At 38.9% G+C, this 57,671-nt stretch carries 37 protein-coding genes and 1 rRNA gene (2 of these 38 only partly in view); 13 read left to right on the top strand and 25 right to left on the bottom strand.

All coding sequences use genetic code 11. The features are described from left to right. From P0Y49_03905 to P0Y49_03880, 6 genes are all read right to left on the bottom strand, one after another. Positions 1-1,027 (bottom strand): 16S ribosomal RNA (locus P0Y49_03905) (it extends 495 nt beyond the left edge of the window). Between the two features lie 1,048 nt (positions 1,028-2,075). Next, on the bottom strand, positions 2,076-3,476 hold the full coding sequence (uxaC, locus tag P0Y49_03900; protein ID WEK20293.1) for a glucuronate isomerase: 1,401 nt from the start codon (positions 3,474-3,476) through the stop codon (positions 2,076-2,078). A 52-nt stretch (positions 3,477-3,528) separates the two neighbouring features. Continuing rightward, complete coding sequence (locus tag P0Y49_03895; protein ID WEK20292.1) at positions 3,529-5,181, bottom strand: altronate dehydratase family protein; 1,653 nt, start codon at positions 5,179-5,181, stop codon at positions 3,529-3,531. Next, positions 5,181-6,698 (bottom strand): tagaturonate reductase, encoded by a 1,518-nt coding sequence (locus P0Y49_03890; GenBank protein ID WEK20291.1) that lies wholly within the window; start codon positions 6,696-6,698, stop codon positions 5,181-5,183. Before P0Y49_03890 ends, P0Y49_03895 begins: the two co-directional genes overlap by 1 nt. 231 nt (positions 6,699-6,929) lie before the next feature. Next, complete coding sequence (locus tag P0Y49_03885; GenBank protein ID WEK20290.1) at positions 6,930-8,618, bottom strand: glycoside hydrolase family 28 protein; 1,689 nt, start codon at positions 8,616-8,618, stop codon at positions 6,930-6,932. A 123-nt stretch (positions 8,619-8,741) separates the two neighbouring features. Next, entirely contained in the window at positions 8,742-9,692 is a 951-nt protein-coding gene (locus tag P0Y49_03880; GenBank protein ID WEK20289.1) for a pectinesterase family protein, read from the bottom strand. A gap of 162 nt (positions 9,693-9,854) precedes the next feature. On the opposite strand from P0Y49_03880, the gene P0Y49_03875 reads away from it, so the two are divergent. After that, positions 9,855-10,868: a LacI family DNA-binding transcriptional regulator gene (locus P0Y49_03875; protein ID WEK20288.1), complete on the top strand. Its 1,014-nt coding sequence runs from the start codon at positions 9,855-9,857 to the stop codon at positions 10,866-10,868. Between the two features lie 4 nt (positions 10,869-10,872). Here the strand turns inward: P0Y49_03875 and P0Y49_03870 are convergent, their stop codons facing one another. The 10 genes from P0Y49_03870 to P0Y49_03825 form a co-directional block, all read right to left on the bottom strand. Further along, the gene (locus tag P0Y49_03870) at positions 10,873-12,276 is read right to left on the bottom strand and encodes a glycoside hydrolase family 28 protein (protein WEK20287.1); all 1,404 of its coding nucleotides are present in this window, start codon (positions 12,274-12,276) and stop codon (positions 10,873-10,875) included. Between the two features lie 33 nt (positions 12,277-12,309). After that, positions 12,310-13,347: a pectate lyase gene (pelA, locus tag P0Y49_03865; protein WEK20286.1), complete on the bottom strand. Its 1,038-nt coding sequence runs from the start codon at positions 13,345-13,347 to the stop codon at positions 12,310-12,312. A gap of 27 nt (positions 13,348-13,374) precedes the next feature. After that, a complete protein-coding gene (locus tag P0Y49_03860; protein ID WEK20285.1) occupies positions 13,375-14,403 on the bottom strand; it encodes a pectinesterase family protein in 1,029 nt (342 codons plus the stop codon). A gap of 13 nt (positions 14,404-14,416) precedes the next feature. Further along, entirely contained in the window at positions 14,417-16,063 is a 1,647-nt protein-coding gene (locus tag P0Y49_03855) for a glycoside hydrolase 43 family protein (protein ID WEK20284.1), read from the bottom strand. 6 nt (positions 16,064-16,069) lie between these two features. Continuing rightward, positions 16,070-16,822 (bottom strand): rhamnogalacturonan acetylesterase, encoded by a 753-nt coding sequence (locus P0Y49_03850; protein ID WEK20283.1) that lies wholly within the window; start codon positions 16,820-16,822, stop codon positions 16,070-16,072. Positions 16,823-16,852: 30 nt separating this feature from the next. Further along, positions 16,853-18,337 carry a pectate lyase gene (locus P0Y49_03845; protein WEK20282.1) on the bottom strand — a complete coding sequence of 495 codons (1,485 nt, stop codon included), beginning with the start codon at positions 18,335-18,337 and terminating at the stop codon, positions 16,853-16,855. 95 nt (positions 18,338-18,432) lie between these two features. After that, the gene (locus P0Y49_03840) at positions 18,433-20,016 is read right to left on the bottom strand and encodes a DUF5123 domain-containing protein (protein ID WEK20281.1); all 1,584 of its coding nucleotides are present in this window, start codon (positions 20,014-20,016) and stop codon (positions 18,433-18,435) included. 16 nt (positions 20,017-20,032) lie between these two features. After that, positions 20,033-21,808: a RagB/SusD family nutrient uptake outer membrane protein gene (locus tag P0Y49_03835; GenBank protein ID WEK20280.1), complete on the bottom strand. Its 1,776-nt coding sequence runs from the start codon at positions 21,806-21,808 to the stop codon at positions 20,033-20,035. A 22-nt stretch (positions 21,809-21,830) separates the two neighbouring features. After that, positions 21,831-25,028: a TonB-dependent receptor gene (locus P0Y49_03830; protein ID WEK20279.1), complete on the bottom strand. Its 3,198-nt coding sequence runs from the start codon at positions 25,026-25,028 to the stop codon at positions 21,831-21,833. 216 nt (positions 25,029-25,244) lie between these two features. Beyond that, on the bottom strand, positions 25,245-29,636 hold the full coding sequence (locus tag P0Y49_03825) for a two-component regulator propeller domain-containing protein (GenBank protein ID WEK20278.1): 4,392 nt from the start codon (positions 29,634-29,636) through the stop codon (positions 25,245-25,247). Positions 29,637-29,944: 308 nt separating this feature from the next. On the opposite strand from P0Y49_03825, the gene P0Y49_03820 reads away from it, so the two are divergent. The 9 genes from P0Y49_03820 (at position 29,945) to P0Y49_03780 (ending at position 40,930) form a co-directional block, all read left to right on the top strand. Then, entirely contained in the window at positions 29,945-32,431 is a 2,487-nt protein-coding gene (locus P0Y49_03820; GenBank protein WEK20277.1) for a TonB-dependent siderophore receptor, read from the top strand. A 297-nt stretch (positions 32,432-32,728) separates the two neighbouring features. Continuing rightward, positions 32,729-33,652 carry an outer membrane protein assembly factor BamD gene (bamD, locus tag P0Y49_03815; protein WEK20276.1) on the top strand — a complete coding sequence of 308 codons (924 nt, stop codon included), beginning with the start codon at positions 32,729-32,731 and terminating at the stop codon, positions 33,650-33,652. Continuing rightward, complete coding sequence (locus P0Y49_03810) at positions 33,652-33,978, top strand: DNA-directed RNA polymerase subunit omega (GenBank protein ID WEK20275.1); 327 nt, start codon at positions 33,652-33,654, stop codon at positions 33,976-33,978. Before bamD ends, P0Y49_03810 begins: the two co-directional genes overlap by 1 nt. A gap of 44 nt (positions 33,979-34,022) precedes the next feature. After that, the gene (gene coaBC, locus P0Y49_03805) at positions 34,023-35,222 is read left to right on the top strand and encodes a bifunctional phosphopantothenoylcysteine decarboxylase/phosphopantothenate--cysteine ligase CoaBC (GenBank protein WEK20274.1); all 1,200 of its coding nucleotides are present in this window, start codon (positions 34,023-34,025) and stop codon (positions 35,220-35,222) included. Next, positions 35,219-36,121 (top strand): DUF4835 family protein, encoded by a 903-nt coding sequence (locus P0Y49_03800; protein WEK20273.1) that lies wholly within the window; start codon positions 35,219-35,221, stop codon positions 36,119-36,121. The genes coaBC and P0Y49_03800 overlap by 4 nt, the downstream gene beginning before the upstream one ends. 98 nt (positions 36,122-36,219) lie before the next feature. Beyond that, positions 36,220-36,603 (top strand): BlaI/MecI/CopY family transcriptional regulator, encoded by a 384-nt coding sequence (locus tag P0Y49_03795; protein ID WEK20272.1) that lies wholly within the window; start codon positions 36,220-36,222, stop codon positions 36,601-36,603. A 3-nt stretch (positions 36,604-36,606) separates the two neighbouring features. Continuing rightward, the gene (locus P0Y49_03790; protein ID WEK20271.1) at positions 36,607-38,295 is read left to right on the top strand and encodes a M56 family metallopeptidase; all 1,689 of its coding nucleotides are present in this window, start codon (positions 36,607-36,609) and stop codon (positions 38,293-38,295) included. A gap of 97 nt (positions 38,296-38,392) precedes the next feature. After that, entirely contained in the window at positions 38,393-40,054 is a 1,662-nt protein-coding gene (gene recN, locus P0Y49_03785; GenBank protein WEK20270.1) for a DNA repair protein RecN, read from the top strand. Positions 40,055-40,114: 60 nt separating this feature from the next. Next, positions 40,115-40,930 carry an SDR family oxidoreductase gene (locus tag P0Y49_03780; protein ID WEK20269.1) on the top strand — a complete coding sequence of 272 codons (816 nt, stop codon included), beginning with the start codon at positions 40,115-40,117 and terminating at the stop codon, positions 40,928-40,930. 84 nt (positions 40,931-41,014) lie between these two features. On the opposite strand, the gene P0Y49_03775 is transcribed toward P0Y49_03780, so the two are convergent. Further along, complete coding sequence (locus tag P0Y49_03775) at positions 41,015-43,552, bottom strand: DUF5686 family protein (protein WEK20268.1); 2,538 nt, start codon at positions 43,550-43,552, stop codon at positions 41,015-41,017. A gap of 132 nt (positions 43,553-43,684) precedes the next feature. Between P0Y49_03775 and P0Y49_03770 the strand changes: the two genes are divergently transcribed. Both P0Y49_03770 and P0Y49_03765 read left to right on the top strand, forming a co-directional pair. After that, on the top strand, positions 43,685-44,920 hold the full coding sequence (locus P0Y49_03770) for a carboxypeptidase-like regulatory domain-containing protein (protein ID WEK20267.1): 1,236 nt from the start codon (positions 43,685-43,687) through the stop codon (positions 44,918-44,920). A gap of 47 nt (positions 44,921-44,967) precedes the next feature. After that, positions 44,968-46,041: a PA0069 family radical SAM protein gene (locus P0Y49_03765; protein ID WEK20266.1), complete on the top strand. Its 1,074-nt coding sequence runs from the start codon at positions 44,968-44,970 to the stop codon at positions 46,039-46,041. Between the two features lie 14 nt (positions 46,042-46,055). Here P0Y49_03765 and P0Y49_03760 read toward each other — a convergent pair whose 3' ends face one another. The 4 genes from P0Y49_03760 to P0Y49_03745 all read right to left on the bottom strand — a co-directional run bounded on the left by P0Y49_03760 (position 46,056) and on the right by P0Y49_03745 (position 52,184). Then, positions 46,056-47,054, bottom strand: a complete 999-nt coding sequence (locus P0Y49_03760) for an FAD:protein FMN transferase (protein ID WEK20265.1) — start codon at positions 47,052-47,054, stop codon at positions 46,056-46,058. A 1-nt stretch (position 47,055) separates the two neighbouring features. Continuing rightward, on the bottom strand, positions 47,056-48,375 hold the full coding sequence (locus tag P0Y49_03755) for a Gfo/Idh/MocA family oxidoreductase (protein ID WEK20264.1): 1,320 nt from the start codon (positions 48,373-48,375) through the stop codon (positions 47,056-47,058). Positions 48,376-48,465: 90 nt separating this feature from the next. Next, positions 48,466-49,431: an SUMF1/EgtB/PvdO family nonheme iron enzyme gene (locus P0Y49_03750; GenBank protein WEK20263.1), complete on the bottom strand. Its 966-nt coding sequence runs from the start codon at positions 49,429-49,431 to the stop codon at positions 48,466-48,468. 212 nt (positions 49,432-49,643) lie between these two features. Further along, the gene (locus tag P0Y49_03745) at positions 49,644-52,184 is read right to left on the bottom strand and encodes an ATP-dependent Clp protease ATP-binding subunit (GenBank protein WEK20262.1); all 2,541 of its coding nucleotides are present in this window, start codon (positions 52,182-52,184) and stop codon (positions 49,644-49,646) included. A gap of 186 nt (positions 52,185-52,370) precedes the next feature. On the opposite strand from P0Y49_03745, the gene ettA reads away from it, so the two are divergent. Next, positions 52,371-54,050, top strand: a complete 1,680-nt coding sequence (ettA, locus tag P0Y49_03740) for an energy-dependent translational throttle protein EttA (GenBank protein ID WEK20261.1) — start codon at positions 52,371-52,373, stop codon at positions 54,048-54,050. Between the two features lie 70 nt (positions 54,051-54,120). Here the strand turns inward: ettA and P0Y49_03735 are convergent, their stop codons facing one another. The 4 genes from P0Y49_03735 to P0Y49_03720 form a co-directional block, all read right to left on the bottom strand. After that, positions 54,121-54,939, bottom strand: coding sequence for an alpha/beta hydrolase family protein (locus P0Y49_03735; GenBank protein WEK20260.1), 819 nt, complete (start codon positions 54,937-54,939; stop codon positions 54,121-54,123). A gap of 5 nt (positions 54,940-54,944) precedes the next feature. Next, entirely contained in the window at positions 54,945-55,817 is an 873-nt protein-coding gene (locus P0Y49_03730) for an ROK family protein (GenBank protein WEK20259.1), read from the bottom strand. 395 nt (positions 55,818-56,212) lie between these two features. After that, positions 56,213-56,905: an FKBP-type peptidyl-prolyl cis-trans isomerase gene (locus P0Y49_03725; GenBank protein WEK20258.1), complete on the bottom strand. Its 693-nt coding sequence runs from the start codon at positions 56,903-56,905 to the stop codon at positions 56,213-56,215. A gap of 88 nt (positions 56,906-56,993) precedes the next feature. Next, positions 56,994-57,671, bottom strand: partial view of a hypothetical protein gene (locus P0Y49_03720; protein ID WEK20257.1) — the end only. It continues 8,349 nt past the right edge of the window; the window shows 678 of its 9,027 coding nt (coding positions 8,350-9,027); the start codon falls outside the window, past its right edge; it ends in the stop codon at positions 56,994-56,996.

The following is a 57,671-nucleotide window of genomic DNA, read 5'->3' as shown; positions in this document are numbered from 1 at the left end:
CGTGTGATTGCTCACTCATCTATCTCTAAATGATTCACTAACTTTCAAGCCCGGGTAAGGTTCCTCGCGTATCATCGAATTAAACCACATGCTCCTCCGCTTGTGCGGGCCCCCGTCAATTCCTTTGAGTTTCACCCTTGCGGGCGTACTCCCCAGGTGGAATACTTAACGCTTTCGCTTAGCCGCTAACTGTATATCGCTAACAGCGAGTATTCATCGTTTAGGGCGTGGACTACCAGGGTATCTAATCCTGTTTGATCCCCACGCTTTCGTGCCTCAGCGTCAATCACACCATAGTAAGCTGCCTTCGCAATCGGTGTTCTGTGACATATCTATGCATTTCACCGCTACTTGTCACATTCCGCCTACCTCTAGTGTATTCAAGCTCATCAGTATCAAGGGCACTGCGATGGTTGAGCCACCGTCTTTCACCCCTGACTTAATAAGCCGCCTACGCACCCTTTAAACCCAATAAATCCGGATAACGCTTGGATCCTCCGTATTACCGCGGCTGCTGGCACGGAGTTAGCCGATCCTTATTCCTTCGGTACATTCAGCTTATTACACGTAATAAGGTTTATTCCCGAATAAAAGCAGTTTACGACCCAGAGGGCTGTCTTCCTGCACGCGGCATGGCTGGTTCAGAGTTCCCTCCATTGACCAATATTCCTTACTGCTGCCTCCCGTAGGAGTCTGGTCCGTGTCTCAGTACCAGTGTGGGGGGCCATCCTCTCAGATCCCCTAGTCATCGTCGCCTTGGTGGGCCGTTACCCCGCCAACTAGCTAATGACACGCATGCCCATCTTAATCCTATAAATATTTGATCATTACACAATGCTGTGCTGTGATTTTATGCGGTGTTAATCCGAATTTCTTCGGGCTATCCCCCTGATTAAGGTAGGTTGCATACGCGTTACGCACCCGTGCGCCACTTTCATAAGGAGCAAGCTCCTTAATCTCGTTCGACTTGCATGTATTAGGCCTGCCGCTAGCGTTCATCCTGAGCCAGGATCAAACTCTCCATTGTAAAATGTTTTGTTTGAACACTGACCATTCTTAACTTGTATTAACAATAGTCTTATTCTAATTATATATTGTCTAGTTAGATTCTGACTTGAAAAAATAGCTTCGGTTTCATGTACTTTGAAATCGTACTATCTTACCTCGCTACGCTTTATAAATGACATCTCTTTAATGAACTTCTCGAATCGCCTCGCGGGTCTTCTTTATATTTCTTCGTTTCCTATTCTCTGTTTCGTCCTGGTCTTAATGTTCCTGGTTTCAGTTTCAAATCTTCAACGTTTCAATCTTTTTTATTTCGTTATCAAACTCCGTTTGAAAACTCCCGTTCTGTTTGGGATTGCAAAGGTAGAAATCTTTTTAGTATTGTCAAGCTTTTTATTAAAACTTTTTTTCTTTTATTTTCCGAGGCTGTTAAACGCTCTAAAAGAAATAACAATCTCTAATTTCATATCCTCAAATCAACCTTCTGCTTTATCCTTTTCACTGTTTCCCTTCCTCCGAAGCGGGTTGCAAAAGTAGGAAAATTATACCGCTATCCAAACCTATAACGAATATTATCGCGATTTCTTCTATAACTACCTACAATACAACCAGAAAAACTGAAGGGTATTTTAAAAGAGCAGGATCAGCGATACAGAATAGCGAGACTGGTATATGTAATGGTAGTATATATGGATACCAGGAAGCTGTCTATTGCTAAAAAAACTTTAAGTTATGGCTCGGTGGTACGGCTTAAGGCTAACAGGCACCTGTAAAATACAGCTGATCCCTTGACAAGGTATAAGACAAAGAGATAAGGCAACCATATGAAGTCGTAATTATTTAATCTTTTTTAGATCCTTTTTAGGACGTTGCTAGGTCCTTGCTAGGTCAAAATGACCTAACAAAGCTTTAAAAAAAATCAAAAAAATATTATACCATGTTTTCTTTAATAGGAGCTTATATAAATATCCATAAGTCAACTCAAACTTGATGATGTTAAAATATTAGCCCACAAAAAAGCCCTTATGATATTGCTATCAAAAGGGCCTATCTATAATTAAAATTGAGTATTAAAAGTTAAAATACGATTTAGCATTGTTGTAACAGATGTCTTGTACCACCTGTCCAATCCACTCCGTATTGTCCGGCAATTCACCTTTCTCTACGTCTTCTCCAAAAAGATTACATAAAATACGTCTGAAATACTCATGACGCGGGTAAGAAAGGAAACTCCTTGAGTCGGTAAGCATACCTACAAAACGGCTCAACAGTCCCATATTAGACAACGCATTGATCTGTTTAATCATTCCGTCTTTCTGATCAAGGAACCACCATCCCGATCCCCATTGCACTTTTCCTGCAACAGTTCCATCGTTGTAATTCCCAATCATAGTTGCCATCAACTCATTATCGGCAGGATTTAAATTATACAAAATGGTCTTAGCCAGTCTGTTTTGCGAATCGAGGTTATTTAAGAACTTAGAAAGCTGTTTGCCTTGACTAAAATCACCGATCGAATCGAAACCTGTATCAGGGCCTAGCTGACTCAACAACCTGTTGTTGTTGTTTCTTAAAGCACCCAGGTGATATTGTTGTACCCAGCCCTTTTCATGATCCCAAAGTGCAAACTCGAACAACATTGCCGATTTAAATTGCAGTACCTCCTCTAAAGTTAAAGCAGCATTAGCTCTGATCTTCGTAAAAATAGCTTTAACCTCTGCTAAAGTGTAATCTTCGGCATAAATCTGCTCCAAACCATGATCTGAAACAGTACAGCCATTCGCTGCAAAATAATCATGACGCGATTTCAAAGCCGACAAATAGGTATCCAAATCATTAATCTCCCCTCCTGTTAATTCTGAAAGCTTATTAATATAAGTGTTTAATCCGGCTACATCATCAGCATTCATTGCCTTATCCGGTCTAAAAGCCGGTAGCACTTTAATATCTACACCATCATTCTTGATTTTCTGATGGAATTCCAAACTATCAAGTGGATCATCAGTAGTACATAAAGTCTCTACCCTCATTTTGCGAAGTAAGTTCTGAACAGAATACTCCGGAGTTTGAAGTTTAGCAGTACATTCATTATATATACGTTCTGCATTATCGGCCGACAATACTTCATGTATATCAAAGTAACGCTGTAATTCCAGGTGGGTCCAATGGTATAGTGGGTTTCTTAAAGTATAAGGAACAGTTTCTGCCCATTTCTTAAATTTCTCAAGGTCTGTTGCCCCCCCGGTGATATAGTATTCATCCACACCATTTGCGCGCATGGCACGCCATTTATAATGGTCGCCCGCCAACCAAACCTGTGTAATGTTTTCAAAGTTGATGTCATTTGCAATTTGCTCCGGGATCAAATGATTGTGATAATCAATCACAGGCATTTGCTTTGCATAATCATGATACAGCTTCTCAGCTGTTTTGGTTTCTAATAGAAAATTATCGTCTAAAAAATTCTTCATCTAACGCTGTTTATATATAGTATATATATGTTCATTATTATATCAGGTTTCCTTACAAGGAAACACCTCTTTTCCATGGAATAAAATCATCCTGAATATGGCGTACTGCACTAACAGTAGTTGTACCGCTCGCTACACCAATTACATAATCTAAAATTCGGCTACCTGCCTGTTTAATGGTTTCATCGCCATCTATAATAGGTCCTGTATCCAAATCAATGATGTCGCTCATTTTGTTAAACAGTTTGGTATTGCTCGATATCTTAATCACCGGAGCGATAGGGTTACCAGTCGGTGTTCCTAATCCTGTTGTAAACAGCACCACGTTAGCGCCCGATCCTACTTCAGCTGTTGTAGATTCTACATCATTACCCGGTGTACACAATAAGTTTAACCCAGGTTTAAATACTTTCTCAGGATAATCCAATACGGCAACAACCGGAGAGGTCCCTCCTTTTTTAGCCGCACCCGCAGATTTAATGGCATCTGTAATCAGACCATCTTTAATGTTACCAGGTGAAGGATTCATGTCAAAACCGGAACCTGCTTCAGTAGCTCTTTTGCTATAAGTTTTCATCAAATACTCGAAACGTTCGGCATCTTCTTTATCTACACAACGGTCGCTCAGGTTTTGTTCTACACCACAAAGCTCAGGGAACTCTGCTAGGATTACCGATCCACCAAGCGCCACCAATAAATCAGATGCATAACCAATTGCAGGATTTGCTGATATTCCGGAGAAACCATCAGAACCACCACATTCGAGACCGATACAAAGGTTACTTAATGGGGCAGGTTTCCGCTCGTTGGCATTAGCCTGTATCAAGCCGGCAAAAGTTTGTTTAATTGCCTGGCTCAACAGTTCCGATTCTTTACCTATCGTTTGCTGATCCAGGATATAAAGCGGCTTATCAAAATTGCGGCTTCTTTTTTCTATTTCTTCTTTAAGGATACTTACCTGTGCATTCTGGCAGCCTAAGCTTAACACCGTCGCACCAGCAACATTTGGATGCGTAATATAACCGGCCAGCAAACCACAAAGGGTTTCAGAATCCTGACGCGTACCACCGCAACCACCTGTATGGGTTAAGAACTTGATGCCATCCACATTTGGAAACATGCGATTTTGCTTTGCTACACTTTCGGAATAGGTAAGCTGGGCATTTAAGATATCATTTACGCTGGCGCCTTTTTCATAAAGCGACATCAATTCTTTGGCTTGCGATTGGTAGTTTTCATTTCTACCATAACCAAGATTATTCATCAATGCTTCCTGTAATACTTCAAGGTTTCTGTTTTCACAAAAAACCATCGGTATTACCAACCAGTAATTAGCGGTACCTACTTGTCCATCGGTACGGTGAAAACCATTAAAGGTCCTGTCCTTCCATTCCGAAATATCGGGTTTCTCCCAGTTGATGTGTGCATCAGTAGCATTAAACTCCGTAGCAGCGTGTTTAATATTACTGGTAGTGATGATAGAGCCTACAGGAATATCTATTTGTGCTTTACCGACTAAAACGCCATACATAATCAACTGATCGCCGGCCGATAAGTCCATAGTGGTAAATTTATGTTTTGCAGGTACATTATCTGTCAGCAAATAAGATTGGTCTTCGTAAATTACCTCTTCCCCTTTCACAAGGTCCGTAAGCGCAACCAGCACATTATCCTTAGGGTGAACCTTTAATATTTTTTGCTTCATTATTTTGATACTTGTAGTGATTGATCAATGCCAGCCAAAGCATTGGCTACACCATTTTTCAATATATTGTTATAATTCTCTTTTACAGTACTGTTAAAGCCATCAAGAGCAGAAAGATCAGTCCCCCATAATCCATTGTTGGCCAGCACTAAATTTACATAATCCGCATCACTTTGCTGGGCAGCTTCATAAAAATATGACGCTTCATCATCAGTAATCAGGTATTCTCTTCCTTCGTAGTTTCCAAAATACTGATTGCCTTCTTTTCTTGCAGCTTTCATAAACAACAGAAATGCAGCAAAACCTAAAGCAATATGTGCAGGCACTTTATTGTTGATTTTATAATAGTTTAGCAATACCGGCAGTACCCTTATTTTCATTTTCATGGTGTACTGGAAGGTAATGTTGATCCATAAATGCTCAATATTAGGATTTGCAAAACGATCTATTACCGTATTGGCAAATGCCACAGCCTCCGCTTCAGCAACATCATAAGGTATAGCACCCACGATTTCCTGCATCATCAGTTCTTTCACATAGTTGCGGGTAGCTTCATTATTCATCGCTTTCGTAACCGTATCTATGCCAGACAAATAGGCTATACCTGAAGTAAGGGTATGTGATCCGTTTAGCAAACGCACTTTCAGCTCTTTAAAGATCTCGATATCGGGTCTTACAATTACCCCTTGATCAGCAGCTTCCAGTCCCAACAGGGCCGAAACCTTCTCGTCGCCTTCAATTGCCCACAAGCGATAAGGCTCAGCCATAATGATCAGTTCATCAGTATAACCAAGGGCAGTTTCTAGTTTTGCCAGCGCCGCTGCATCAGGTTTACCCGGAACGATACGATCTACCAATGAATTACAAAAACGAATATGTGTGCTCAACCAGGCTGTAAATGCAGCATCTAATTCATTAAAGGCTACAAGTTCAAGTACTATAGCTTCCAGTTTCTTTCCATTATCAGAAATTAGCTCTGTAGCAATCACGGCAAGGTCAGCAACTTCTGTATTACCCAAAGCTTTATATCTGGCATACAATACTGCCAACAACTTAGCCGGAAATGATACCGGTGGTTTTTGAGCTATACTTTCTTTTACCAATTGTATCCCTACTTCTGTGGTATTAGATACGATAATGTTTAATTCCGGAGAACTGGCAATTTCCAATATTGTATTCCAATCCTGATCGGCAGTAAGCACGCGGCTGATCGCTGATGAGATGATATTTTCTTCAACAGGCTGTCCGTTTTCAATTCCTCTTACACATATCGTATATAAACTATCCTGTTCATCAAATTCTTTTGTACCGCCTTTACTTGTCGATTTGACCACTGCCACTCTACCGTTAAACAAGCCATTTCTGTTGGCTTTATCTATAAAATAATCTGGTAATCCTCGCAATAGCACACCTGTTCCAAATTGCAATACCTTTTCAGGAAGGTTAAATAGTTCTTCTTTTGGAAGGATCAAACCGACAGCGTTAATGTCGGCTAAAGTATTTTTTGATAAGTTCATATTCAGTTTTTATACGGTCGTAAAACAAGTCTACGTAATTATTATAAGTTAAAAATGCTGTTTCAGCGTAATTATTTACGCAAACGTTCTCGATAACGATTTCGTTATCTACCTAAATCGTTTTTAACGAGGCAGGGTATTTCTTCAGCAACGGGTTTGTTGGCCAGGTCCCATACCAGGCATAGCCAAAACATCTTTCAGATCAATGTGACGCTTGTTTTCATGATCGTCTTATTTATTTTTTATTTGCAAGACATTCGCATTGGCGCCATGACCGAACTCAGCTTGTGCCTTCGCTTTTGTTGTATTGGTTTCTGATAACATAATATCAGCATTTTTATCCCCATTTACTCTGAACAATAAATCTGCATTGCTATATTTTATGTTTTTCAATCCAATAGACTTCCCATTTTGGATATAGATTAAAGGTTGTGCATTTTTTATCTCCAGATGGGCATTAGAAATATGTATATTTTTTGCTTCCTGTATGTCGATTCCTGCTTTAGCTTTAATGATTAAATTATCCAGATAAATGTCACTGATGCTCATTTCCGGCAAACCTCTAACAAATACAGCTTTCCGAGCACCATCACAAACTATATTATTTATATAAAACTGTCTAAACACCGGGGTTGCTTCGGTAACAGGTAATAACTGCACTTTCGGGGTTTCTCTTGTTTCTCCTGCCAAGGGCACCGGATCAACGGCAGCATAATACATATCAAAAAGAATGGCTTCTTCGGCAATGTCTTTCATATTGATGTTCTTCGCATAAATGTTTTCGACTACACCACCACGACCTCTGGTCGTTTTAAAACGCAGACCAATATCAGTACCTATAAACGTGCAATCTGATACAAATATATTTCTTGCTCCACCTGACATTTCGCTACCAATTACAAAACCACCGTGTGCATGGTATACTGTACTGTTGCGAATAATTACGTTTTCTGTTGGCATACCGCGTTTACGTCCAGCTTCATCGCGACCTGATTTTATACAAATACCATCATCTCCTACATCAAATGTGCTACCTTCTACCAATACATTTTTACAAGATTCCAGATCCAATCCATCACCATTTTGGGCATACCAAGGGTTTTTAGCATATACGTTTCTAATGATTAAATCTTCTGTCATTAAAGGATGAAGATTCCATGCCGGCGAATTCTGGAAGGTTACGCCTTCCAGCAATACACGTTTACATCTGGTGAGCACCATTAAATTGGGGCGTAAAAAATCCTTTATTTCAGCATAAAAAGCAGCATTCTTTCCCTTAACCACCATACCGGGATCTTTCATTTTAGAACCTTTAAGTGATTTTTCTGAGGGATACCAAATCTTCTTATTCTCACTCAGCACCCCACCAGATGCCAACAAGTCTTTCCATTGGCTTTCGGTAAGTTTATCTTTTTTCACCATTCGCCATGCTTCTCCTGCGCCATCGATAATGCCCGAACCGGTAATGGCAATATTTTGTTGACCAATGGCCCATATTGGGGATTGGTTACGCATTTGAGGTATTCCTTCCCAACTACCTTCTACTAATGGATATTGATCAAAATCTTTGGTAAACTGTAGCAATGCATTCTTCTTCAGGTGTAGGTTTACATTACTTTTCAATTCTATTGGTCCCGTAAGCCATAGCCCTTCCGGAATGAGAACTACACCACCTCCACGCTTATTGCAATCAGATATAGCTTGATTTATGCTATTCGTATTTAAGGTAATCCCATCATTTTTCGCACCATATTTAAGAATGCTTATGGTATCATTTTTAAAAGAGGTTGTAGCAATTACCGGTAGATTATCAAAAGAATACGCCTTTGAGGCATTTTTATTTTGCGCAGTGGCATTAAACGACAACACAAATAGTGGCACAGCGCATATAGCAGACACTAATTTTTCACACTTAAACATAAAACTTATATTTGATTTTTACTCAATAAAACAAGTCTACGTAGTTTTGTATAAGATTTAAACTAAAAAGCCGAAAATAACTGCGCAATCGTTGCCAAAACCAAATAGGGATATACTTCAAATTTATTGCACAGGTTGCCAACCCTTAAATATTTGTGTAACGGTATACTCCTTAGCCTCTTGATCGCTGAGCTGATGAGACCAACTTACTCTTTTTTCAGGTTGTGCTCCTATTCCTTTACTCTTATATTCTGCATAGAAAGCTGTTTTCTCATTACTTTCTTTGCCCCAGTTGTGCCAACCCTCCGCTTTTATTACAGCTCCGAGTTCACAGTTTAAGAAAACAGTTTTTGCAGCCGGGCGCCATGGTCTGCCTAAATAAACTGAACCATCGGGCGCGGAACCATTGATTTTACAGCTCATAAATACGTAGCCGTATTTGGTTGTATCGGGTGTAGAAGCTGCAGTAACATAACCCGGTTTCTTGCAGAAAATTTCACATTTATCAAAGATTACTGTAGCAGATCCGAATATAAAATCTACAGTACCGCTGATGTAGCATTTATAAAAGTATTGCCTGCTTCCTTTTCCATAAGTATATAGGGTATCCTGAAAACCCAGCATCTTACAATTTAGGAAGCGGGCCTTATCTCCTGCAATCCAAAGGGCTACAGCCTGACCAACAGGTCCGGCACTATTCTCAAAGGTGATATTTTCGGCGGTAAAGTCATCACCGTAAATGAAGAATGACGAAGATCCGGTAGTACCAATATCTTTGCCAAGACTGTCTTTCTTTTGCGCGTAGTCATCATAGGTAAGTATCGTTTTATCGGTACTTTCTCCTAACATCCTTACTTTCCGTTTAGCAGCTGAGAGATTTAATTTCTCTTTATACACTCCATTTTTTATGAATATAGTAGTCGTTGTATTTTTAAAATCAGGAACAGCATTTATCGCTTCCTGTATGGTTTTAAAATTTCCACTTCCATCTTTTGCCACCACAAAATCTGCTTTTTGGGCAAAAGCAGTATAAAAATAGAGTAGGCAAGTAAGGCATAAAAGTAATCTTTTCATTTCGGCGTATAAATTTAGTTAGTCTTTCAACAACAAATTACATTGTTTTAATAATAGATTTTTTAAGTCCAACTGTTTAATTTGTGCAATCGTTTGCGATATCATTGCTTTCCGGAGTTAATATTATAAGAATAACCTTATATTGCATCTTATTTAGTTTTTATGTTCGAGCCACCTACCTTAAAAGATATCGCGAATGCCTTAGGACTATCCACTTCTACAGTATCCAGGGCCTTAAGGGACACTTACGAGATTAGTGCCAAAACAAAAAAACTGGTATTTGACTATGCTGAAAAGATCAACTATCAGCCCAATCCCAATGCATTAAGTTTAAAAGAACGAAGAACAAAATCTATTGGTGTAGTAGTCAGTGAAGTTGCCAATCATTACTTTTCTCAGGCCATCAATGGCATTGAATCTATTGCCTACGACAGGGGGTATCACGTTATCATTACACAAACCCATGAGTCGTACGCCCGGGAAAAAATAAATATCCAACATCTCGCTTCCCGTTCTATTGATGGTTTGCTGATCTCTCTTTCTGCCGAAACTTCAGATACGGCTCATTTAAAGTATTTACATGAAAGGGGTATGCCGATGGTCTTTTTCGACAGGGTTCCTAATGACATTCATACGCATAAAATTACGGCTAATAATGAACTGGGGGCATTTGATGCTACAGCTCATCTGCTCAAATCAGGCTACAAAAAAATTGCCCACCTTACCAGTTCCGAACATCTCTCTATCAGTATTGAGCGCTTACGTGGATATACCACTGCTCTGAATAAATATGGCATTAATGTTAATCCTGATTATATCAAACATTGCCCTCATGGCGGTATGTTTCCGGAAGAGACGGAGCAGGCTGTGTTGGAACTGATCAATCTTAAGGATAAACCTGATGCAATTTTTATAGCGGGCGACCGCTTATCTATTGGTTGTCTTGAAGTGTTGAAAAAACTAAACATCAAAGTTCCTGAGCAAATTGCACTTGCAGGATTTAGTAACTCTGATGTGCTGAACCTATTTGAATATCCGATTAGTTCTGTTAGACAACCGGCATTTGAAATGGGTGAAGCTGCAACAGAAATGCTGCTGCAGCTTATTGAAAGTAAATATCCTATAACCGAATTTGAGAATCGGGTGATTGACACTGAATTGTTTACCCGTAACTAACCTCTTATTTGGTAACTAACTTACCATTGATCGTTACATTTTCTAGTTTAAGATCTTTCACATGATCTATTTTCATTGGTGTTTTTACGCCACGAATGTTGCAGTTGATCATTCTTAGGTTTTCAACAGGTGATTCTTTATAGGCATTTACAAAAATTGCGTAATCGCCGCCCTTTTCTACGTCCACGTTTTCTACCCAAACGTTTCTTATCACCGGCATAAAGCTACCTGGCTGCTCATAAAACATATTACATGTAACTGCCGCATCACGATAAGCACCTACTTTAATGTCTTTCATAAATACATTTTCAATAATACCACCTCTGCTAGAGCTTGTTTTCAGTCTTAAAATCCGGTCTAAGTTTGGGCTATCCATGATGCAACTGATGGCAAATATGTTCCTGGCTCCTCCTGAGATTTCGCTGCCAATTACCACACCACCATGTCCATCTTTCATCTCACAATTCTCTATAATGTGATTTTCGGCGGGTTTCCCAATTCTGCGACCATCCTGATCTCTTCCCGATTTGATAGCTATGCAATCATCACCTGTATCAAAATAGCAGTTCCTGATCAATATATTTTTACAAGACTCTGGATCAATACCATCCGTATTGGAACCATGCGCAATAATCCTTAAATCTTCCATCGTTACATTTTCGCACAATACAGGATTTACATTCCACATTGGTGAATTAACCATTTTTACGCCAGAAATCAGTATGTTGTTACAGCTATAAAGCTGGATAAAATTTGGACGTAAAAAACTGCCATCACCAAATACCCTGGTTTTAGGATCAGTTTGTTTCCTATTTAATTCATGTAACAGATCTCTTGCTTTAACTTGTTTTGATGGCTTACCAACATTCCATGAATACCAATCTTTATAAGTTGCATTACCGTCTAATATTCCATTACCTGTAATGGCTATGTTTTTCTGACCATAAGCATAAATCAATGCCGAGTAATTCATCAGCTCCATGCCTTCCCATCTTCCAAATACAATCGGGTAGTCCTTAGGATTTACGCTAAAAGTGATCTTTGCATTATCAACCAGATGCAGGTTTACATTACTTTTTAAGTGAATTGCACCTGTTAAATAATTACCCAAAGGAACAACTACTCTACCGCCACCATTTTTAGCGCAATCGGCAATTGCCTTTTTAAAAGCTTCAGTATTCAACGTTTTTCCATCTCCTTTTGCACCATAACTAGTGATTAAAAAATCTTTAGCAGGAAAAACCGGAGCATTAATCTGTTTTCTAATCAGTGCCATTTCCGCTAATGGCTCTGCCGTACTTTTCCAAATTGTTGCCGGTTGTTGCGCAGCTGTGTCCAAAACCAACATTGCAAAAATTGTTGCCAGAAAGCCCCTAAGCTTATACTTAGCATTTGTAGTAAAACTCATGATTGTACCTAATTAAAATAAAAATATCTGTTACTATTTACCATTTCTCTTTACCCAAGCCGGATACACCTTTTCGAGTACTTTTTTGGGCCAGGTCCCATACCAGGCATAGCCATTACGCCTTTCATAACCAATATCTTGAATTGAATATTTCACAATGCCATCCCGATCGCAAAAGAAAGGTTTGTTCGTTCCGATCTCATAATACCTTGCCCATATTGTGGATGCATCATCAGCCACCAACTGTCTATCTTTTCCTTTCTCTGTACCTGGTGCCGGCACTTCAATAATTTTATATCCTACAATTTTCACCGTCTGAAACCATTCTACAGCTGCATTTATGGCATCCTTGATTTCTCTTGAAGGATTTGGCTGGCTCATTAGAAATTCAACGATTTCATCGCTTTCGGAACCACTTATAGAAGGTAACTCATAGGCTCTGGCCTTTGCAGGTTCTAATGTTCGCTCATCATATTGCTGACACCAGGCGGTAAGCTTACCGTTTACTTTGATCTGTGTTTTTAGAATGCAGTCAATCCCCTTTTTTATAGCATTGGCACTTGGCTCGATTAGCTTCTCGCTAACCACTTCAAAGTCATTTTGTTTGAGGACTACATCTTGCAATACATTCAATGCGTTGATCATCGCATTGTCGTTATAGGTAATATGAGCTCTATAAAAACGCTTATCAGGATAATACTGCGGCCATCCACCATTTTGATATTGCGCTTTTAACAAATAGCGAATACCATCTTCGGCAGCGGCAAGATATTTTGGATTCTTGTCCTTTTTATAGGCTTTAACCAAATACCTGATTTCCTTGGCAGTCGCACCGTTATCAATATTTGCATCATCTTTCCTTGCTTCGGCTGCTATCTCAGATTTTTCGCTATCCGAAAACTCGACATCATATTTAAAGGCTTTGCCTTTGAATTGCTTAGACCAGCCCCCATTCCCACGTTGAAACAATAGCATATTATCTGCCTGCAGATCCTGGGCATTAACCTGCACAAAACACAGGCAGGCAACACCACTTAATACAATCTTTGTTATATTTTTATACGATTTCATTGCTTGTTTTTTCAGTTAATAATGATTTTAAATCTCTGATAGTGGGTTCCAGTTGTCTGCCCCGCCTAGTATGTTTTTAAGTGTATAGGATTTTATGTCTTTCGCGTTTAACTGGTGTGACCAACTTACACGTTCTTTTGATACTGCACCGGGTCCTTTATTTCCAAATTCTGCATAATAGGCTGTTTTCTCTTTATCCGGAAACATAGCATCTCCTTTCCAGGGATTCCAACCTTCAGGAGTGATGTGGTTGCCTAGCTCACAGTTTATAAAAACCGTTTTTGCATAAGGGCGCCATGGCCTACCCAGGTATACTTTTGTAGCTTTTTCGGCTGCTTGAAGAGTACAGTTAAAAAGTACAAAGCCAAATTTCTGATTTGGCCTGGTAGCCGCCGCAGTTATAAAGGAGTTGACCAGGCTATTGATTATGCAGTTTTGAAAAACTACAGTAGCTTCACCAAAGATAAAATCTGTAGTGCCCTCTATATAGCAATCCTGGTAAAACTGACGACTTTTCTCTGTTGCTGCATAAAGCGTATCCTGAAAGCCCAATAACTTACAGTTTTTGGCCACAAATCGGTCGCCCTCTACATGTAATGCCACGGCTTGCCCTACTGGGCCGGCAGTATTGGCTATGGTAAGGTTCTCTATACTTACATCATTTCCCTGCACCAATACGGTATAAGAAGTATAAGTAGTAAACTTATCTTTACCAAAGGCATCTTTACCTTGTGGATTGACCTTTCCTGAGAAATCATTATTGGTGATGATTGTATTTTCTTTATCTTCTCCAATCAGGGAGATACTTGTTTTCCAGGATGGGATAACCAATTTTTCATTATAGATTCCTTTTTTAATAAAAATCTTTACCCTTTTCTCCCCTAAATCACGTACTGCATTTACTGCTTCCTGTATTGTTTTATAATTACCGCTCCCATCCTGTGCGACAGTAATTTCTTTTGGGAAGATAGCTCCCTGTGCCAGAATTTCCATCGTACAGCATAAGATGCATAATACAATGAGTGCCTGCGTCTTTAACAAATATTTCATTGCCATTTATATTATAATTTTACTTAGCCGGCTCTATTCTAAACCAGTCGAAATCGGCATATCCTGAATCATTAATTTTAACTTCTCTGGTGCAGAACAGCCCTATTTTTGCCCCTATCCATTGTCCGGGTGTTGCAATAAATTCGCTCCCTGCATCTTCAAATTTTTTCCCATCTACACTATAGCTGAATTTGCACTTCCCTCCTTTGCTCACGTTTACACGCAAGTACAGCGAGGCTGCATTGAGCTTGGTTAGCGTTGTTTCTACTTCTTTATTTCCCTTGTGGGCATTTTTACAAACCGCATAGACCAGGTAATTGCCATCCTTTTTACTTTTAATGGAGAGGTTAGCATAACTCTGTCCCATGATAATCAATCCTGCCTTTTCATTCTCAATTTTTGCATTGGGTGAAAAAGTAAGCTTTGTTGTTGCTTTAAATTCTTCGGTTGGGAATTTCTGCAACAGGATATTGGGCACATCCCAATAATTCTTTGCACTGTCCGGTACCTGATCTGAGTATAACCTTAATGCACCTTTTGTTACATTCATAAACGACCATGTAGCTTTAGGATTTGCTTGCCATTGCCATTGTAACCCCATTGCTCTGGTATCAAACTCATCGCTTTCTGCAGGAGTTTCTATTGGATAAACTTTACCGACATTCGGCTTTTTATAAGTCATTACAGGCTCTCCAACTCCATCGCCATCTTTATCAAGACCTATAACCGGCCAATCATTTATCCATTTCATGGGTTGCAGGTGTACAACTCTGCCATAAGCATCTTTGTCCTGAAAATGCAAGAACCAATCCTCACCTGTTTGGGTATCTACCCAGGCTCCCTGGTGTGGACCATTAACGGTGCTTTTACCTTGATCCATTACTACTCTTCGTTCGTAAGGACCATATATATTTTTGGAACGCAATACCAACTGCCATCCTGTAGAAACACCACCTGCCGGTGCGAAAATATAGTAATAACCATTGCGCTTATAAAACTTCGGGCCTTCAATGGTTGGGTCAGTTTCATGTCCGTCATATACGATCGTACCTGCGTCAAGCGTTTTCGTTCCCTCTGGATTAAGTTGTTTTACAGCAATGATACTTTTTATTCCTGCCCTGCTTCCTGCATAGGCATACGCCAGATATACTTTACCATTGTCATCCCATAAAGGGCATGGATCTATCAGACCTTTACCTGCTTCAATCAGCTCGGGGTCAGACCAGGGTCCTTGCGGATTCTTTGCCTTGGTTACATAAATTCCAAAGTCAGGGTCTGGATAATAAATATAAAACTCATTGTTATGATAACGTATTGCAGGAGCCCATACGCCGTTACCGTGTTGGGTTTTAGCAAAATGATCAAAAGGAGGCTGGCGTTTTAGCGCATGGCCAATGATGCGCCAGTTTACCAGATCTTTGGAATGGAGAATTGGCAATCCAGGTACCGCATCAAAGCTGGAGGCGACAAGGTAAAAATCATCTCCAACTCTTATTGCATCCGGATCAGAATAATCGGCATCCAGAATTGGATTCTTGTAAGTACCATTGCCCTGATCGGCTACCCATACTTTTGAAACATAGTTTTTACCAGCCCCAATGGATTGGGCACTAGCCCCTAGAGTGGCGCTACATAAAAATCCGCCTAGAATTAAATACCTAATCATAAATTACTATCGTTTTACAACTCGAGCTGCAAGCTCCAAGTTCAATTTTTTAAGTTCTGCCAATACCAATTCAGCCATCCTCCTTGCTCCATATTCATTAAAGTGAGTATTATCATCTACTCCTGCCGGATAATTTGGGTGCTGGCCGGGCTCTAGTTTATTAAATAACAGTTTTGAATTTTCTACACCCATCTTTTGCAATAATGCCATACTTTCTTTATCAAGGTCTATCAATGGGACATTCATTTTTCCAGCCACATTCCTAACAATTTCTGAATATACCTGGTGGCTTTCCTGCACATTGCCATTTGCATCAAAACTACGACGAGCAACCGGTGTAATCAGTATGGGAAAAGCACGAACCTTTAGGGTTTCGCTTACATATTTCTCCAGGTTCGTTTTAAATTCATCTTCTGTAGTATAGGTCTTTTTTGTTTTTACCTCATCATTATGACCAAACTGAATAAAAACATAATCACCCGCATTTAAACTATCGGTTACAGATTTCCAACGCCCCTCAGTAATGAATGACTTAGTGCTTCGACCATTTTGCGCGCGATTATCAACAGTTACTGATTCATCAAAAAAAATAGCAAATGGCATTCCCCATCCTGTTTCTGGGTATTTGGAGATTAGTTTTACCGACATTGTAGAATCTCCAACCAGATAAACTTTAATTTTTTTGGCTGGAGTCATGAAAGACATTAGCAGGATAACACTAAAAAAGGCGGCAAATCTTAATTTATTAAATAGGCTCATCTATAATATTATTTATTTGTGCAATTGTTCTTACTTTACCTGATTAGTGGTTATCTCCTTGACCAGACTGTTGATATAAACCTCTATATTGGTATAACCTGTACTTAAATCTTTACCACTTGCATTCGCCGTTTTAGGATCTAACCCATTTTCAATTTCCCAACTATCCGGCATACCATCTCCATCTGTATCTGTAAGCGAGGGAGTAGAATTTAAAACCGGCCATCCACCCACATCGGTTTGAGAGTCTATAATTCCCAATTTTCCTGTTTTTGAACCACTATAGGTAACCGTACCGTCTTTAACTTCTTTCATGATCCTAACATCTATAGGGTCTCTCTTAAAGCTGGCACCACCATATAACAAAACAGCATTATAAGCTTGTACGGCAGTATGTAAAGTGATTGCTTCTGCTGCAAAAGCGGCTGACATTTTTGCCAGTGCGAAATTAGCGTCGCCCAATCCGGTTCCTTTGTCGACTCCAGTCCAATTACTTTGGGTTACCGTTGGGTTGCCATCCATGTAATTATCTGCAATATAGAACTTGCCAAAACCAGGGCTAAATTTAACCAGGTCAGTTTCCATATAAATCTCCATGATCCGGCTCTTTTTTGAAGAGGTTGTGCCCGGACCGGGTTTATAATAATTTGCTATCATGTTATATTCGCCATTCTCTCCCCCATAAGCACTGTTACTTCCCCAATTGTAGATTACATTATTACGATAATCAACTTTGTCAATTCCAAAAGGACTACTACCAGTTCCGGTACGATTTCCGCCATCAAAACGTGCATTTCTACTATTGTGGTTTGCCAGGAGATTGTGATGAAAACTAGCATTTGTTCCTCCCCAGATTGCCCCATAACCATGGTCGTCTTTTTCATGAAAAGATTTGTTCAAACTTTCTGAAAGGATACACCATTGCATGGTAAAATTCTTATTGGCATAAAAAGAAGAGCATTCGTCTATCGACCAGCTCATTGAGCAATGATCAATGATGACATTTTGGTGGTAACGTCCCCAAAGTGCATCTTGCTCATTTTTAGTCAAATCCCCCATTCTAAACCTCATGTAGCGAATAATCACATTATCAGCATCTACATTCATTTCATAGTCTTGAATACAAATCCCATCACCGGGTGCGGTTTGTCCGGCAATAGTGACATTTCCATTTTTAATTTGAAGTTTGCTATTTAATTTAATATTCCCTGAAACTTCAAAAACGATAATACGAGCTCCGCTTTCGGCTAATGCAGCTCTTAAACTACCTACCCCTGAATCGTTAAGATTGGTAACTTTAATTACTTTCCCGCCGCGTCCGCCTGTTGTATTTTTTCCGTAACCTTCAGCCCCTGGGAAAGCTAAAGCAGTTTCTGTAACGGGTGTAGGAGTTTTTATTACCGGGTTAGGATTATTTACAATAGGCTCCTCTTCCTTTGAGGTTGATTTTCCTTTTTTACAGCCAAAACCAATAATAAAAAAAAGCAAAGAGAATATTATATCCTTTTTCTTCATAACAATTAAATTCTAAATACGCGGATATAGATTAGGCTTTAAAAATATAACGGGATGTAAAATTGCATCCCGTTATACATTTAAAACTAGAAAGATTATAATCTCCATCTCGGATCACCTGCAGTAGATTTACCTGCAAATCCGTCATCTTTTATTTTGAAATTTTTGCTGTCCGGTGCTACGAATAGACTTGAACTTGGACCAGCATAATCTATGATGCTCGGAATGGCATTACCTGCAAAAATGGCATCTGAAGTTTTATAATTATTTGCTACGGTTGGAACTGTTGCTGACCTGATACCTCTTCCTGTTGCTAAAGGAGATAGTGTTTTTCCAACAATATTATTTTTAAATGAAAAACCATTAGTAATAGTTTGAGCATTATAATCAATAAGATACCTGGTATCACCAACAACATTATAAAAAGTATTATTTTCTATAGTCACTGACAATGAAGGTGCAGAACTATGAATAATCAATCCGTATCCAAGACTAGAGAAAGTGCTATTGGTTATTGTAATGTTATTAATTTTGCCATATTGAACGTTAGAATTGATAAATGCATAACTACTACCATTTGCTCCTATATCATCAACAATACAATTATTTACAATAACCTTGTTAATTGTCATTATACTAGTAGTCTGAAGCCGTAGAGGAGAATTCGTAAAATGATGAATGTTACAGTTTTCAAAAGAAACCTCATCCATTGTTGTAGCATTACTTTGATTGATGAGATACGCGCGTTGAGCGGTAGTTTCATTACCATTTGCGTAACCGGTTACATCCACGTTCTCGAAATGCAGTTTTCCACCAGTTGTTGGAAGTGTAATCAGATTAATTGAAACAATAGGTTTTGTAGCAGCAACCTCACCAATAATACTGATGTCTATTCCACCCGGTAGCGTTATTCCTCCATCGGAATTGTATTTGGTACCTTCCAATATCACAAATCTTGTACTTTTAGTAGCTGCCTGGATCATCCCTGCAAGATCATCTGTTGCAGCAACATAAACAACGTCAGCTCCGGTAGGTAGTTCAGCAGGAGTTGTAAAAACTTTAGTCCCCCTTACTGCACTGTTCAAAAGTAAAGTTGCTGTATAAGTTACTTTCGGTGTTAAACCAGATATGACTACTTCACCTGCTGCAATTTCTGCTGCAGTAACGGCGTGTACGATATTTCCTGGTGTAATGGTTAAACTAGTAGCATTTTGACCAGCTGGCCAATTTAAGGTTACAGATCTTGATGTTAATTTTCCAGCAGCAATATCCTGAAAAATCTGTTCCGCTTCTGTCTTAACTGCTGCTGTTACCCATTTAGAATCAGTAATGCCATCACCAACCGCTTTGACTCTTACATAATACTGAGTATTACCGCCAAGGTCGGTAACTGTATAAGGCACTTGATCAAAGGTAATGTTACTAATAGTTTTAAAGGGTGTACCTGAGAAATCTGCATTTTGAGATACCTCTACCGTATAAGAAGTTGCATTAATTACTGCTTTCCAGGTTAACTTTACCCCCGTCTTGTTTACTATAGTTGTGCTTAAACCTGTTGGTGAAAAAGCTCTGTCTACATTAAGCGTGGAGATTTCGGACATTACGTCGTCTTTACAACTTGAAAGACTAAAAACAGCTAACAAGAAGAAAACACCTATTTTTATATTTTTGATATTCATATCATTATGAATTTTACTAGTTCAAATTATCGTTATTTAGCATTTTATTTGAGCTCTCTAGAAACGTTTTCCATATTGGCCAAAACTGCTGTTTATTAGGATCTTTTACATAAAGTGCATCCCAGAAAGTAGCAGCATCACCACTAGAGATCATAGTCCAGGTTTTTGAAGTATAGCCAGTTAGTGCTGCACCCTGAGTGTCTGTATCGCCGAAGTTTAAACCATAAATATCAACAGTGTAACCATCAGCACCTGTTTTATAATAAATTTTAGCTGGAAGATTGGCGTACTTACCTTGTCTTTTCTCCAGTTGCTCTAGTTTAACTTTTGCTTCTGCCAATTTTGTCCCCAGTAAGTTCCAACGTATCAAATCTGCCTTTCTTAACATTTCTCCAGTAAATTCTAAGGCTCTTTCATTTACAATTGCATCAAAAAAAGTAGATTTAGAGGCAGTTGCAGTCGTCATAAACGCAGTAACCTTTGCCGCATTATTAGGGAAAGCCCTGTCACGGATCATTTTTAAATATGGAGCCGCTGCACCTGGACCATCCAGTTCATTGACTGCCTCCGCTGCCATTAATATAACATCTGCATAGCGCATGTACATCCAATTTAAGCCATCATCATTTGTTGAAGTAACCACTCTTTTCATCCATTCGTAACGGTATTTACCAAAATACAAGCGTCCTAATGCAGAAGGTACCTGTATACCATTTGTCCATTCATATGGCGCTACAGTAACTGCCCTACGTACATCATCTTTGTCATATTCATACAACATAATTGGGTTTGGTCCATCTGTACCACCTTTGTTCTGCAATGTCCATTTATCAGTAGTGGTATGTCTGATGCCCAGATCAAAAATCACCCGGCCTCTACCATCACTAAATGGAATCTCCCACATCGATTCCAAACCTGCGGCTCCTCCTTCTTCGTTTAGTTTTCTAAATACTTCTTCAAATCCAAGTAGTCTTAACTTTCCACTGGCAATGATATCCAAACATTCTTTCCTTGCTATGGCATACATTTTATCACGGGATAAATCAGGATCTGTGCTTAAACGTACAGTTTTATCTAAACGTTGAGCATAACCACCAGCTGCTAAAGCCAAACGAGCCCTTAAACCTTTTGCAAAAGCTTTATTCACATGTTCAACGGTACTGGTTACGGCTGTTTCATTTGGCCATGGTAAGTAACCCGCTGCCTCATCTAAATCAGCTAAAAGTTGTTTGTAAATGACATCCCTGTCATTTCTTGGCAAATAGATAGTTACTGCACTGATCGGTTCAAAACGAGCAGGAACATCTCCCCATCCTTTTATCAAATCATTATACAATACTGCTCTTAGGGTTAAAATTTCACCCAATATTTGCGCCAATTCCGGATTACTTTCAACCTTACCAAAAGCTTTTAAGCCACGTATCGCTAAATTTGCCCTTTCAATGGCCTCGTAAAACTTTGCCCAGGCATTGTCAGCTGTATTCATTTGACCATTGTCGTCATTGGTATTGTAATTAGACAATCTTGCTTTATCGTCATTAATAGCCTTTAAGCTATTGTAAACTTCTGCATCATTGTTCAATCCGTAATAAACCAAAAACCTACCACGGTAAGAATTGGTTTCACCAAATGATTGTAGGATACCGGTTACTGCTCCTCTCGCTAAAGCAGGTGTAGAAAAAATAACAGACTCATCAAGGGATGATTTTGTAGGCGCATCCAGTGCATTTTTACAGCTACTCAGCGCAGTGAGTACCGTAAGGATGAATAATATATTGATAATTTTTTTCATTTTCTTTAATTAAATAGTATCCCTAAAAATTAACATTCAAACCAAAAACAAACGACCTGCTTTTCGGATATGCAGAATAATCAACTCCCGGAGTCAATCCTGTGTTACGTCTAGTAGAAACTTCAGGGTCAAAACCACTATAGTTTGTTAACAACCATAAATTATAACCAGAGGCATATACTCTTAATTTTTTCATTTTTAGTTTAGATGATAGTGTTTGAGGCAAAGTATATCCCACTGTTACGGTCGACAGCCTTAAGAAAGACCCATCCTCTATAGCCCAATCACTCAACACAAAACTTCTCATATATGGGGACCATAACGTAGTATTGGCATTCATAGCAGTAAGTTCGTCAGGATCATTACTTATGGTTCCATCAGCACGTAGATTGGTCCAACGACTTCCCGTTGCCATTGTAGAAATCATATTTCTTGAATTGTATTTACTTGTAGATGTATACTCTATTTTATTAGCATTATAGACGTCATTACCATAACTCCAGTTAAAAAATGCTGCAATATCAAAATTGTATATTCTTGAATTGATAGAGAAACCACCTGTGTGTAATGGATTGGTATTACCAATAACTGATTTATCGGCATCTCCAATTTTCTTATTCGCATCATTTTCATCAAGTTTCTTAAGCTTCATGGACCCCGGACGTAATACACCAATCACCGGACTTGCATCGGCTACCCCAGTTTTAAGCGTCCAAACACCTTTAACTGGATCAAAGCCACTAAAGTCAGATACTTCATACCTACCATCATTTTTATAACCATAAATACGCCCTAATGCAGCGCCTTCTTCCACTAAATAATCAACACCAATTTCCGTTGAAGCCCATCCAGAAATACCGGGGATATTTTTAACAGATCCAAGCGAAATGACTTTGTTCCTGTTAAAACTAATGTTGGCATTTACAGACAGATCAAAATTGGTTGTTTTCATTGCATTCCAGTTTGCAGAGAATTCCAAACCTTTATTTTGTGTTTTTCCAATATTTCTGAATTGGATATCATATCCGCTACCGGGAACAGGGTATTGAATCAATAAATCGTGGGTACGATTTAAATACGCATCAATTGTACCTGTGAGTTTATTATTGAATAAGGTAAAATCAATTCCTATATTTTTGGTAACCGTGGTCTCCCATTTCAGATCTGGGTTAGACATAATCTTAGATGGTGCCCAATAATTATTATAACCATTTACCCATACAGTAGCATAAGATTGAAAAGATTGAACCGTTTGTCCTGTCAGGATAGCATTATTACCAACGCTACCATAACTTACTCTCAATTTAAGATCAGTCAACCAGGATTTGGTATCTGTCATAAAGCCTTCTTGTGAAATCCTCCAGGCACCGGAAACAGATGGAAAATATCCCCATTGATTTCCAGGAGAGAATTTTGAAGAACCATCAGCCCTAAATGTTCCACTCAATAAATATTTACCTTTATAATCATAATTAGCCCTTCCAAAAAACGACAACAACTTATCATCAGGAAAGAAAAAATCATTCACAAAAGCAGCGTTACCTTGTGAAGACAAAAACCTTGCATTCTGAAAAGTAAACGTCGTAGGAAATCCCTGGACAGTATTAGTTAAGAGACCCTCATCAATTTTGATAAACTCTTGCCCAATTAATACATTCAAGTTATGGTCTTTTTTTAACAACTTATTAAAACTATAATTTAATGTATTCGTGTTCCTTATGGTATTCCTGATTGTATTGGTAAAAATTATAGCAGGAGCGCTTTGGTTACCAGCAGAAGCATTATTTCTTACATAATAGGTTGTATTACCATAAAAACGATCCTGATCATTTCTATAGCCGTCATAGCCTACTTCAGAGCGTAACTTTAAATTATCAATTACTTCATAAGTAAGTGCAGCACTTAAATTATAAGCTTTACGTTGAACATATTGATCATTGTCAGAAATTGAAATCAATGGATTATATAGATTAAACGAATCATCCGTTTCTGTAGTGGTGGTTAAACCACCTACAGGAATAGGGGGATAAATCATTGCATACTTTAAACGTGAGTCTGAAGATGATTTTTCATTTTGTTCATTAGCTCCCCCTCCTTTAGTTTTGGTATCCGCATAGCGAACTCCAAAATCAAGCGCCAGCTTATCATACAATTTATGATTCAACTTAAAGTTAACATTTTGTCTTTCATAACCAGAAAGCTGCATAATTGCTTTGTCTTTAACAAAGTTATAGCTAAGACTATATTTCGTCTTATCACTTCCACCACTAATGCTTAAATTCTGATTAATGGTAGTTCCTGTACGGCCAAAAATAATGTCCTGCCAGTCGTTTGCCGGCACATTGGCATATAGATCTATATCCTGGTAATTACCAAAATATTTTGTATAGGTATCAGGTGATTTATCCAAAAGTGCCCTTTCATATTGCCAGGTTACATAATCCAAAGGCGATAATACATCTAGTTTTTTGGCCAGTTTTCTTGTTCCGGCAAACAGGTTATAATTGATGTTTGTTTTTCCAACTTTACCACCTTTTGTAGTGACTAATACTACCCCATTTGCACCTCTTGATCCGTAGATAGCAGAAGAGGAAGCATCCTTCAATACATCAATAGATTCAATGTCTTGCGGTGCAATATCAGCAATAGAAGGTACAGGAAATCCATCAACAATATAAAGCGGTGCGTTACTTTGAGTAATAGAACCTCCTCCCCTTATTCTTACCGTCAGCTCAGCATCAGGAGAACCCTCTGTTGTTTTAATGTTTACCCCTGGAACACGACCTGCAATTGCTTCTAAAGCAGAAGAAACCGGCGCAGCAGCAATGACATCAGCTCCTACAGAAGAAACTGTACCTGTTAAATCTTTTTTCTTTACAGTCCCATAACCAACGTTGATCACCACTTCATTTAATGAAGCAATATCCTCTTCTAATGTGAAGTTAATTTTGGACTGGGTGCCAACTGTAATCTCCTGCGATTTGTAACCAATATACCTTGCTACTAAAATGGTATTTCCAGAAGTAGGTACAGGTATTTTAAATTGCCCCTTTTCGTCCGTACTCACTGTCACTTTGGTTCCTTTGATAGAAACACTTACGCCAGGAATAGTTTCCTTTCCGGATTTATCAGTTACCTTACCGGTAACTTGCCGGATTTGCGACCATGCAGTACTGCATATAAGCAATAGCATAAAAAATGGAAGTAGTAATTTATTCATAGTTTATATTTAGTTACTTTTTATAAACCAAATAAGCTATTCATTCATGCATCTTAGCAGATTGCTAGGCGATTCCGTTCAGGAAATACTCGAATGGTTTAATATTTGGTTATTTTTTTAAACAAATTTAAATAGGAAAGGCATTTCTGAGGTCTAAATTTTGACCAAATACATCCAAAAAATATCAATAAAGCCTTTAAAATGCATTTTTCATGGTTAATTAGTTTTTAAGACCTTTGATTTTAAATATTCCGAAGGGGACACTCCATATTCTTCTTTAAAGCAGGTACTGAAATATTTGGCACTGCTAAAGCCCACCGCATATGCTATTTCAGAGATGTTATGACCATTCGCATCCAGGAATTGTTTAGCCCGTTTCAGGCGCATTTCCCTGACAAATTCTACAGGTGCCAGATGGGTCAGACTTTTAAATTTCTTATAAAAGGTAGTACGTCCCATACCTATTGACTCTGCTACTGTATCAATATTGAACTCTACATCGACCATCCCATTTTCAACAATATCAATAATCTCTTTCAAGAAGGTTTCATCCCTGGAAGTAATCACGATTTCCCCAGGGTTCAGTTCAACACTTTTCTTACTAACTAAAAGTGATTCGAAAATCTTTCTGCGCTGTTTTAATAAGTTATCTATCGAAGCCAGAATAAAATCTGTTTGGAAAGGTTTAGTAATGTAATAATCAGCTCCATATTTTAAACCTTCTATTTGATTTTCAACTGAAGATTTAGCGGTCAGCAATATCACAGGGATATGACTGGTAATAACATTATTCTTTAACCTATCGAGCATTTGTATCCCATCGAGTTCAGGCATCATTACATCGCTTAAAACAAGGTCAGGAACTAGTTTAAGTGCCATTTCTAATCCTTCAAAACCATCCTTAGCTTCCACTACTCTATAAAATTCCTTTAACTGATCTGCTAAGAATTTTCTCAATTCATTGTTATCATCTACCAGAAGAACCAACGGCATATCTTTATTACCCGGTTCCAGGGGTACTGGTTCTGTGGTAGAAATCACCTCGAGCGGTTTACTCAATACGGATTTGACAGATCCCGGAGTATCTAATACAATATTTTCTCCGGCCTTAAAATGATCTTTTCCTAGTTTGAGCATAAGGGTAACCGTTAAACCTCTATCAGGATTATTTTGAGCCTCAATTTCACCATGATGAAAACCAACAATTTCTTTACAAAGTGCTAAACCTATCCCGGTGCCCTCCAAATTGCTACCTGGTGCTTTATCCACCTCATAATAAAGCTCAAATATATCGTTCAGCTTATCGGGAGAAACTCCTATTCCCTGATCTACAACGCGTATCGTAAAATGATCTTCTCCTGGAAGCTGATTTACTTCTATCCGGATGACCTTATTATTTGGTGTAAACTTGAAGGCATTAGACAATAGGTTATAAATCACAATATCTATCTTCTCAGAATCTATCCATGCGTATAACTCCTTAACATTAGGTAGCACCAGCAATTCGATCTGCTTCTCTCTGGCTACTTCAGAGAAATAGGTAGCAATATCTTTCACCAAAGCCACAACCTCTGTACGAGTTATCTTAAGATCCATCTTCCCACTTTGCGCCTTTCTAAAATCTAAAAGCTGGTTGATAAACCTCACCATACGGTTTGCATTTCTACGCACCACATTGATATATTCTTGTCCTTTTGGAGATAGATTCTCGAGACGGGATATCTCTTCAATAGGATTTACAATTAGTGTTAATGGAGTACGTAACTCATGGGAAATATTGGTAAAAAAGCTCAACTTCAACTCTGTCAACCTTTGTTCTACTGCAATTCTGTTACGCAATCTGATCATTGTAAATACAATTCGTCGGGCAACTCCAATTAAAATACCGAACAAAATAAGATACAAGATGTAAGCCCAGGCTGTACGCCACGGTGGTGGCGCAATTTTTATAGAAACCGTTTTTATGGGTAAATTCTCATACAGATCAGCATTCAGACTTTTCACTTCGAACACATAATTACCTGACGGTAAGTTTGTATAAGTTGCCTTGCGCTGGTTTTTAACATTATGCCATTCGGTATCAAAACCGTTTAAGCGATAAGCATAGATCTGTTTATTACTTGACCGATAATCCAATACTGAAAAATCTATACTAATGATGTTCTCATTATATTTAAGCTTAATTTCTTTTGTATCATTGATGTCAATGCGCAATGGAGAACCTGCTTCACCTGGATTTACATCCTTATTATTAATCTGAAGGTTGGTCAACGCCATTTTAGCTTTAATCTTTTGGTCTGTAATGGCAGCAGGATTAAAAGTGATATACCCATTTATACATCCAAAAAGCAAATCCCCATTAGGGAGCTTTAAGCTGGAACCTTCCGAAAGCCCTGTTTTTGGCAGTCCGTCATAAGAATCATAATTTCTAAATCGTTGTTGTTCAGGGTCTAATTTCGAAATACCATTTTCAGTTCCAAGCCATAAATTGTGCGCATTATCCTCCACAACACTTAAAATATAATCGCTGGGCAGACCATCTTCTTTGGTATATACTTTAAACTTTAGTCCTTTATCTGATAATTCAAGCGCTTTGTTTAATCCGCCACCGGAAGTAGCCACCCACATCCTATTCTTACTATCTTTATAAATATATTGGGCATCATTATTACCCAAGCTGGTCTTATCACCGGCCACTTTACCATAGCTTTTAAAAATATAATCGTTTGGATTGCCTTTGTCAGGATCAAATATTACCAATCCATTGGTCGTAGCGATCCATATTTTCCCTGTGCCATCCTCTTCCAAATGCCTTGCTTTCCAAGAACCTACCGGATAGTTTTTAAAAGAGTTGTGGCTGTTCACAAACCGGATATTGTCTCCATCAGGTACAATCAAGTTGATTCCATACTGATAGGTAGCCACCCAAATCCGTCCTTTTCGATCTTCCAGCAACGAATAGATCAGGTCACTACTCAAACTATTTACATCATTTTTCTTTGCCTGATAATGGGTTAGCTTATATTTAAGTCCGGTTTTATCAATTGGTACAGCTCTAAACAGGCCATTCCCCTTTGTCCCCAACCACATGACTCCTTTTCGATCCTGCAGCATGTTATAGACTGTTCCAATACCACCTGCCGGTTCATTTATAAAAATATCCTTTACCTCTTTCCCATGGTCGAAAACATACAATTTACCCGATTTTGAGGTCAACCATAAACGTTTATACTGATCACTGAAAATACCCCTGATCTCATTGTCCGATTTATTTAGGGTATGTGCTACCAACAACCCATGTTTAAAATCATTGGCCTGAAAAATAATCTTGTCTATTCCCCTATCCCGGGTACTTAACCATAGCACTCCTGCGGGATCAAAATAGCTGTAGGCAACGATATTTGAAAATTGATGATCTGGAGATCCCGGTTTATTGTAAAAGTACTCAATCACATCAGCAGTCCGATTATAATACCCAAAGCCTCCACCTTTCATACTCATCCAAACCCTACCATTGTGGTCTTCAAAAACTTTGTATTCCTTGGCGATATTATAAAAATTAGCATCATTCTCCTGAAAAAAGTACTTAAATGCACGCGTAACCGGATTGTACTTAATGAGTCCATGCTTTTCGGGTTCAATCCACAATAAGCCGGTCTTATCTTCGTACATGGACAACATTGGTCCTATTCCTGGCATTGAAGCCCTCACATTTTTCAGATCAGAAATATTTGTTGAGATCACATCTCTACCCGCTGTAGCATACAAGACCTGCTGATTTTTACTAACCAGCAAAGCATTTATCCTATTATCCGCTACTTTTTCCTTAAAAAACTGACCTGAAGATTTATCGTAACGAATTAAATATCCATTGCTTGTACCAAACCATAAATTCCTGCTGTCTTCTGCCATGCAGGTATAAGCCATTCCTTTTGCAAAATCTACATCCAGACTTTTATTTTTGTAGTTACCCAACTGATCAAAGTGAAGACAGGAAAGTCCACCTTCTGTACCAATCCAGATACTTTTTTGCTTATCCTCCTTCAAAAAATTAACACGGTTTGATGGTAACTCGAAGCCGTCTTTCTGTCCAATGCCATAGCTGATAATCTCTGGCTTATCGGCTCCAGTATTCTTCACCCCGAATACTCCCTGATCCAAAGTGGTTAACCATACAAAATCCTTCCCTGCCAATTCAATTCCACTAAATAAGATGTTTCGAATTTTCTTTTCTGCAAGGAGGTTTGATATTGCCAGAAATTTTTTACGCTGCTTATCAAACCTATATACCTGATTGTCGTATACCTCTAACCATAAAAAGCCATGTTTGTCTTCTATAATGTTATCAACTCTGTTGATTTTTAAGCTGGAACTATCGCCCGGGCGGGTTTTATAGGTGACAAAATTATGCCCATCAAATCGATTAATGCCATCCCAGGTCCCAAACCACATAAAACCATCACGGTCTTTAAGGATATTCATCACCCCATCGTGGGATAAACCGTCTTCAGTTGAATAATGCTCTATCTTACATTTGATCTGTGCGATACCATTTACTGTTAAAAACAGCAGCAAAATAATACCATGCAGCCCTATTCTTCTAAGCATAATGCAAACTTAATACATACCAGATTATAATTGGTGTTACAACAAGATTAAATACTATGTGTCAATAAAAAAAAGATATGACCGATTAAATGTGTGCAATCGTTTTCCATTTCTAAACATCAACAAACGGATTTTGATCAAGCTTATTATATCTACGTGTTTTTTATCTGTATAATACCTGTTTGATACATATACACACACGTAAAAATGCCTCCTTCTGTATTTATTTAAATTTATTCTAAATAAATTTGGTGATATAAATTACTCGCCTTACATTTGCCGAAGTTAGAATTAATCTAAATAAGCATATGAAATATATATACGCGTTTTTTATTATCATTACCCTATTTTTATTTGACCAAAGGACTTTTGCCCAACAAGGTCCTTCTCAACTTGCATCAGCTTCTGTAAGAGGCGGCATTAAAGGAAAAATCAGGGCTAATGACGGCAAACCAGCCAGTTTTGTAACGGTTCAAATTGTTGAAAACAATAGGAAAACATTATCAGACGAAGAAGGTAAATTCAGGTTCAACAACTTAAAGGGTGGTGAATACACTTTGAAAACATCTTATGTTGGTTTGAAGGTTCAAACTCAAAAAATAACGGTAATTGAAGGACAAACCGCATATGTGGAGTTTGTGCTTTCTGAAACTTCTGGACAACTTGACGAAGTGGTAATTGGTGGCTACCAAACTCCTAATCAAAAACCTGTTAGTCTTGGTAAAATAGCTATTGCCCCTAGAGACTTACCACAATCGGTTCAAATCATAGGTACTCAAATCATTGAAGATCAACAAGCCAATCGCTTAGCTGATGTTATTAAAAATGTAAATGGTGTTTCATTGGGTGCTAACCGCGGATCTGTTGGTGAAAACTTTTATGCTCGTGGTTATAGCCTTGGTGCAAACAACGTACTTAAAAACGGAGCCAGAACTACCATTGGTGGTATGCCGGAAGCCAGCACTTTAGAATCTGTAGAAGTTCTTAAAGGTAGCTCAGCTTTACTTTATGGTGGCGTTAGTGGTGGTGCCGTGGTAAACATGGTAACCAAAAAACCTAAGTTTGAGTATGGTGGTGAAGTTTCTATGCGTGTAGGGAGTTATGATTTCTATAAACCAACACTTGATTTGTACGGCCCGGTATCTAAAAATCTCGCTGTTCGAGTAATCGGAACTTATGAAAAAGCTGGTAGCTTTAGAGATAACGTAAAATCTGAAAGAATTTATGTTAACCCTTCGTTGCTCTATCAAATTAGTGACAAAACTGATTTACTCATCCAAGGTGACTACTTGAAGAGTGACTATACTCCTGATTTTGGTATCGGTACTATAGATAACAAAATATCGCCGCTTGGAAGAAACGTATTTGTAAATACAGATTGGGCTTATAATAAAACCAATACCAGCACTGCACAGGCTGTTTTAAATCACAAGTTTAACAATGACTGGAAATTGAACGTTTCTACATCCCTGCAATCTTATGATAGAAACTATTTCTCTAGCGAACGTCCTTTTGTAAAAGCAGATGGTATTTGGAATCGTGCACTTACCAGGTCTAAAATAAATGAGCTTACTTTCAACGAACAAATCAACTTAACTGGAACATTTAAAACAGGTACTTTGGCACATACCCTATTGGTTGGTGCAGATGCTGATCAATCGAGAACAAAAACAGGTGGCTTCAGCAATCCGAATACACTAACTGCTGCTGATAAATCAAAATACTATGACCAGGTTAATTTACTTGATCTATCTTCATTCAATATCCCTTCAAACTTTAATGCTCCAGAAACAACTTTACTAACCAACACTGAAGCTCCTATTTATCGTGTGGGTGGTTTTGTTCAGGACATGGTTGCCGTTAGTGAGAAGCTTAAAGTTTTAGCTGGTATCAGATGGACCTTTCAAAAAACGCCAACAACTACTATAAAAACCCCTGCTGATGGTACAGAAACTAAGGGTACAACTGCTGATAAAACAGACAAAGCCTTTTCTCCTAAAGTTGGTATCGTTTATGAACCATTGAAAGCAACTTCTATCTATGCAAGTTACGCCAGCAATTTCACTCCAAACGCAGGTACAGATGTAGCTACAAACGCACCAATGAGGCCGTCTATTATTGATCAATATGAAGCTGGTATTAAAAATGATTTCCTTGATGGAAAACTATCAGCGAATGTTACCTGGTACAAAATTGTTAACAACAGATTTGCACAAACGGCAGAATTAAACCTTCAAGGGGTACCTAACGGCGACACCAACCTGAAAGAGTTTACAGGAAAATCAGCAAGTGATGGCATTGAGGTTGACATTTCAGGAACTATTATTGAAGGTTTAAATTTCATCGCTGGATATAGTTACAACTATATGCGCTACACCAGTACGTCAGACACAAGAATTTATATAGATCCAAATACTAATAAAGAGACCATCATCAGTGGAATTGTGGAAGGCGAACGTTTAGTTGGAACAACTAAAAATACAGCAAACGGAAGTCTATTCTATACTTTTAGTAGTGGCGCTATTAAAGGCTTAAAATTAGGTGCATCAGCATTTTATACTGGTGATCGCAATGGCGGACGTAACACGACTAAAGCAGGAACCTCAACAGGGATCATCCCTATCAAAGGCTTTACCACTTTTGATCTATCAGCTGGTTATGCTTACAAAAAATTCAGTATCCTTGGTAAACTATCAAACATTACCAATGAGTTGAATTATTACATCCACGAGAACTATAGTGTAAATCCTATTCCTCCGAGACAATTTATGACAACAGTAGCATACAAATTCTAAATCGATATTGCTATCCCTATAAAACCGGGCTATCTGTAAAAAGGTAGCCCGGTTTGCATTTAATCGACTTTTGCTGAGCCTTGCAACGACCTAACAAGTCTTGCAGTGACCAAACAAATTACCTTCTCAGAAGCGGCCTCAGCGTTCTTCGCTCCTTCTGCGAAGTAATGCAGCCGCTGAAGAGAATGGTCATTTGTTAAATTATGTTAACGCCTTGCTACCATCAAAGCCTTTACATAGCTTAGCATCCTGTTATTTTTAATTGACGTTATCGTATTATTACCTTATCTTTGCAGAATGTTTAAAATTAAACACGTACTACTATTAAGTTTCACCATCATAGCCCTGACTATTGCGGGCTGCAAAAGCCAGTTTGAAAAGATCAGATTGAGCAATGACGTAGCCAAAAAATATCAAGAGGCTATGCGGTTGTATAACAAAAAGAATTACGCAAAAGCGTTAATCCTCTTTGAAGACCTTTCTCAGAAATACAGGGGTAGAGCTGAAGCTGAAGAGCTGAACTATCACTACGCCCTAACGTTATATAAATTAAGAGATTACACTACTGCAAGATATCAGTTTAAATCATTTGCCGATACCTATCCTACGAGCAAGTATGCTGAAGAATGCAGGTATATGAGTGCATATTGCTATTATCTGGATTCACCGGCTCCTACTCTGGACCAGGAAAACACCTATAAAGCGATTGATGCCTTACAGCTATTCATCAACTTTTATCCTAAAAGCGAGCGTGCGGCTGATGCGGCTAAATACATTGGTTTATTGCGTGCAAAGCTGGAAGATAAAGCTTATACCAATGCGAAGTTATATTATGATCTAGGTGGCTATGATATCACTAACTACAAAGCGGCTGTAATTGCTTTAAAGAACGCACAGATTGATTTCCCTGACATTAAATATGCAGAGGAAATGGACTATCTGATTATAAAATCACAATACGCATATGCAAAAAACAGTTATGAGACACGTCAGGAAGACCGTTTCAATGAAGCCATTGTTTATGCAGACGAATTTATTGAAGCTCATCCTAAAAGTAAATTATTAGAGGATGCTAAAGCTTTGAAGAAAGCTAGTGAAAATAGTATAGAAAATGTAAAGCGCTTTCTTGCTGAGCTTTCAAAAAATGAGTCAAAATACAAAGCTTTACTGGAAAAAGAAGCTAAAAGAGACAGTATTATCACAAAAACCCCCATCAAATAATGAATACTAATAAACCCGCTGTACCGAATACTACGGTTACCAGAAATGTTAATGATCTGGATCAGAAAACGCAAAATATTTATGAGTCTTTAGTTATTATTTCTAAAAGGGCTAATCAAATTTCTAATAACATGAAAGAAGAGCTACACGGCAAATTAGCTGAGTTTGCTTCTTCTAACGACAACCTGGAAGAGATTTTTGAAAACAGAGAGCAAATTGAGATCAGTAAGCACTATGAGCGCTTGCCTAAGCCAACCTTAATTGCTATTGATGAGTTCCTGAATGATAAGATCTATTACAGAAATCCTGCTAAAGAACAACAATAAGATTACGCATAGGGGTTATTTGCATCAATGCATTCATTAAAACCATGCTAAAAAATAAAAAAATAATTCTTGGCGTTTGCGGCAGCATTGCAGCTTATAAATCGGCTATACTGGTAAGACTATTGGTAAAGGCTGGCGCAAACGTTAAAGTAATTCTTACAGCCGATGCGGCAAATTTCATTACACCGCTTACCCTGGCTACCCTCAGTAAGAATCCTGTTTACACTCAATATTTTGAAGAAGAGACCGGTGTTTGGAGCAACCATGTTGAATTGGGCCTTTGGGCAGATTTTATGGTCATTGCCCCTGCCAGTGCCAACACCTTAGCTAAAATGGCCGGAGGGTTGTGCGACAACTTGCTTACTGCCGTCTACTTATCGGCGAAATGTCCTGTCTTTCTTGCTCCGGCAATGGATCTGGATATGTGGAAACATGAAAGCACTCAACACAATATTGATAGATTATTATCCTACGGAAACCAGGTTATTAAACCTGGCAGCGGTGAACTGGCAAGCGGTTTATATGGGGAAGGCAGAATGGCCGAACCGGAGGAAATCGTTGCTTTTTTAGCAGATGCCGTAAGTGCTTCGACTCCCTTATTGGGAAGAAAAGTAATGGTTACTGCCGGACCAACTTATGAAGCTATAGATCCTGTTCGTTTTATTGGAAATCACTCCTCAGGGAAAATGGGCTTTGCTATTGCGGATAGATTTGCCAGTTTAGGTGCTGATGTAACCCTAATTACTGGCCCAACTTCAGAAAAAAGCATATACCCTATGAAACGCATTGACGTAGTCAGTGGCGCTGATATGCTGGACGCCTGTAAAGCTGAATTTAGTGCTGCTGAAATTACAGTAATGAGTGCTGCTGTCGCAGATTATACTCCTGTGCAGAAAGCGGATCAGAAGATCAAAAAAACAAGCTCCGAATTTAGTCTGGAGTTAAAAAAGACTGAAGATATATTGGCTACTCTGGGACAGCTAAAGAAAGCCGGGCAAATATTGGTTGGTTTTGCTCTGGAAACGCAAAATGAGGAAGAATATGCCAAATCAAAGCTGATAAAGAAAAATCTGGACCTTATTGTGCTCAATTCTTTGAACGATAAAGGGGCCGGTTTTAAAATGGATACCAATAAAATAACTATATTTAATAAAGCTGCTGAAAAAACAGTTTTTGAAATGAAGTCGAAAACAGAGGTGGCAAACGATATCTGTAATGAAATATTAAAACTGGTTAAAGCATGAAAAAACGCTGCTCTTTTATTTTCCTCATCTTTTTTTTCTGCAGCACTTACAGTATGGCGCAGGAATTAAACGCCAGAGTACAGGTATTAGCCCCTACCGTTCCCAACATCAATAAAAGAAACCTTCAAAACCTTCAAAATACCATTAGGGATTTTTTAAACAACAACAAATGGAGCAATGAAACTTATACACCTATTGAGCGCATTGCGTGTAATTTTGTGATCACAGTAACTGCTTGGGATGGGGGCTCTGGATATAAAGCCGAAGCACAGATTCAATCGAGCAGACCGGTTTACAATACCGCATATAACAGCACATTGTTGAATATAAGTGACAAGGATTACGATTTTAATTATAACGAAGGTCAATCTTTAGATTTCTCTGATCAGAACTTTATCTCCAATTTGAGTTCTCTGCTGAGCTTTTATGCTTACACCATTATTGGCCTGGATAAAGACAGCTTTAATAAATTGGGGGGCACACATTTTTACAATAAAGCTCAGAATATTTTAAACGTTGCCCAGGTATCCGGAAACAAAGGTTGGAAGGCTTTTGATGGCTTAAAAAATAGGTATTGGCTCAATGAGAACTTGCAAAACAAGAGTTTTGAGGAACTGAGACTGTTTATTTATGATTATCACTTTACTGGCCTCGACCAAATGCAGGATGATCCAGCTAAAGGAGCTAAAAGAATCATCGAGCTATTGTCGGCCTTAAAAATGGACAAGCAAAAAATAGGTTCTATATTCCCTAATATGTATTTGGCTACCAAAGCTGATGAATTGGTAAACATCATCTCTGCGACTGGCCCACAGGATAAGATCAAAGCATACAACCTCCTTTCTGAAATTGACCCAGCCAATATCAATAAATACGAAGGCCTAAAAACTGCCCGTTAACTGCTTAATTATAGTATATTAAAAAAATATGTCGAATTATTTTTGATCTACGAACATATTCGTATATTTGATTACGAAACAATTCGTACAAATATATTATGGCAGCCACAAACAATCTTAAACCTACGGAAAGCGAACTCGAAATCTTACAGATCCTGTGGGAAAAGGGTAACTGTACGGTGAGGGATGTCCACGAGATTTTAGAAAAGAACAAAGATGCGGGCTATACGACTACGCTGAAACTTATGCAGATTATGCTGGAGAAAGGTTTGGTTGCCCGCGATGCTACTTCTAAAACTCATGTCTACCGCGCCTTACTGAACCAGGAAAAAACGCAACAGCACCTGGTTGATAAAATGATAGACAATATTTTTAATGGCTCAGCAGCACGTTTAGTGATGCAGGCCCTGGGGAACCATACTGCAAGCAAGGAGGAGATTGATTCAATAAAAAAATATTTAGATGGACTAAGTAATCAATAAAAAATGGAAGCAATTGTAAACAATCTCATCAAAGCTACTGGATGGAGTATTTTTCATTCCTTATGGCAGGCAGCAATTATTTATGGACTATTGTTATTTCTGGTTGCGATTTTACCTCGCATAACCGCGAAATTAAAGCATAACCTTGCTTATGGAGCCATGTGTATCATGTTCGCTAGTTTTGTCATCACATTTTTTTATACATTTAAATGGCCTACTACCGGAAAATCAGGTATTACAGTAGATGCTGGTCATCAAATCATCAACAGTAAGTACTTATCTGTTTTTTCTGAAAGCCTTAGCAGTCGTACAGAGCAGTTTTTCCCTTATCTCGTAAGTACTTATGCAATTGGTTTGCTTTTTCAACTAGTCATTCTATCTGTTGGCTACAGAAAACTTCATTTATTGAAGCAATCTGATAAGAAAGCTGTACCGCTGGCTTGGCAAGCAGCTTTTGATGAGCTCTTTACTAAACTAAATCTGCGTCAACAAATTGGCTTCTATTTATCTGAACATGTAAATATGCCATTGGTAGTCGGTTATTTTAAACCCGTTGTTCTTTTTCCAATCGCCCTTGTTGCACAGCTCGATATTAAACAAGTTGAAGCTATCTTAATCCATGAACTTTCACACATTAGAAGGAACGATTACCTGTTAAACCTCATTAAAACAGCCATAGAAACGATAATGTTCTTTAATCCTTTTGTATGGCTAAGCGGCAAGTTTATCAACATTGAACGTGAACATGCTTGTGACGACCTGGTGCTTGAACTTACAGGAACTCCGTTAACCTATGCACACGCGCTTTTAAAACTGGAAATCCTTAAAGATAAATCCACTCCTGCCCTTTCTATGGCCGCATCGGGTAAACAACAGCACTTGTATCAACGTATAAAAAGAATTACTGACATGAAAACAAATTACAGGAATGCAAAACAACAACTTTTTGCGACTATGCTCGCCGTAGTTGCTATACTTTCATTGGCGTGGATCAGTCCAACAAAAACAACAGCAAAGGATATTAAACCTATCCAGCTTGTGATTACTAAAAAATCAGATCAGTCTCTTACCATTATTTCTCCTTCTTCAAATGCCAAGTATATGGCATTGAAAATGAACATTGATACCTCAAAGAAAAAACATAAGACTAAGATCATATGTCTTGATGGGAGCGGCATCAAAAAAAAATGGAATGATACTACTGGGCTAGCCCATGATTTTCAATTTAACATAGACTCCACCATTACCGCAAGCCTTGCTTTCTTAAAATCACCGAAATGGCAGGAAGATGTTAAAAGAATGGCAGAAAACTTTAGTAAAAATTTCGATGCCAAGGTTATAGAAATACATGCTAAAGACTTTCAAAAAGATGCGGAAAAAATTGAAAAGTATTTTAAATCTGCTGAATGGAAAAAACAACAGCACAAAATTGAAATGCAGGCTAACCAAATCGAACTGCATTTCAACTCACCGGAGTTTAAAAAAAACATAGAGAAACAAATTGAAAAAGCCCAGGAAGAGGCAAAAAAAGCTCGGGAGTATACTTCTTCAGCCGAATACAAAAGGAAAATAAATGAAACTAAAGCACTTGAAAATTCTGCTGCTTATAAAGAGCTGAAAAAGAAGTTTGACGCAGATGTTGAAGCCATCAAAAAGAAAAATACGCATCAGACTGACAGTACTTCTCATTAATACAACCCTACACAATACGATCGAAAGGCAGAGGATAATCTTCTGCCTTTTTTTATGGTGTTCGTCGCTAAGATTTCATAATTTAGCAACATCATATATGCTACAAAAACTTTCCATCCGTAACTACGCTTTGATAGACAGTGTTGATCTGGAACTTGATAAAGGTTTAAACATCATTACTGGTGAAACCGGCGCCGGTAAATCGATCATGCTTGGTGCTTTATCACTTATACTTGGGCAACGTGCTGAAACAAAGTATTTTTTTAATCAGGATAAGAAATGTATTATAGAGGGTTGGTTTTTATTGGCCGATAAGCAGCTGCAATCATTATTTGAAGAAAATGACGTCGACTTTTACGAGGAAAATACGTTAAGACGGGAAATCTCTACAGACGGAAAATCCAGGGCTTTTATCAATGACACTCCAGTAACGCTTACTGTGATGAAGCAGATTGGCGAGCGATTGATTGATATCCACTCGCAACATGCTACGCAGGAAGTTAGTGACCCCACTTTTCAGCTATTGGTGGTGGATACGCTTGCTGGCCATCCACAATTACTTAGTGATTACCGCAGCAAATTTAAACAGTACAAACAACAGCAGCAGCATTTGGCCGAGCTACAAACAAAAGCCAACGAAGCCCGGAACAAGCAAGACTATGAACAGTTTCTATTTAATGAACTGGAAAATGCGAACTTGCAAAGTGATGAACAGGAAAAACTGGAAACAGAACTACAAATGCTGAATAATGCAGAGAGCATTAAAAGGAATCTGCTTACCGGATATCATCTTTTAAGTGAAGCCGAAACTGCGGTACTTCCTATTTTAAAAGAGGTAATAGGTCAACTGCAAAGCATAGAAAAATTTAACCCAGCTTACGAGGGCTTAAATGAGCGATTGCGCTCGGTCTTGATCGAAGTAAAAGATATTGCTGCTGAAACATCTGGACTGGAGGAACATATCTTCTTTAACCCTTCACGGATTGATGAGATCAATGCCCGCCTGGATCTTATTTATGGATTACAGCAAAAACACAGGGTAAACAATATTGAAGAATTACTCAACATCCAAAACCAGTTATCTGATAATCTGGCTAACATTTTAAGTGGAAATGAAGAGATTGAGCGATTGATCAAAACGTTGGAACTCCTGCAGGCTGATCTGGAACTCATGGCCGGAAAGCTATCTGCAAACAGAAGCGAAGCCATACTCAATACCGAAGCTAGTGTTGGCAAAGTATTGCAACAGGTGGGTATGCCCAATGCGAAAATAAAGATTGAACAATCGAAGGCCACATTGCTCAATAAAGATGGCAAAGACATCATTACCTTACTGTTCTCTGCCAATAGCGGTCAACCGCCCGCTCCGGTAGGTAAGGTGGCCTCAGGTGGTGAGCTTTCGCGTTTAATGTTAGCCATTAAATCTATTATGGCCAAACATACCTCATTGCCTACTTTAATATTTGATGAAATTGATACCGGGATCTCTGGAGAAACTGCTTTACGTGTAGGAGATGTAATTGGCGAGCTGGAAAAGAACATGCAGGTGATTTGCATTACCCATCTTCCTCAGATTGCAGCCAAAGGAGATGCACATTACTTTGTTTATAAAAATGAGCAAGGTGAACGTACTACTACAGGTATCCGCAAGCTGGGTAATGCTGATCGGGTAAATGCTATTGCAGAAATGCTGAGTGGCAAAACACCAGGCGCTTCGGCCATGGAGAATGCTAAAGACCTGCTGGGTTATAAAAACTAAATGCCATATTCTGCAAAGAAAAAAATCATTAACTTCGGCCTGTTTTAAAACAGACATACTATGTATAACTTATTAAAAGGTAAACGCGGCATCATCACAGGCGCATTAGATCAAAATTCCATTGCCTGGAAAGTTGCTGAAAAAGCACATGAAGAAGGCGCAACATTTGTTTTAACAAATGCCCCTATCGCTATGCGTATGGGAGAAATTAATGCTTTGGCTGAAAAAACTGGATCACAAATCGTTCCTGCTGATGCAACCAATGTTGATGAGCTGACCAACTTGTTTACCCAATCGCAAGAAATATTAGGCGGTAAAATAGATTTTGTGTTACACTCTATAGGTATGAGTGTAAACATTCGTAAAAAGATCCCTTATACGGAATCAAACTACGATTACTTTATGAAAGGTATTGATGTTTCGGCCTTATCATTTCACAAAATGCTTGCTGTTGCTAAAAAACTAGATGCCATTAATGAAGGTGGTAGTGTGGTAGCCCTTACTTATATGGCTGCTCAACGTACCTACCCTTTCTACACGGATATGGCTGACATCAAAGCTATGTTGGAATCAATTGCCCGCAGCTTTGGTTATCATTATGGCTTAGAGAAAAAAGTACGTATCAATACAGTTTCTCAATCGCCAACTAAAACTACTGCTGGTACCGGTATTAAAGGTTTTGGTGATTTTTATGATTATGCTGATGCCATTGCTCCACTAGGTAATGCTGATGCAGAATCGTGCGCAGATTACTGTGTTACTTTATTCTCTGATTTAACACGCATGGTAACTATGCAGAACCTTTTCCATGATGGCGGTTACTCTTCAACAGGAGTGAGTGATGTCGTAATGCAGAAAATGGGTATTGAAGGATAAAAAATTATAAAGAAACAGAAACGGCCAGAGTGTAAATTCCGGCCGTTTTTTTGTTATACGCATATTCTATTGTGTATCCAATCTTTAAAAATCAAAATTAAGCTTAGCTCTGATTCCCAGAGGAGATACGCCCTGATGATTTAGATGTGTAAAGCGTTTCACCACATCTACTCTCAACACCTTAAAAACATTAGACACGCCGAGACTGCCTTCAATGTAGGGCGTTCTATCAAGCGGAAAAGCCAATCGGTTGCCGCCCCTATCAGATGGAAATTTATAAAACCCACGATGTCCGCCCTCTCTATTTTTATCGCTAATTGTTCCCTCGAGTACTTTAACAGATACCACCTCGCGCCATTGCAGCTTTTTAACCAGTGGAATTTTATTTAAAAAGAATCCATTAAAAGAATGCTGGACATTTATACTCGCGTACCTATCGCTCATAAATTCCATAAAATTCATGAGGTTAAAAGAAGCAAGCTGGTAAGCGTAAGTCTGATTTGCACGATGAATGCTTAACAGTGGAAAAGGCACCTTGCCAAATACAGCGCCTCCTTCCACAATTACATCTGAGAACCCTAGTTGTGATAAGTAAAAACGCTTAGCAATGTTCAAGGTTAAATTCTGGTAATCATAATCGCCGCCCAAAAAACCTTTAACACCAACTCCGCCAATGAGTGTAAACACAGGATAACCATTGATTATAGGTCTCCTGTACCTCTTTCCCTGATAAAACTTTTCATGTGGTGCCCAACGCAAAGTGACCGAAAATTCGGAGGTTGCTAAACCGACATCAGCAGCTGGAACTTCCCCCATCCTTCCCAAAAAATCACGTTGAAAATGAAGCTTCCCTGCTGCCTCCAAAGTCTCCCTTTTAAAACTAACAAGGAATGATAGATGCTGCGGAGTTTCATGGAGATACTCGACGAGCCATTTTTTGTTGTACATCCATTTATCATTTACCCCCCTTTTAAAGGAGAGTAAAAAATTATCATCCTCTAAAAAATTCAAATCTTGTCCCGGAATCTGAGTTTCAAAGCTTCTCCTTACAGTGATAGAGCTAACCGGAAATTCATAAATAGATCTGGAGGTCAATGATCGAGTAACCCCCACGCTATACTTCCACCGCTGATCTCGGCTTCCGTAAGCTACATGTGCATCAAAAAATAGTTTCCTACTAAATGCATCGGTCGTACGCGCACCAAATTTAAAGCGGGAGCCTTCAACCGGAGTGAAGCTATAAAAAGAGCTCAACGAGCCAATTTCTATAGGCCCCTGATCAATGAAACCAGAAAGTACACTGGAAGCAAGCGTCATCGTACGCTTAAATGATTTCGAATTTTTAAGACTATCAATATTGGTATAGGCAGCTTGTTCGGTTATGGACAACGTCTCATGCCGTGATTTGGACCAAAACTCATCTGATTGAACCCTGTCTTTTGCGCGACCAATTGCAGCCACAGGTACAGGTTGCTCCAAAGCCTGTTCTCCAAAAGTGAATTTATCAACCATCATAGTTCGTTCGCCGTAAACACTCATTCCTTCTTTAAAAATCCCCAAATCCATCCCCATTACACTTTTACTAAGATGATAGCGAGCCAAGGCATCCTGTTTATATTCTAACGAGATCTGAAGATCTTTTACCCAGTTGAGGTTAATTTGATTGTTGATGGATAGCGTTGCGCGCTGCACTGCATAATGACCGTCCAGGCTAATGTATAAATACCCTAGAAAAAGTACGTCTTGCTTATTTTTGGGTGCGATCATCACCTTTACCTGCCAGGGCGAAGTATCTTTGATGGTATCAAGAATAAAGTACTTATAAAACTGGGGGGCTACATCTGCTATTGGGCTAAGAAAACGTTGATTACCCAAACCGATATCATGATCATAAATATCGGCACGCTGATATATTTTATCTAAATACTCATTAATGCCATCCTCATCAAATTGTTGGTCTATTCGGGATTGCTTTTCACCTAGAACAATGGTTTCGGGTTTTGACAGTTCATTCTGGCTCACACGACTTAACTTTTCTTCCATAAACACCGGAATCAAAGTTCTTCCTGGTTGCTTTGTCGTATCTTGATTTTGTACTAAGAATGCGTACTTTTTTAATAGTCTGGACTTCTTTGCCTTTTCGTTCTTCATACTTAACGACATACACAATTTCTCATATGTTTCGAAAGTAACTTTTTCATGAAAACTCGCACTATTCTGCTCCTTATGTTCAATTACATTACGGATCAACTCTACTGCAGGATTGCCTTTATTCTTATATCTGGGCCTTTTATCAGCAGTTACACTTACTTCTGACAGATCTTGAGTTAAGGCTTCCATAACCACATTGATTTCTTGATTTTGACCCTGCACTACCGGCAAGCGTTGCAACCGGTGACCAATTGACGAATAATGAATGATTTTAACAGGTTCTTTTGTAGCGATCACGTATCGTCCCTGAGCATCACTCAGCGTTTTGACATTTGAGTTGTCAAATCCAACATTGATGTTCGACAAGGGCAAGCCTGTAGATCCATCAGAAATTTTCCCCCTAACAACAGTTTGCTGTGCGTAGGTAGGATGAAAAAACAGCAGGAAAAATACTAGTGTTAAAAATCTCATAAAACCCTCTAAATCTGTAAATATCCCAAATGATGAACCTCAGCGAAATCATCATCAATTATTTACAATTAGGACAATCGAATGGCAAAAAAGTCCTATATAAAATCTGAACGATTCTGTACATTCGCATTCATGACAAAATCCCTGTTGATATTATTCCTGACCTTATTTACAGGGCTGCATGGCTTCTCTCAAAACTCGTTTTCGATAATGGGTGTTGTTAGGGATCAAAAAGAAAGTTTACCGGGTGCCGGTATATTTTTAAGTGGTTACCAGGTATCCACTGTAGCCGATAATGAAGGTAAATTTAAAATCAGCAACCTCAAACCCGGCAATTACGATCTTTTGGTACAAATGGTGGGCTATCTTCCCTATTCAAAGAGCGTAATCATATCCGACAAATCGGTTCAGGTTGAGCTGGTTTTAAAGGAAAGCACTACGGTTTTAAATGAGGTGGTTATCCATGCCGACCCAAATAGGGCAAAATACATTAAACAATTTAAAGAGTATTTTATCGGCACAACCCCAAATGCCGCACAATGTAAAATATTAAATCCGCAGGTATTAAACATTGATTACGATGCAACCAAAAGCTTGCTTACCATAAAAACGTCTGATTTTTTAGTTATAGAAAATAAGGCATTAGGCTATCGCATAAAATATATGCTCGATTATTTTGAGTACAATTCCAGAACACGGATCATTTATTTTTCGGGCCATCCATTTTTTGAAGAATTAAAAGGTCCAGGGGCAAAAATGAAAAAGTATATCGATAAACGTGAAGTAGCCTATTATGGATCGTCGCAGCACTTTTTCAGATCTCTCTACCAAGGGAAAGCTAAAGAAGAAGGATTTATTATCAACAAAATGGTTAAAATACCAAATCCTTATCGATATCCTGATAGTATCATTTATAAAAACCTGACCAGGTTAAAAACCCCAGGAAAATCAAGCACCATCACCAAAAACACTCCTCCAAGAGATAGTGCCATGATTTCCTTTTGGTTAAAGCAACAGGACATGCCAAAAACGATAGACTGTCTGGATCGTACCGAACTCTCGGCCGACAACCTGATACACACCTATAACCAGAACCTAAAATCGTTGGACTGTACCGGGTCATTGGCGATAAGTTATACTCGGGAAAGGGAATCGCTGGAATATTCTAAAACCGGCTTCTGGATCTTCCGTCCGCTCGATGTTCCTGATTATGAAATCTCTGTAGCCAATTTAATGCAGGGATCAATACGTTTTTACGAAAATGGCGGTATCTACGACTCCAGAGCCATGTTGTATGAAGGTTTTTGGGCATATGAGAAAGTAGGCGATATGGTTCCAATGGATTACATTCCCCTGTCAAAAAAATAGAAGGGATTGCAGCATAAAATTACTAATAATATTAGTAATTTTAGCTAATGAATTTAGACAGCGAAATACCGGATAACTATATGAAAGGGCGGGGTGCACAGTTTAATCCGCACAACCGCTTTGCTAAAAACGACTATGTAAAAGAGCATGATGAGGGGATTGACGATTGGGAGGAGGAAAATCATAAGACTACTTTTATCCTTGGAAAATCTAAATCTATTGTTAACAAAGTAGATAGTCCAGACGTAGGCATGGCCTATTCTTTAAACCCTTATCAGGGTTGTGAACATGGCTGTACTTATTGTTATGCACGTAATGCGCACGAGTATTGGGGTTTTAGTGCCGGGCTCGATTTTGAGCGTAAGATCATTGTAAAAACGGATGCCCCCGCACTATTTAAAAAATTCCTTGAGCGTAAAGCGTGGGACGCCTCCGTGATTTCCTTATCCGGCAACACCGACTGTTACCAACCTGCAGAACGAAAATTCGGGATCACTAGGCAATTGCTGGAAATCGCATTGGAATACAAACAGCCCATCGGTATGATCACCAAAAACGCATTGATATTAAGAGATATTGACCTGCTTACTGAGCTGGCGAAGCAGAACCTTTGCATGGTATATGTTTCCATCAACAGCCTGAATGAAAAGTTACGTCAGAAAATGGAACCTCGTACCACTACTGCAAAACAGCGTTTAAAGATTGTTGAGCAGTTGAGTAATGCAGGTATCCCTATGGGCGTAATGGTGGCACCATTGGTACCGGGCTTAAGTGATCACGAAATTCCTGTTATTTTAAAAACCATTGCCAATTGCGGGGCCATAGCAGCTGGTTATACTGTGGTGAGGCTAAATGGTGCTATAGGTGGAATATTTGAAGACTGGCTCCATAAAAACTATCCTGACCGCTTTGAAAAAGTATGGCATATGATACAATCCTGCCATGGTGGTCATGTGAACGACAGCAGATTTGGCGACAGAATGAGAGGTGACGGCAACATTGCCAAGCTCATAAAAGATAATTTCAAGTTGCATTGCCGCCTAAACCACCTCAATGAGCAAAAGATAAAACTAGACTCTAGTCTCTTCAAAGTACCAAAAGTCCAGCTTACGATGTTCTAATATAAGTCGGCTGTTTATTCTACAATCATTTTTCTAAAGCCTCTGGTCAGTGTATCAGCCACACTCCCATCACTTTTGTGATAAATGATATAGGCTTCCATACCTTTTTTTGAGGCAAAATCCAACGCTTCCTTGAGCCCCATCGCCATTATGGGACTATCATATCCGTCAGCAGTGAGCCCATCTTTGGCATAAATGGTTACACTGATTAAAGCATTATCCAAAGGATAACCTGTTTTAGGATCAATAAGGTGTGCTACTTTTCTGCCCCCTTTTTGTAGGTACTTTCTATAATTACCTGCAGTTGTTATCGCTCCATTATTCGCTCTAATGACATGCCTGATTACGGGTTCTGAGTTTGCCGATACTGCCGGGCCTTCAATACCAATGCGCATTGCAGTACCATCCGGTTTAGGCCCCTTTATCCTTAGTTCACCTCCAATTTCAACTACAAAAGCTTTTATACCTTTATATTCTAAATAATCAGCAACCACATCCACACTATACCCCTGCCCTATTCCATTCAAATCAATCTTTATGCATGACTTCCGCTTTGAAAGATGATTACCTTTTAAACTAAGATTGTTCATGCCAACACATTTCAATAGCTGTTTAACTTCGGCACTATCTGGAAACTTTGCTATCGGTTTAGGCCCAAAACCCCAAGCCTGCACTAATGGGGCTACGGTAACATCAAACTTACCACTAGTTGCTTTGTAAACTTCAAAAGATTTCTGCATTACCACAACAAAGTGTGGATCCAGGTCAAGACCCTCACTTGAGTCATTGAATTTACTGATTAACGAGTAAGGTTTATATAGTGACATAGAAGAATCTATTACACTTAGGATACTATCAACTGACTGCTTGGTGATCACGCTATCCCGGGCAAAATATTTAATAGAATAATCTGTCCCCTGAGCATAACCATGAATGATAAATTCCCGCTGATCTTTTCCTTTAAAAAAGAAAGAGATCAGCAGGGGGAATAATAACAAGATATATTTAAACACCTTAAATCACCTTTGTTTTACCTGGAGTAGGTATTGTGTAGAGGCCATTAACATCAGGCATCAGTTTTGGATTGGCATCCCAACTCAACTGATCAGGAAATAAACTATTATCTGCCTTTAAAGCATCGTCCCATTTAATGACCTGTCCCGAATAAGTAGCATACCTACCAATTATTGCTGTAAAGCAGCTCTTCGCGGCACGCTCGGCATCCTGAAATTTAAACTGTCCCTTGCTCACAGCTTCAAACAATTCATCATGCTCAGTTTGATAAGGATTAGCATTACCTTTTGTAGGGTGGTTAAATATCTGCTTTCCTTTACTATCCCATAGTATACCGTTATGACTCGCCGATAAATAAGTACGCCCTTTTGTCCCCTGGAAAGTTTCATCCACACGATTTGCTGTACCCTCAAAATGACGGCATTGACTATGAATCACAGCTCCGTCAGCATAAGTAAGCTCTACCGAATGGTTATCATAAATTTCACCATAATCTTTACCTGATCTCCAGGCGCGACTTCCTGTTCCCTGTACGGAAATCGGATAAGCATTTTTAACCCAATTGGCAATATCTATATTATGTACATGTTGCTCAACAATATGATCGCCACAGAGCCAGTTAAAATAGTACCAGTTGCGCATTTGGTATTCCATTTCTGTTTGATTTGGCTGTCTTTTTTTTACCCAAACTCCACCACTGTTCCAATATACCTGTCCACCAACAACATCTCCTATAGCACCATCCTGAATACGTTTTAGCGTTTCCCTATAATTAGTTTGGTACCTACGTTGTAAACCAACTACAACATTTAATTTCTTCTGTTTTGCCAATTCAGCAGCAGCTAATACTTTACGGATTCCAGGCGCATCAACAGCTACCGGCTTTTCCATGAACACGTGTTTCCCCTGTTTTACCGCCTCTTCAAAATGCATTGGTCTAAATCCCGGAGGCGTTACCAATAATACCACATCTGCAAGCGCAATTGCCTTAGCGTAACCATCAAACCCTACAAATCTACGATCCTGAGGTACATCAACCTTTTCTTTAAACCTTTCAGCAAGCTTCTGATAACTGCTGTTTAGTCTATCTTCAAAGGCATCAGCCATAGCTACCAATTTTAAATTTTCCTTGGTACTTAAAGCTTGAAAAGCGGCACCTGTCCCCCTATCTCCGCAGCCAATTAAAGCTATTTTAATCGTATCATCCGTTGATGAATGTCCACCTGCAAAAGCAAACTGGTTTAACATGATTCCTCCTGCAACCAATGCAGAAGCTTTCAAAAATTCGCGGCGTTTATCGCGTAGTTCTTCGTTGTTCATTTAGCTTGATATTTGGTTTTTGAGTTTTTCATTCACTATCATGGGTATCTCTATTGTTGTTGATGAGCTGTATGCCCTTTAATGGTCTGGTTAATAATCCGCAATAGGTGCCTTATTGTAATAGGCGTCAATATCTGCTTTTGAAGGTGTTTTTAAGGGCCTTACCAATCTCATACCAATAAATGGAGCTTCAGGGAACCACCAATTACTTTTAGGAATCTGAGGATCCAATTGTTTCCATACCGGATCTGAAGCCGATCTAGCCGCAGCACGCAATTCTTTTGCTTCGTCGTCATACGACCCTCCACGAATTACATTTGCATATAATTTATCAGGAACTGAAACAGGATTATTGCCCTTATCACCATTCACAGTGGCATAATAACCAGCATTATATTGATCGTAGATCCATTCGGCAACATTGCCATACATATCATACAAGCCCCACTGATTAGGTTTCTTCTGTCCTACAGGATGCGTTTTACCTTCGCTATTCGCTTTGTACCAGGCATACTCATTCAGTTTAGTTGCATCATCGCCAAAGAAATACTCAGTTGTATTTCCGGCACGACTTGCATATTCCCATTCGGCTTCCGTTGGCAAGCGATAAAATACCCCTGTCCTGACATATAACCATTTGCAAAACTGAATCGCATTGTAATGGGTCATCGCAAGAGCAGGATGGCTCTCCTTACCCATACCAAAAGTCATATCCAGATATGGTTTTGTTGGCCTGGTAATGGCATCAACATTGGCTGGCACCGCACCAATACTCTGCGTAGTTTCATAATCCTTATATAAAAAAGGCTCATAAATATCCCAGGTAACTTCGAATGCACCCATCCAAAAAGGGTCCAGTTTAACCATATGCACGGGCAGCTCATCAGCTTTACCTTTCTTACTTCCCATTAAAAACTCTCCCCCAGGAATAGCTTTCATTTCAAAGCTCAATTTTGTGCCGTTGATTTGTTGTATGTAGCCTTCTTGTTTTTCCTGAGCAGACACCTGAAAAACACTTATTATTAGGGCTAGCGCCAATGGTAATTTCCATTTCATTTACAATGATTTTGATGCTATTGATATTTTAACCTAACCTATTTTCTATCTAAAATAGAGGCATTTATCTTAAAAGCAAAATCTATTGGTGCTTAATTTCGCAAATTGTGTACAAAGCACACTAAGTATTAAAATTGATACAAAGCAATGCAAATAAAAAACCCTGATAAGCTTATCACTCACCAGGGTCTTTCTTTAAACCGTTCAGGGTACTACTCTATACTACCTTCTTCTTTTTTCTTCTTCTTACCTGGACTTTTATTTTCTACCACAATCTTATCATTTTCTTTATCGTAGTCGATTTCCAAAGTATCTCCTTCATGGACCTCGCCTTTAAGGATCTCTTCTGCAATCGGATCCTCCAGATATTTCTGAATCGCACGTTTAAGCGGTCTTGCGCCGAAATTTGAATCAAAGCCTTTATCGGCAATAAATTCTTTAGCTCTCTCAGTAAGCTTAACCTCATAACCTAAGTTATGTACACGACCAAATAACGATTTCAATTCAATATCAATAATCTTAAAGATCTCTTCTTTACCTAATGAGTTGAATACCACTACATCGTCCACACGATTCAAGAACTCCGGTGCAAAAGCGCGTTTCAAAGCGTTCTCTATCACACCTCTTGAATGTGCATCAGCCTGACTTGTTTTAGCAGAAGTAGAGAAACCTACCCCTTGTCCAAAATCTTTTAACTGGCGTGCACCAATGTTAGAGGTCATGATGATGATGGTATTTCTAAAATCTACCTTACGACCTAAGCTATCGGTAAGCTGTCCTTCGTCCAATACTTGCAGCAAGATATTGAATACATCAGGGTGCGCTTTCTCGATCTCATCCAACAAGATTACAGCATAAGGTTTTCTACGAACCTTTTCAGTCAGCTGTCCACCTTCTTCATATCCTACATATCCCGGAGGCGCTCCCACTAAACGTGATACCGCAAATTTCTCCATATACTCACTCATATCGATCTGGATCAGCGCATCATCGCTGTCGAACATAAAACGAGCAAGCTCTTTTGCCAATTCTGTTTTACCTACGCCTGTTGGGCCAAGGAAAATAAATGAACCAATTGGCTTTTTAGGATCTTTTAATCCTGCCCTGGTACGCTGAATAGCTTTAGTTAATTTCTTAATCGCATCGTCCTGTCCAATAATTTTGGTAGCTACCGTTTCGTACATATTCAACAGTTTTGCACTGTCTGTTTGTCCAACACGTTGCAAAGGAATACCAGTCATCATCGAAACTACCTCAGCAACATTATCTTCGGTAACAGTATAACGTTTTGTTTTAGTTTCAGCTTCCCATTCAGCCTTTGCACGATCAAGTTCTTCTAAAAGGTTCTTTTCAGTATCCCTTAATTTTGCAGCTTCTTCATATTTCTGGCTTTTTACAACCTTATTTTTCTCTACCTTAATCTCCTCAATCTTGGTTTCAATTGTAATGATATTATCAGGAACATGAATATTTGTCAAGTGCACCCTTGATCCTGCCTCATCCAAAGCATCAATCGCTTTATCTGGCAAGAACCTATCCGTAATATACCTCGAAGTTAAAGCCACACAAGCATGGATAGCTTCGTCTGTATAAGTCACCCCGTGGTGATCTTCATATTTCTCTTTGATACGGTTCAAGATCTCAATGGTTTCATCAGGTGAAGCTGGCTCAATCATTACCTTTTGGAAACGACGATCTAATGCTCCATCTTTTTCGATGTACTGACGATACTCATCCAATGTTGTTGCTCCGATACATTGAATCTCACCCCTTGCCAAAGCAGGTTTAAACATATTCGATGCATCAAGGGAACCGGAAGCGCCGCCCGCACCTACAATGGTATGAATCTCATCAATGAACAAGATCACATCAGTAGATTTTTCAAGCTCATTCATCACAGCTTTCATGCGTTCTTCAAACTGTCCACGGTATTTAGTACCTGCAACTAATGAAGCCAGATCTAAAGTTACTACACGTTTGTTGAACAATACCCTCGAAACCTTACGCTGAACAATACGCAATGCCAATCCTTCTGCAATAGCAGATTTACCAACACCCGGCTCACCAATCAGGATGGGGTTATTTTTTTTACGGCGTGATAAAATCTGAGAAACACGCTCAATCTCTTTCTCACGACCAACAATAGGGTCTAAGCGACCTTCTTCAGCAGCTTTAGTTAAATCCCTTCCAAAATTATCCAGAACCGGAGTTTTAGATTTAATATCCGAAACTTTTTTAGGGCTGCTAAACGCTTCTTCTTCGCGATAATCTTCATCACCACCCGTTGAGGCGCTATTTTGCGTTTCGTCTCTAAATCCGTTTTTATTCACTTCAACCTCCTGTTTAAATATCTCATAATTGATATTAAACTGAAGTAAAATCTGTGAAGCAATGTTATCATCATCGCGCAGGATAGAAAGCAATAAATGCTCCGTACCTATCAAATCACTTTTAAAGATCTTTGCTTCCAGATAAGTGATCTTTAATACCTTTTCTGCTTGCTTGGTTAAAGGAATATTTCCAAGGTTAACCGTGACACTGGACGTGCCTCTAACTGAATCTTCTATTGAACGACGAAGTTTTGAAGTATCAACACCCAGTGATTTTAATATCTTAATGGCCATACCATCGCCCTCGCGAATAAGGCCTAACAACAGATGTTCCGCCCCTATGTAATCGTGACCTAATCTCAGGGCTTCTTCCCTGCTAAAGGAGATCACGTCTTTGACTTGTGGTGAAAATTTAGCTTCCATATATACCTTTCTAATTCGGGAATGCTCTAAACTATAAAATTTGTTTTATAAATGAGCACCCGTATTTTTTTTAATTTATCAACAATTACGCCACAGCGAATAAAATAGATATTGTAACTGCCGTTATTTCAGAAAACTTACTAAGTTCTGACTTTATTGGCGATATTTGCAAGTCAATAAGCAATTATGTCAGACGAAAAAATAATCTTTTCAATGGCGGGGGTAAATAAGATTTACCCGCCCCAGAAACAAGTTTTAAAAAATATTTACCTGTCCTTTTTTTACGGCGCTAAAATTGGAGTTATTGGTTTAAACGGTTCCGGTAAATCTTCTCTTTTAAAGATTATCGCCGGCCTCGATAAATCCTTTCAGGGTGAGGTTGTTTTTTCTCCGGGATATACAGTTGGTTATCTTGCCCAGGAACCTGAACTGGATGAGAACAAAACTGTAAAAGAAGTCGTTGAAGAAGGTGTTTCCGAAATCACAGCTATACTGAAAGAATACGAAGAAGTTAATGAAGCATTCGGTTTAGAAGAGAATTATTCTGATCCAGATAAAATGGATAAATTGATGGCCCGCCAAGGTGAGCTGCAAGATAAAATCGATGCCGTGAACGCCTGGGAATTGGATTCCAAATTGGAACGTGCCATGGATGCTTTACGCTGCCCTGATCCTGACACAAAGATTAGTGTATTATCCGGAGGAGAACGCAGACGTGTGGCTATGTGTCGTTTATTACTGCAAGAGCCAGATGTATTGTTACTTGATGAGCCTACCAACCACTTGGATGCTGAAAGTATCGATTGGCTGGAGCAATTTTTAAAGAATTATAAAGGAACCGTTATTGCAGTAACCCACGATAGATATTTCCTGGATAATGTAGCCGGATGGATTCTTGAACTAGACCGCGGTGAGGGTATTCCATGGAAAGGAAATTATTCATCCTGGTTAGACCAGAAAGCAAAGCGCCTGGCACAGGAAGAAAAAACAGAGAGCAAACGTCAGAAAACATTAGAGCGCGAGCTGGAATGGGTACGTATGGCGCCAAAAGCCAGACACGCAAAATCTAAAGCCCGTCTATCAAATTATGAAAAACTGGCTTCTGAAGACTCGAAAGAAAGAGAAGACAAACTAGAATTGTTCATTCCAGCAGGTCCAAGATTGGGTAATGTGGTTATTGAAGCCAACAATGTAACAAAAGCATATGGCGACAAAATATTGTTCGAAAACCTAAGCTTCTCTTTACCTCCTGCGGGTATTGTGGGTATTATTGGCCCGAACGGGGCAGGTAAAACCACGCTTTTCAGATTAATCACCGAGCAGGTAACCCCTGATAGCGGAACTTTCCGTGTTGGAGAAACTGTAGCATTGGGTTATGTAGACCAGATGCACAATGACTTAGATCCAGAGAAAACGGTTTATGAAAACATTACTGATGGACTGGATAACATTCAACTGGGCAATAAAGCAGTAAATGGAAGGGCCTATGTTTCCAAATTCAACTTCAATGGCGGCGACCAGCAAAAAAAGGTTGGCATACTGTCAGGAGGAGAACGCAATAGGGTACATCTTGCCATCACTTTAAAAAAAGGTGCAAACGTATTGCTACTGGATGAACCTACCAACGATATCGATGTGAATACGCTAAGGGCATTAGAAGAGGGCCTGGAAAACTTTGGTGGCTGTGCAGTAGTGATTAGTCACGATAGGTGGTTCTTAGATCGTATCTGTACGCACATCCTTGCTTTTGAAGGCGAATCTCAGGTTTACTTCTTTGAAGGAAACTATAGCGATTACGAAGAAAATCGCAAAAAACGCCTGGGTGATGTAACTCCACACCGTATTAAATACAAAAAGCTGGTTTAAGCTTCAAATAAAAAGGCCGGTAAATGCAAAAAATTGCAATACCGGCCTTTTCTTAAATAGGGTTATCGTTTTATCCTTTCTTATTAAAAAATCCATTAAAATACATCAACTGATATTTAACGGCATTTGTCCAGTAATCCCAGGTATGTGCACCTGGCCTGATGATAAAATCATGCGGAATATTGCTATACTGCAAAGTTTCATGCAGCTTCATATTTACGTTATAAAAGAAATCATCTTTACCACAGTCAATAATTAAGGCAAGTCGATTAGGAACAAGCATCCAGGTCATATTTACAATGGTATTGTCTTTCCAGCGCTGCGCATTTTTATCGTAATCTCCCAATCTTTTAGCAATGTTCCAGTTTAATGGAAAAGGTGTAATATCTACTCCACCACTCATACTTCCGGCGGCACCAAATACATCCTGATGTTTAAAAGAAAGATACAAAGCTCCGTGTCCACCCATGCTAAGCCCTGTAATTGCTCTTCCTTTTCGGTCTTTTATGGTTTTGTAATTTTTATCTACCCAGTTAACCAACTCTGTAGCTACATAAGTCTCATATTTCCATTCCGGATCAACAGGACTGTCAAAATACCAACTGGTTACATTTCCATCTGGGCAAACAATGATGGTTTGAAAATCATCCGCATATTTTTGAAGTGCAGGCACTTTTTTTATCCATCCCGAATATGAATCGCCTGCACCATGAAGCAGATAAACCACAGGCATACTTTCTGCCTGATTATAGCTATCCGGTGTAATTACCACTGCTTTAATATTTTTCTTCATTGCAGCACTATAAGTTACTGCTGTATCAACCTTAGCAGCATAGGATAACTGTACAAACAGTAATGCTACCAGGCTTAAAAAAAGTGTTTTCTTCATGATTATTATTGATTTATCCAGATACAGGCCGCTCCCACCAATGCGGCATCTTCCCACATTTCAGTTTGCCTGATGATTACATTTTTGTTTACTATTTTTTGTTGCAGTTGTGGCATGAAATGATCCCATGTCCGTGCGATATTCCCTCCTATAACCAATACTTCCGGATTTTCGTCGGCTATAAAATCGTTGATAAAACTAGCCAGGTTTGTAGCAAACTCATCAAATATCTGATTCTTCACAACAGGTGTTGAGGTATTTAGTAAGTCTTCTACATTTTTCACTTCTTTACCCGCCAGCTCCTTGTATCTGGCTAAAAACCACCGGGTAGACATATATTCTTCAGCATTTTGCTCAAGGAAAGGCAAAGCTGCCCTATTTACATCAACCACAGTTCCGCTACAGTTGCTTGCTGATCCCAGTCCGGTTCCCAGTGTAATGCCTATTGCTCTATCTACATGAGCAGCAGCACCAGCAGCCATTTCACCACTTAGGAAAGCCTCAGCGTCATTTATGAAAATGATGGATTGTCGCGGTATGTTTAACTTTTCTGATAATATTTTCCCTATATCAAGTCCGTATAGTGAATCATATTTTTTTACATTTTTGAAAAGTGCAATCCCATTTATATAATCAAATGGTCCGGGCATAGCAACACCTATTTTAGCCTGCCCTACTGGAAGTCCGGCAATTAATGGTGTCAATGCTTCAACCCATGAGTCGAGAATAATGGTTGAAGCTGCTGTAGAAACTACCCTTTCGCGCTTTAAACTATCTTGAATTACATGATAAGTGGACGAATCTATATACGCAGCCGTAATATGCGAACCTCCAATATCTACGCCAATAAAAGGAAACGAAGCATTATTAAGGTCCATAGGCTCAGATATGTTTGGGTTATCTTTTCAAATAAAAGTATTTAAACCGCTTTATTAAAATGTTTTTTAAACTATTTAACTTTCTTCCCCTACAGCTAAAAGTTCTTCGTATGTTAATTCATATAATTTTGCAGTTTTCTTAATCATCGTATCCGCAGGATACAAAAAGTCATCTTCGATTTTTTCGTATGTACTCAGGCTCAGCATTTTGCTTTAAGAGCCTAAATTTCTCTCCCATTGTCAATTTCGTATAGTTCATTTTAATTTGGCTTTACAACATGATTTGCATAAACCAAATATAGCCAAAACAACCTTAAATTACCTTAAGGTTAAAACAACGGCCACTTATGTAAAACATTGACATGTTTAGCAAAATCTTGATGGATACAGGACTATCATCTGGTATTTCCTATAATGTTTACAAGTTCGACATCAAAGATTAACGCAGAGTAAGCCGGTACCAAGCCGGGAATGCCCCTTTCTCCATATCCCAATGCTGATGGAATAAACACACGCCAGGTAGATCCTAATGGCATAATTTGTAACACTTCGTTCATGCCTTGAATGAATGTTTCGGGACTACCAATCAATGACCTTTTCTTTGCATAGGTATCTTCAAACAACTTTCCATCCGGAAGGTATCCTTTCACGTTAAGCACTACAGAATCAGTAGCCCAGGGTTTAATTCCGCCGCCAGTCTTCAGTATCATATAACCTACTCCACTCGGCAGCATCCCTACCCCTGCTTTTCCTCTTACGTTTTCGAATAATAGCTTTTCTTGCTGACTGCTTCTTTCAGAAATTAACCTTTTCTGATAAGCATCCAGACTTGCAGAAACTGTGGATGCATCTACTAATAAAGTCTTGTTTAGTAAAAGATCATCCATTCCTTTGCGGAATAATTGGGGATTATTTATTGTAAAACCGTTATTGGTAATCCATTGCCCTAGAAACACTCCCAATGTGTATTGGAGGGAATCCGAAGGGTTAGTTAGCTTTATTGGTAGTGTTGCAATTGACTTGACTGGATGGGTTTGGGCTTTTGCTAATGATGAAAATAATACAACAAGTATTAATGTGATCTTCAAAGCTCTATTTTTCAAAAAACGATTCATTATACTAATTTATTTGTGCTTAACCTCTATCTAATACACTTTTACTAAGCATATAGGATTATTAATATATTACATATGCTGTAGACCCGGATGTTACACTTGTTATCCGAATAAATAAATCTCTTGCAGCCTTAGCAACTCCAGTAGCTTGTATAACCGTTCCTCCGGTACCTGCCGCAATTGTCGGTGTAAAATTTCCAGTCCCATTTATAGCAACCATAAATCTAATTACATCTCCTACCTGTGGTGCTGTCATTGCCGCGATGAGGTTAGCCGCTGTTGGAAAAGTAACCGTCGCAGTAGCATTAATTACATAAGCACCGGCTTCCAATACCTGGGTTGCAGTTAATGTCACACTTCCTCCTGTAGTGGGCGCAATGGAATAGTTAGCCGAAGGAGCATTAACCCAACTTGGAGCAGCTGTACCTCCATTGCTCTGAAGAACCTGACCTGCAAGTCCATTAGCCAGCATAGCTGTTGCACCCACAGCAGTTTGATAAGGAATCTGCCCACCAAGTCCTCCATCCAAATTAAGTGCTTTACCTGATGTTAATCCATTTGCCGTACCAGTAATATTGGTACCTACCAAGGTTGTTGGTGTACCAAGATTCGGTGTAACCAACACAGGTGAATTACTCATTACAAAGGTATTTCCTGTTCCTGTCTGTGAACCTATACTTGTTGTATTTCCAACCGAAGTAATTGGCCCGGTTAAGTTTGCATTTGTTGTTACTGTTCC

Source organism: Candidatus Pedobacter colombiensis (assembly GCA_029202485.1).
Taxonomy (GTDB): domain Bacteria; phylum Bacteroidota; class Bacteroidia; order Sphingobacteriales; family Sphingobacteriaceae; genus Pedobacter; species Pedobacter colombiensis.
The sequence above is the reverse complement of the archived record's forward strand: the minus strand, read 5'-3'. Positions and strand labels throughout refer to the sequence as shown.

Coding starts and splice junctions, on each gene's coding strand:
- uxaC (WEK20293.1), bottom strand. CDS start 3,476: ATGAAGAATTTTTTAGACGATAATTTTCTATTAGAAACCAAAACAGCT.
- P0Y49_03895 (WEK20292.1), bottom strand. CDS start 5,181: ATGAAGCAAAAAATATTAAAGGTTCACCCTAAGGATAATGTGCTGGTT.
- P0Y49_03890 (WEK20291.1), bottom strand. CDS start 6,698: ATGAACTTATCAAAAAATACTTTAGCCGACATTAACGCTGTCGGTTTG.
- P0Y49_03885 (WEK20290.1), bottom strand. CDS start 8,618: ATGTTTAAGTGTGAAAAATTAGTGTCTGCTATATGCGCTGTGCCACTA.
- P0Y49_03880 (WEK20289.1), bottom strand. CDS start 9,692: ATGAAAAGATTACTTTTATGCCTTACTTGCCTACTCTATTTTTATACT.
- P0Y49_03875 (WEK20288.1), top strand. CDS start 9,855: ATGTTCGAGCCACCTACCTTAAAAGATATCGCGAATGCCTTAGGACTA.
- P0Y49_03870 (WEK20287.1), bottom strand. CDS start 12,276: ATGAGTTTTACTACAAATGCTAAGTATAAGCTTAGGGGCTTTCTGGCA.
- pelA (WEK20286.1), bottom strand. CDS start 13,347: ATGAAATCGTATAAAAATATAACAAAGATTGTATTAAGTGGTGTTGCC.
- P0Y49_03860 (WEK20285.1), bottom strand. CDS start 14,403: ATGGCAATGAAATATTTGTTAAAGACGCAGGCACTCATTGTATTATGC.
- P0Y49_03855 (WEK20284.1), bottom strand. CDS start 16,063: ATGATTAGGTATTTAATTCTAGGCGGATTTTTATGTAGCGCCACTCTA.
- P0Y49_03850 (WEK20283.1), bottom strand. CDS start 16,822: ATGAGCCTATTTAATAAATTAAGATTTGCCGCCTTTTTTAGTGTTATC.
- P0Y49_03845 (WEK20282.1), bottom strand. CDS start 18,337: ATGAAGAAAAAGGATATAATATTCTCTTTGCTTTTTTTTATTATTGGT.
- P0Y49_03840 (WEK20281.1), bottom strand. CDS start 20,016: ATGAATATCAAAAATATAAAAATAGGTGTTTTCTTCTTGTTAGCTGTT.
- P0Y49_03835 (WEK20280.1), bottom strand. CDS start 21,808: ATGAAAAAAATTATCAATATATTATTCATCCTTACGGTACTCACTGCG.
- P0Y49_03830 (WEK20279.1), bottom strand. CDS start 25,028: ATGAATAAATTACTACTTCCATTTTTTATGCTATTGCTTATATGCAGT.
- P0Y49_03825 (WEK20278.1), bottom strand. CDS start 29,636: ATGCTTAGAAGAATAGGGCTGCATGGTATTATTTTGCTGCTGTTTTTA.
- P0Y49_03820 (WEK20277.1), top strand. CDS start 29,945: ATGAAATATATATACGCGTTTTTTATTATCATTACCCTATTTTTATTT.
- bamD (WEK20276.1), top strand. CDS start 32,729: ATGTTTAAAATTAAACACGTACTACTATTAAGTTTCACCATCATAGCC.
- P0Y49_03810 (WEK20275.1), top strand. CDS start 33,652: ATGAATACTAATAAACCCGCTGTACCGAATACTACGGTTACCAGAAAT.
- coaBC (WEK20274.1), top strand. CDS start 34,023: ATGCTAAAAAATAAAAAAATAATTCTTGGCGTTTGCGGCAGCATTGCA.
- P0Y49_03800 (WEK20273.1), top strand. CDS start 35,219: ATGAAAAAACGCTGCTCTTTTATTTTCCTCATCTTTTTTTTCTGCAGC.
- P0Y49_03795 (WEK20272.1), top strand. CDS start 36,220: ATGGCAGCCACAAACAATCTTAAACCTACGGAAAGCGAACTCGAAATC.
- P0Y49_03790 (WEK20271.1), top strand. CDS start 36,607: ATGGAAGCAATTGTAAACAATCTCATCAAAGCTACTGGATGGAGTATT.
- recN (WEK20270.1), top strand. CDS start 38,393: ATGCTACAAAAACTTTCCATCCGTAACTACGCTTTGATAGACAGTGTT.
- P0Y49_03780 (WEK20269.1), top strand. CDS start 40,115: ATGTATAACTTATTAAAAGGTAAACGCGGCATCATCACAGGCGCATTA.
- P0Y49_03775 (WEK20268.1), bottom strand. CDS start 43,552: ATGAGATTTTTAACACTAGTATTTTTCCTGCTGTTTTTTCATCCTACC.
- P0Y49_03770 (WEK20267.1), top strand. CDS start 43,685: ATGACAAAATCCCTGTTGATATTATTCCTGACCTTATTTACAGGGCTG.
- P0Y49_03765 (WEK20266.1), top strand. CDS start 44,968: ATGAATTTAGACAGCGAAATACCGGATAACTATATGAAAGGGCGGGGT.
- P0Y49_03755 (WEK20264.1), bottom strand. CDS start 48,375: ATGAACAACGAAGAACTACGCGATAAACGCCGCGAATTTTTGAAAGCT.
- P0Y49_03750 (WEK20263.1), bottom strand. CDS start 49,431: ATGAAATGGAAATTACCATTGGCGCTAGCCCTAATAATAAGTGTTTTT.
- P0Y49_03745 (WEK20262.1), bottom strand. CDS start 52,184: ATGGAAGCTAAATTTTCACCACAAGTCAAAGACGTGATCTCCTTTAGC.
- ettA (WEK20261.1), top strand. CDS start 52,371: ATGTCAGACGAAAAAATAATCTTTTCAATGGCGGGGGTAAATAAGATT.
- P0Y49_03735 (WEK20260.1), bottom strand. CDS start 54,939: ATGAAGAAAACACTTTTTTTAAGCCTGGTAGCATTACTGTTTGTACAG.
- P0Y49_03730 (WEK20259.1), bottom strand. CDS start 55,817: ATGGACCTTAATAATGCTTCGTTTCCTTTTATTGGCGTAGATATTGGA.